Consider the following 57,671-nt stretch of genomic DNA (forward strand, 5'->3'; position numbering starts at 1 on the left):
GTTGGAGCGGGTTTTTTCGGGCGCGATCATGGTGAAAGAAGGAGAGGCCCAGTACATCAAGAGCCCGTCGGATGTGGGAACAGGCAAGGCAAAGGATGAGAAGGCTCCCCTGTCCGAAATCATCGAAGTCCTCAACGAGCGATTCGGAACCAGATTCACGGAGGAGGACAGACTTTTCTTTCAGCAGATCAAGGAGAAGGCCTGCCGAAGCGAACAAATTGTCCGGACGGCAATGGCAAACCCACTCGACAAGTTCGAGCTGGGAATCCGCAAGCTCGTTGAAGGACTCATGATCGAACGTATGGCCGACAACGACAAGATCGTAACGAGATACATGGCGGATCCTGAGTTTCAGGGTTCAGCGTTTCCGATTCTCGCGCGGGAGATCTTCGACTCCATACGTTCTGCGGAAACCGGTGCTCCAACGGCGGAGAAGGCTGATGATGTTTCTTCCTGAAAACAAAGCTATTTCGGCTGTCCATAGAGGGACTCACTGTGGCAATGGATAAACATAATTTTTCCGAACTCGTAAAGGAAATCCGAAAGCATCTGGCCTTGAGTCAGGAGGATCTGGCCCGCGAGCTCGGAGTCAGCTTTGCTACCATTAACCGTTGGGAAAACAAGAGGGCCAAACCGTCGAAACTGGCGAAAGCGCAGTTTGACCGGTTTTTCGCCCGAATGGTTCAACGAGGAAAGCTGAAGGGTTTCGAAGGTGGACCTAAATAGGAAATATTCAGACTTGAGTTACGCCATCACCGCATTTGATATGCAAACGGGAATCGAACCCGCGCCTGTCGCGGCGTAGCGGAAAGCGAAGCCGGATCCATTCTCTGTTTGGGGATTACGGATTGCGCAGCAAACGGAATGCGAGCCGCAGGCGAGTCCCGAAGGGATGCCACTGCGAAGCAGGGTACAAAATGTGGAGAAAAACATTTCTCGCTCAGGGATGCGGAGAACGGTCCCGTCCAAGTGTTGCCGGACGATCACCTTACGTTTTGCATAGCTGTGTCCTCCTTTTCCGGCAGGCACATCAATTTGGAGCCCCCCTATCCAGCCATTCGTCGGCCCTGTGCTGACACACTGATCTTTTGCGTACTTGACATATATGTATTCATGATTTACCATACATACCTATGGTAATCAAGATTCGTCTAATGAATGGAGGAGGATAAAAAGAATGAAGGCAAAAGTTGCGGAACGAGGACAGGTGACTATTCCCAAAGTACTCCGCGATCGTCTGGGAATTCGGCCGGGTACGATGTTGGAATTTTGTGAGAAGTCCGGAAAGCTGATCGTTGTCAAGATGGAAGAGATGGACGTCGTCGATAAAGTGTATGGTTCTCTGAGTAGCGGCCGACGGTCCGATGATATACTGCGTGAGTTGCGAGGTGAATCATGATTACGGCCGTCGATACCAATATCCTTGTGGATGTTTTTGAGGCGGACCCGGATCATGGACCGGCATCCAGGGATGCATTGAAGCGTTGCCTGTTGGAAGGTTCCGTGGTTGCATGTGAGGTGGTATGGGCCGAGGTCGCCACCGCCTATGGAGCCTCATTGAAGAAAGTAACGAAAGTCTTTGAGAGTATCGGAATCACCTATTCTCCGATGACCCGGGAATCGGCTTTGGAGGCTGCGAAATTCTGGTATCGTTATCGGAAGAAGGGAGGGAGACGCACTCGTATTGCAGCGGACTTCCTGATCGGAGGCCATGCTTTGATTCAGTGTGACCGACTGCTTACCCGGGATAAAGGGTTTTATTCCGGAAACTTTCAATTGTTGAAATTGTTTGCCTGATCATGTTGCCCAAATCCTGCCCATAAAAGGTTGATGGTCTCGTAAAAAGTCATTCCCCGGGTTCCGTTCATGGTTCGACAGGCTTCCGAGTATGGTGCCGAATCGCACGAACAATGACTTACACCGCTCGCTCTGGGGGATTTCACGGAAAGCCGGTGTGATTCTTGACAGTTTCGGAGTTCTTGGGTATATTGATGATACATAGTCGTTTCAGCGGGCGGAAAAGATTTCATGATGGAAAACCTGATATGAGGTTTTCGGGCTGTCGCGCTGAGACGTCCGTTCCCCGGCACCCCCGATCGCGATGCAAAACGATTGCGGGTGCCGTTTTTGTCTCCCCATCAATATCGCTTTCTCCTTGTTTTTGAAGCAGTTAGCGAGGCCATTCTCCTTGACAGAGTTCCTCCGGATGTGCTAAATTTACAAATTCTTTTTCTAGTGTTGAAGGAATGCCATGCTTTCTCCATCCCTTGAGGAATTTGTTGAAAAATCGAGGTCCGGCAACCTGATCCCGGTCTATAAGGAGATCCTGGCCGACATGGAAACGCCGGTCTCCGCTTTTCGCAAGATCGACGACGGGGAGTATGCCTTTCTCCTGGAGAGTGTCGAAGGGGGCGAGAAGTGGGGGCGGTACAGCTTCCTCGGAAGCACTCCCTTTTCCGTTCTGAAAGGGAAAGGGGATCAGGTGCAGGTAATCCGTCAGGGGCGGGAGAAGACCTTTACCGTTTCCGACCCGATCGCTTTCGTGCAGGAAGAGATGGCACGTTTCCATCCGGTGGCCGATCCGGCCCTGCCCCGCTTCGTCGGGGGCGCCGTCGGCTACATCGGCTACGACATGGTCCGTTTTTTTGAGCCGATCCCGGAATTTCCCAAGGAGGATGCCGGTTTTCCCGATATGCTCCTCATGATCATGACCGACCTGCTGATCTTCGATAATCTGGAGAAGAAGATCCAGATTGTCTCGAATGTTTTTCTCCGGGAGGGCGAGGACCCGGAAGCGGCCTACCGGCAGGCCGAAGAACGGATCGACGGGATGATCGCCCGGCTCAATGTTCCCTGTGAAATCGTTAACCTGAGCCTGCCCCGGCCGGGGGAACTTCCGGTTCCGGAATCGAGCTTTACCCGGGAGCGGTTCCGTGAAGTGGTCGAACGGGCCAAGGAATATATCCTGGCCGGCGATATCATTCAGGTGGTCCTCTCCCAGCGTTTCCACTCGAAACTTGAGAACGATCCCTTCGACATCTATCGGGTACTCCGGACGGTGAATCCTTCTCCCTACATGTTTTTCCTGCACCTGGGGTCGATCCGGATCGTGGGGTCGTCGCCCGAGGTCCTCGTTCGTGTGGAAATGGGGCAGGTGGAGGTCCGTCCCATTGCCGGGACCCGGCCCCGGGGAAGAAACGACGCCGAGGATCAGGCCCTGATCGATGAATTGCTCGCCGACCCCAAGGAACGGGCGGAACATATCATGCTCGTCGACCTCGGGCGCAATGATGTGGGGCGGGTGGCGAAGACCGGGACGGTCAGGGTCAAGGAGTTGATGGTGATCGAAAAATATTCCCATGTCATGCACATCGTCTCCGACGTGGTCGGCGAACTGGCCGAGGGGAAGAATGCCTATGATGTGCTTCGGGCCTGTTTTCCGGCGGGGACCGTCTCCGGCGCCCCCAAGATCCGCGCCATGCAGATCATCGAGGAACTCGAACCGGTCCGGCGCGGCCCCTATGCGGGGGCGGTGGGGTATATCGGGTTTTCCGGGAACATGGATACCTGTATCACTATCCGGACGATGATCATCCGGGACGACGATCTCTATCTTCAGGCCGGCGCAGGGATAGTAGCCGATTCCGACCCGGAACGGGAGTATGTGGAGACACTGAACAAGGCCAAGGGGATGCTGAAGGCGATCGAGATTACGAGGCGGGGAATCAGGAATTAGAAAATAGAAATTGGAAACTGGGAATTGAAAAATAGAAACCGGGAACTGGAAAACGGGGATCCGGAATCAGTAAATGGTCATAGGGACAGGGTCCCGATGAGGTCGGATCGGCGTCGGCCGACCGAGGATGACCGGGGGCAGTCATTATGTTGTTTATGATTGATAACTACGATTCCTTTACGTATAACCTCGTTCAGTATCTCGGAGAGCTGGGCGAGGAACCGGTGGTCTACCGCAACGACCGGATCACCGTCGGGGAAATCGAAGCGATGAAGCCGGACCGTCTGGTGATTTCGCCCGGTCCCTGCACGCCGAAGGAAGCGGGAATCTCGGTTGAGGTGATCCGGCATTTTGCCGGGAAGCTTCCGATCCTCGGCGTCTGTCTGGGACACCAGTCGATCGGGGCCGCCTTCGGCGCCGAGATTGTCGGGGCGAAAAAACTGATGCACGGCAAGACCTCTCAGGTAAAACATGACGGGAAGGGGGTCTTCCGGGGGCTTCCAAATCCGTTTACGGCGACCCGTTATCATTCGCTGGTCATCGAGCGGGGAAGCCTTCCCGATGATCTTCTGGTGACCGCCGAGGCGGAGGACGGGGAGATTATGGGGATCCGGCATCGAAGCCTGCCCATCGAAGGGGTCCAGTTCCATCCGGAATCGATCCTCACTGAAGTGGGCCATGATCTTTTACGGAATTTTCTGCGGATAGGTTGAGGGGACTGTGCCGGGGCGACGAATCGTTGAATTTTCGCAGGGAGTATGATGATGATTGTCAATGCGATCAAGAAGATCGTCGAGAGGGAAGACCTGGATCGGGAGGCCTGTTACGGCGCCATGGACGATATCATGGGCGGGCGGGCGACGCCGGCCCAGATTGCATCGTTTATCACGGCCCTTAGGATGAAGGGGGAGACGGTGGAAGAGATCGCCGCCTGCGCCCGGGTGATGCGGGACCGGCTGATCCGGGTCGAGGTGGACCGTGAAGGGCTGGTCGACACCTGCGGGACCGGCGGAGACGGCGCCCGGACCTTCAACATCTCCACCACGGCGGCCTTCGTTGTCGCCGGGGCCGGGATCCCCGTGGCCAAACACGGGAACCGTTCCGTTTCGAGTAAGAGCGGGAGCGCCGATCTTTTTGCCGCCCTGGGAGTGAATATCGAAGCGGGTATCGATGTGGTGAAACGGTGTATCGCCGAGGCGGGGATCGGTTTTCTCTTTGCGCCCCTTCTCCACGGTGCGATGAAGCATGCCATCGGCCCCCGGAGGGAGATCGGGATCCGGACGGTCTTCAATATCCTGGGACCCCTGACCAATCCGGCGGGAGCGAAGCGGCAGGTGGTCGGGGTCTTCTCCGGTGAGCTGACGGAACCGATCTGTGAGGTCTTAAATGAACTCGGTTGTGAGCGGGCCTATGTGGTTCACGGTCATGACGGTCTGGACGAGATTACCGCGACCGGCGGAACACGAATTTCGGAGCTTAAAAACGGCAGGGTGTTGACCTTCGACCTCGATCCCGCCGACTACGGTTTTCCCTGCTGTCGTTCCGGGGATCTTAGGGGCGGGGATGCAAAGCTCAATGCCGGGATCACCCTGGCGATCCTGAACGGGGAGACCGGGCCGAAGCGGGATGTTACCCTGCTCAATGCTGCGGCGGCGATACACGTCGGGGGTGTTGGGAAGGATTTCGGCGAGGCCCTCGATGCCGCCCGGGAATCGATCGATTCGGGACGGGCCCTCAAATGCCTGGAGGAGATGAAACGGATCAGCAATGAGCCGGTCTGACTTTCCCTTCGTATATCCTGACTTATTTTTCTCCGGTATTTCCATGATCCGGCTGCACGAGGGAAGGAAAAACAAAAAGGGTTTGTAAGCCTTGATTCTGGATGATATAGTGGCGAAGGTTCGCGGGCGTCTTGCCGAAAGGAAGACGTTGACGCCGCTGCCGGTACTGCAGAGACAGGCGGAGGCGCAGCCGGGGTGTCTCGATTTTGCCGGGGCGATCGCGGGGAGAGAGAAGAAGACAATCCGGGTGATCGCGGAAGTGAAGAAGGCTTCTCCCTCCAAGGGAGTCATCCGGGAGAATTTCGATCCGGTTGGAATCGCCCGGGACTATGAACAGTCCGGTGCCGCGGCGGTCTCCGTCCTGACGGAAGAGGATTTTTTCCAGGGTCGTCCTGATTTTCTTTCTTCAATCCGGAAGGCCGTCTCCGTTCCGTTGCTGCGGAAGGATTTTATAATCGACCCCTACCAGGTCCGGGAGGCGCGGGCATTGGGGGCCGATGCCTTTCTCTTGATCGTGGCGCTTCTCGATAAGCAAAAACTTGAGGAGCTGATCCTGTTGGGACGAGAGATCGGTATGCAGGCGTTGGTGGAGGTCCACTCCGGGGAGGAACTGGACCGGGCGCTGGACACTTCTGCCGGGATCATCGGGATCAACAACCGGGACCTTGCGACCTTTGCCACCGACCTGGAAACCACCTTCCGGCTGCGTGAACGGATCGGTGCGGACCGGATCGTCGTCAGCGAAAGCGGGATCCGGGAGGCTGCGGATCTTGTCCGTCTTCAGAAGGCGGGTGTCGATGCCGTGCTGGTGGGGGAAACGCTGATGCGAGCTCCGCGTCCCGGGGAACAATTGCAGGCCCTTCTTCCGAAAGGACCGGCGGCATGAGGACCCGGATCAAGATCTGCGGGATTACGAATCTCGACGACGCTCTTTTTGCCGTGGAGGCCGGCGCCGATGCCCTGGGATTTGTCTTTCATTCCGGAAGTCCGCGGCGGATCGATGCGGAGAGCGTCCGGGCGATTGTTCGTCATCTTCCTCCCTTTGCGACGGTGGTCGGGGTTTTCGTGGACGAGAAGATCGAGACCGTCCGGGAGATCGCAAGGTATTGTGATCTCGATCTCTGCCAGTTACATGGGGATGAATCGCCGGAGTTCTGCGAATGGTGTGAGCGACGCGTGATCAAGGCCTTCCGGATCCGGGACCGCTCGTTTCTGGAGGAGATGAAACGTTACGACGTGTCGGGGTTTCTTCTGGATGCCTGGCATCCGGACCGGTACGGGGGGACGGGAGAGGCCGCCGACCGGACCCTGGCGCAGGAAGCCGCCGGGAAGGAGAGGGTGATCCTGGCCGGGGGCTTGACGCCGGAGAACGTGGGCGAGGCGATTGCCCGGGTCCGCCCCTACGGGGTGGATGTCAGCTCCGGCGTGGAGGTGTCACCGGGACAAAAGGATCGGGACAAGGTACGCCGTTTTATCGAAGCGGTGAATGAGATTGATGCCCGTATCTACGGGCCGGAGAATGCAGTATGAATTTGCCTGATGAGCGGGGACACTTTGAGGAGTTCGGTGGGAAGTACGTCCCCGAGACGCTGATGCCGGCGCTGGATGAGCTGGAACAGGAATACTGGCGGGCCCTCAAAGACCCGGAATTCAAAAAAGAATTTCAGGGCTATCTGCGGGAATATGTCGGGCGTCCCACGCCGCTTTATCTGGCGGAACGGCTGACGGAGCGTCTGCAGGGGGCCCGGATCTATCTGAAGCGGGAGGACCTGAACCATACCGGAGCGCATAAGATCAACAATGCCATCGGCCAGGTCCTGCTGGCCCGGCGGATGGGAAAGAAACGGATCATTGCCGAGACCGGCGCCGGACAGCACGGCGTGGCCACGGCCACGGCGGCGGCCATGTTCGGCCTGGAGTGCGAAGTCTTCATGGGGCAGGAGGATATCGAGCGGCAGGCGCTCAACGTCTTCCGGATGCGGCTCTTAGGGGCCCGCGTGACGCCGGTGACCTCCGGAACCTGTACCCTGAAAGATGCATGCAATGAAGCGATCCGGGACTGGGTCACGAACGTGGAGCATACCTATTACATTATCGGTTCCGTCGTCGGTCCCCATCCCTATCCGATGATCGTCCGGGACTTTCAATCGGTCATCGGGGAAGAGGCCCGGGAACAGATTCTGCAGAAGGAAGGTCGGCCGCCCGATCTCCTGGTCGCCTGTGTGGGCGGGGGAAGCAATGCCATCGGTCTGTTTCATGCATTTGTCGATGACCGTTTGGTACGTATGATCGGTGTGGAAGCGGCGGGACTCGGTCTTGAGGTGGAAAACATGCCGCCTCGATCCTGGGAGGCCAACGGGGTGTTCTCCACGGGAACATGAGCTTTCTGCTCCAGGATGAAAACGGGCAGGTGACCCCGGCCCATTCCATTTCCGCCGGGCTCGACTATCCCGGTGTCGGTCCGGAACACGCCTGGCTGCACACCACCGGCCGGGCCGAGTATGTGGCGATCACCGATGCGGAGGCGTTGGAAGGGTTTCAGCTCCTTTCCGAGACGGAAGGGATCATTCCCGCCCTGGAAAGCGCCCACGCCATCGCCTATCTGAAGAAACTGATCCCCGAGATTCCGAAGGATCGGATCGTGATTCTCAATCTCTCCGGGCGGGGAGACAAAGACGTTACGCAGGTCGCTGAGATTCTGAAGGGCGACCGGCCCGGTCGTGAAAAGGAAGGAAAATCGTGAGCAGGCTTGACGAAGTTTTTGAAAAAGCCGGAAGAGAAAACCGTGCGGCCCTGATGCCCTTTCTTACGGCCGGGGACCCGACCTTAGAGCATACCGGTCGATACATCCTGGAGATGGAGAAGAACGGCGCCGACATCGTGGAGTTGGGGATTCCCTTCTCCGATCCCCTGGCGGACGGTCCCACCATTCAGCGGTCCTCTCAACGGGCGTTGGCGGGTGGGGTGACCCTTCGGGCCATCCTTGAATTTGTCGGTGACCTGCGCCGGAAGACCTCTCTTCCGATTGTTCTGATGGGCTATTACAATCCGATCTTCCATTTCGGGGTGACCTCCTTTGTGGAGGCGGCAAAAGGTGCGGGGGCCGACGGTCTCATCGTGCCGGATCTTCCGCCGGAAGAGGCCGGGGAGTTGATCCCGGCGGCGAGAAAGGCGGATCTTGATACGGTCTTTCTCCTGGCGCCGACGAGTACGCCGGAACGGATCGGAAAGATTGCCGAAGTGAGCCGGGGGTTTATCTACTATGTTTCCCTGACGGGGGTGACCGGCGCCCGGACAACCCTTTCGACCGGGATTGAAAACGCCATTGCCCGAATCCGGGAAGTGACGGCCATGCCGGTCTGTATCGGATTCGGGATTTCTTCCCCCGGGCATGTGGAACGCGTTCGTGCCTGTGCCGACGGTGTGATCGTGGGGAGCGCCGTCGTGGGGCTGATCGAGAAGGCCGGCGGGGAGACCGGGGGGGTGGCCGAGGTCGGACGGTTTATTGCAAAGCTGAAGGCCGCGACCGTAAAAGGGGGATAAGGAGGCGATATGGATTCGGTGGAGCGAGGCATGGGAATCCGGGTGGGCGAAGAGGCGGAGGGGGATCTCTTCAGTCGTTACGGGGAAGTCGTTTCCCGGGGGACGGTCCTTTTCTATGAGGGAGACCCCGGGCGGGAGATGTATATCATCCTCTCGGGCAAGGTCCGTATTGCCAAAGAGGCTTCGGGTATGGAGAAGGTCCTGGTTGTTCTCGGCAAAGGGGAGTTCTTCGGAGAGATGGCGATTCTGAATAACAAGCCCCGCTCCGCCACTGCGACGGTGATTGAGGATTGCCGGATACTGATTATCGACCGGGAAACCTTTGAGACGATGATTCGAAGCAACGGAGAGATCGCCGTCCGGATCATCAAGAAACTGGCCGCCCGGTTGCAGGAGGCGGACAACCAGATTGAGAATCTTCTTCTCCGGGACAACATGAGCCGTCTTGTCAATCACCTCAAGCGGAAGGCCCGGGAGGCCGGGGCGCCGGCAACGGGGGAATACCGCATGCCCTTTCTTCCGGAGGACTTTGCCTCCGAAGCGGGGATCTCCGGTCATCATTTAGAGGATCTGCTGAAGAAACTGAGGTCGGCAAAAATTGTCCGGACCGGCAAAGAAGAGATTACCATTGTACAGATGGAAGTCCTGGAGCGGTTTTCAAGGTACCTGGAAATGAAGGATCAATTCTGCAATCTCACCTGATGGAGTCCCCCATGAAAATTGAGGTGCTCGGCTGTCATGGATCGGAGACGCCGTCGGCCAAGACCGTCGGATTCCTGGTGGAGGATCGGATCCTGCTGGAGGCGGGGACGGTTTCCTCCGTTTTGAGCCTCGACCGGCAGTTGGCGATTCACAGTGTGATTATCAGTCATCTTCATCTGGATCATATCAAGGGGCTTCCTTTTCTGGCGGACAATCTCATCGGAGAGCCGGGATCGGCCATCACGGTCTACGGGATTGATGAAGTGCTGGCGGGGCTGAAAACGCATCTCTTCAACGATACGATCTGGCCCGACTGTACACGGATCTCCAACGGGGATGTCTCGGTTCTCCGTTTTGAATCGCTTACGAAGCGGGCGACCACCCGCATCGGAGAGGTGGAGGTGACGCCGATTCCGGTGAACCACACGATTCCCTCCATCGGCCTGTTCCTGCGGAAAGGGGACCGCACCCTTCTTTATACGGGCGACACGGCGCCGACGGAAGAGATTTGGCGGATCGGGCGGCAAATGCCGGATCTGTCGGCCCTCCTCATCGAGGTTTCTTTCCCCGATGCCATGGAAAAGATCGCCCGGGTGAGCGGGCATATGACACCGTCCATGGCTGCGCGGGAGCTGGAAAAACTCGATCGGCCGGAGGTCCCCGTGTATGTTTTTCACATGAAGCCGAAATACGAAGCGGCCATCATTGCAGAGTTGCAGCAGCTCCTGGGGGGGGCGGTCGAGGTACTTCAGGAAGGGGCGGTGCTTCAGATCTGACGGGTGAGTCCCGCTTACGTTTCCTCCTTTTTTCCGGCAAATCTGACGCAAGGGATACCATGACGTGGTTCAAGAAAAAGAAGCTCAAAACGAGCATCCTGGACAAGAAGGTGGTCTCCTCCGAAGGATTGTGGGAGAAATGCCAGAATTGCCGGGAGATTATCTACAAAAAAGAGATCGAGAAGAATTTCCGCGTTTGTCCGAAATGCAACTATCATTTCCGGATCACCGCCGAAGAACGGATCCGGATCGTGGCCGACGCCGGAAGTTTTGAGGAGATGGATGCCGACCTGTCGTCGTCCGATCCCCTCCATTTCAAGGACTCGAAGAAGTACCGTGACCGGCTGAAAGAGGGAGAGAAACGAACCGGGAAAAAAGATGCCCTCCTCTTCGGTGATGCCCGGATTGAGGGGATGCCCGTGGTCCTGACGGTTTTTGATTTTGCGTTCATGGGCGGTAGCATGGGCTCCGTCGTGGGGGAGAAAATCGTCCGGGGGATGGAGCGTGCCCTGGACCGGGAAATGCCCTTCCTCTCCTTCTCCTCCTCCGGCGGGGCACGGATGCAGGAGGGGATCGTCTCCCTCATGCAGATGGCGAAGACGAGCGCCGCCGCTTCACGACTGGCGCAGGCCGGGATTCCTTTTATTTCCGTTCTGACCGATCCGACCTTCGGCGGCGTGACGGCGAGTTTCGCCATGTTGGGGGACATTATTATTGCCGAACCGCGGGCACTGATCGGGTTTGCCGGTCCCCGGGTGATCGAGCAGACCATCCGGGAGAAACTTCCCGCGGGGTTTCAGCGGGCCGAGTTTCTCCAGCAACATGGTATGGTCGATATGATTGTGGAACGGAAGGAATTGAAAAGGACCCTTGCCGGTCTGGTACGGATGCTCGCTCATGGACTTTGAGCAAGCGATGGCCGCATTGGAAGGCCTGGAACTGCATGGGATTGTCCTCGGCCTTGACCGGGTCCGGTTTCTGCTGGAGGCGTTGGGAAATCCACAGGAGACGTTTCCTTCCATCCATATCGCCGGGACCAACGGCAAAGGATCGACGGCCGTCTATCTTGATTCCGTTCTTCAACGGGCCGGTCTCCGGACCGGGCGTTATACCTCTCCCCATCTGCATCACTTCTCCGAACGGATCACGCTCTCCGGAGAGAAAGTCGCTCCCGAAGTTATTGCAGCCCGGACCGAGGAACTCCTTGAGATTGTCCGATCGGCAGGTCCCGATTTTCAACCGACCTATTTTGAAATGACGACGGCCATGGCCTTTGCCGTCTTTGCGGAGGCCGGGATCGATATCGCCGTGGTGGAAACCGGTCTGGGAGGACGGCTCGACGCGACCAATGTGATCCGCCCCGTCGTCTCCATCATTACGAATGTCGCCATGGAACATGCCGATTATCTCGGGGACTCCCTCGAGGCGATCGCCCGGGAAAAAGGGGGGATCATCAAAGAGGGCGGCGTGACGGTTACCGGCGTTCGGAACCCGAAGGTCCGGACGATCCTTGAGAAGATCAGTGACCGTCGAAGGGGGCGTCTGATCCGGCTCGGGGAGGAGATCCGGGTGGAGGATGTCGAGGTGCACCGGGAGGACGGGTCCCGGACATTTACCTTCCGGGGCGTCGACTCTTCCCGGGAGGGGCTGATCGTCGGGATGCGGGGGGAACATCAGGTCGTGAACGCCGCCGTGGCCCTGGGCGCTCTGGAGGTTCTGATTCGGCAGGGAGTGGACATCCCCGACAATGCCGTTCGGGAGGGGCTGCGGGAGGCATGCTGGCCGGGACGGCTGGAGACGGTCTCCGGGGATCCGTGGATCATGGTGGACGGCGCCCATAATCCCCATGCCGCCCGGGTGCTTCAGCAGGTCCTTGAAAACGATCTGGAGTATCATCGCCTGATCCTCGTGATCGGGATTCTTCAGGACAAGGATGTCCCGGCGATAGTCCTGCCCCTTCTTCCCTTGGCGGACCGGCTGGTCCTGACCCGGCCGCAGTACGACCGGGGAACGGATCCGGTGGTTCAGTTGGAAAAGATCGGCCGGTCCGGTCTGGAAGTAATGCTGGCTCCTTCGGTTCCGGAGGCCGTCGACGCGGCCCGGGCACTCTATGCACCGGGCGATCTGATCCTTGTTACCGGATCTCTCTATACCGTTGCGGAAGCCCGGGCCTTTCTCTTTTCGAATGCCTCCGCTTCCACAGGCCGGGATACCCAGGAGGAGGGTTAGGCGGCTTATGTGGAGATCTTTCCGCCCGTTTCAAGACGGTCTTGTCCGCAGAATTTTTCTTCTCTGGATTGCCTGCGTCGTTTGCCTGGTTTCAACAGACCTCCGGGCCGAATCCCGGAAGGAAGGGGAACGGGTTGCCATCGATGCCGACAGTTTCCATTTCGACCAGGAACGGAAACTTTTCGTTGCCCTCGGGAATGTGCATTTTCAAAGTGGTTCCATGAACATGACCTGCGATTATGCCGAATACTCCGATGAGACCGGGGAGTATACCGCTGTGGGAAATGTTGTTTTCAAGGATGACGAGGGGACGGTCCTCTGTGAACGTGTGGAAGGAAATGTCCTGACCCATCAGGCGAAGTTCTACCGGGCTGTTCTCGACAATGTGGTCAAGGAATATCTCCTCAAGGGGGACCGGATCGACAAGGTGGGTGAGGAGACTTATCGGGTGACAAAAGGTTCCATCTCGGAGTGCGGGAAGACGCATCCCCTCTGGGAGATCGGCGGGCGTCACATGCTGATTGAGAAGGGGGAGTACGTCCGGGTGAAACATATGACACTCCGGATCGGCGGGGTTCCTCTCTTTTATTCTCCCTATTTCCTCTATCCGCTCAAGACCACCCGGCAAAGCGGTTTTCTGCCTCCCCTCATCGGCGAGGGGGGACGAAATGGTTCCTCGGTGAAACTCGATTATTTTCAGGCCATCGACACGAACCGGGATGCGACCCTGACGTATGAGTATCTTGCCGACAACGGCAACCGGTTCGGACTCGAGTATCGCTATGCCCTTTCTCAAAAGATCCGGGGGGCCTTCTTCGGCAGATATATTCACGACCGGAACGCCGACCGGGAGGGGAGCCGGATCGGGATGAACGAGGACCGCTGGGAGACGGGATGGACGCACTACCATAATCTTGATGACCGTCTGTACGGCGGGATTTTTATGGATGTTTTCAGCGATGGTTTCTACCCGAGTGATTTTTCCCCTTCCTCCGAGGCGCGGGTGCGGAACAACGGTCAGTCGGACCTGACGGTGGTGAGACGGTGGGACGGGGCGAACGCTACGGCCGATTTCCGTTACTACCAGGAGTTGGGGACCCGTCACAAAACCACCTCACTGCAGAGCCTGCCGGAACTCCGTTATGACATTCCCGCACGCCGGGCGGGCCGGTCCAACTGGTTTTATTCCCTTGATACGAGTTTTATAAACTTCTATCGAAAGGACGGCTATCATACCGTTTTGAGCGATCGGATTTCATCGGATACTGAGACCCTCCAGCCGGTGACCTCCGATCAGAAGGCCAACCTGAAGATCCTGAAAAGTTCCGGTTTCGAAGATGCAACGGCTCTTCGGTATCAAGGGCTGAAGGGGGGGCGCCTGCACCTTGACCCAACCCTTTCGCTTCCCCTTGACCTGGCCTCTTTTGCCGTTTTGACCTCCTCCGTGGGGTATCAGGAGAATCTCTACAATCGGGGGGTGGCCAAGGATCATGCGGTTGATGAGGGAGTTCTCCATGCCCGGTTTGATCTTGATTCCCGCTTTTATCATGATTTTTCCTGGGGACGTACCGGGACCCTGCGGCATATCGTCGAACCGAAGATCTCCTATCTCTATCGACCGGAGAAGGGGGCGGCCGATATCCCCGTCTATGATGAACTCGATCGGATCGACCCGGTGAATGAAATTCATTTTTCTCTTTTCAATCGACTCCTGACGAGCCGGGAACCCGATCGAAAGAATGGAAAAGTTGAAGGGGACCCACCGGCCGACCGGCGGGAGATTGCGACACTGAAACTCGATGCCCTCTATAATCGCAGGCGGAGAGCGGATCGTTTGCAGACGCTGACGGGGGAATTCAATCTCAATCTTTCCGATTTGTACTATCTGGAGATCAACTCGATCTATGACTTCCCGGAACATGAGTTTGCGAGTCTGAATCTTGACTTCAAGTTTCATCTGCGGGATCTTTTTTCGCTGCAGGTGGGGCGCCGCTTCACGCGGCGGATCCCTATTGATACGAACCGCCCCACGGGAGGGGGGAGACTTCGGACGGTCGGCGGAAACGATGTGCTGTCCGGGTTGAAGAACGACGGGATTTCTTTCTGGACGGCGCATATGAACTGGACGCCGACGAAGGCTGTTTCCATGGGGTTGTCGGGGTATTTTAATGCACGGGAGAAGACCGGCGACGACACTTCCTTTCATCTTAGTTACGAAAAGAAGTGCTGGGGGCTCTCTCTTTCCGTCGATCGCTTTGACGATACGATCTTCAATGATCATACCGGCAAATACGAGATCAACCGTGTCAACGAGGTGTATCTTTATTTTACGATCAAGTCCGTCCGTCTGAAATTCTATGAAAATATCGCAGGAATTGGTAAAGTCCTGTGATCCCAAAGAGTTGAGTTGGTTTTCAGTTGATCCGGAAGGGGAAAAAGATTATGATAAAGTTTGATATATTTTCCCGTCATCCGGGAGGTCCTCTGAAAATACCGGAAGGAGAATGAATGTCCCGAATCGTGGTGACCGGCGGGGCCGGGTTCATCGGCAGCAATTTTATCCGTTACTGTCTTGAGACCCATCCCGACGATGAAGTGATCAATCTGGACCGGTTGACCTATGCCGGAAACCTGCTGAGTCTTGAGGATGTTGCGGGATCTGCGCGTTACCGCTTTGTCCGGGGCGATATCGCCGATGAGAAGATCGTCGACGAAATCTTTTCGGAGGGGGTGGACGGTGTCATTAATTTTGCGGCCGAATCCCACGTGGACCGAAGTATTGAAGACCCGACGATTTTTATCCGGAGTAATGTCCTCGGGACCCAGACCCTGCTGAACGGGATCCGGAAGTTTTCCATTCCCCGTTATCTTCAGGTCAGCACCGATGAGGTCTACGGTTCTCTCGGTCCCACGGGAAGTTTCCGGGAAGATACTCCGCTGTCACCGAACAGTCCCTATTCCGCCGGCAAGGCCGGTGCTGATCTCCTCGTCCGGGCGCATTTCGAGACCTACGGCATGCCGGTCCTCATCACTCGCTGTTCGAATAACTACGGCCCCTACCAGTTTCCGGAGAAGTTGATCCCGCTCTTCATCATGAATGCCATGGCGGACAAGCCGCTTCCCCTTTACGGGGACGGGTTGAATGTCCGGGACTGGATCCATGTCCTGGACCACTGCCGGGGAATTGATCAGGTCTTCCGGAAAGGGAGAGAAGGGGAAATTTATAATATCGGCGGGGGATGTGAAAAGAAGAATATTGAAATCACCCGGCTTATTCTTGAACTGCTCGGGAAACCGGAAGAGTTGATTGAATATGTGTCCGATCGTTTGGGGCACGACCGCCGCTACGCCATCGACAGCACGAAGATCCGGGAGGAATTAGGATGGGAGCCCCGATATTCCTTTGAAGAGGGGATTGCTGAAACCATTTCATGGTATCGGGAGCATCGTTCGTGGTTGAAAGAGATTGAAAGCGGACGGTACCGGGAACTGTCGGAGAAGATCGCGGAAGGTGGACTGCACCGATGAGACGGGTCGCTCTGATCGGGGCCGGGGGAATGCTCGGACGGGACCTGCGGAACCGGCTGGAGGGAAGCTATCTTTGTCTTCCTGTCGCAGGGCGGAAAGATCTCGACATTACCCGCCGGGAAGAAGTCCTGGAGTGGATCGGGAAGGCCCGTCCCGATCTGCTGATCAATGCAGCAGCTTATACCGATGTGGACGGTTGTGAGTCCCACCGGGAACGGGCCATGGCGGTGAACGGCGAAGCGCCGGGAAACCTGGCGGCCGGATGTGCCGAAGTCGGCGCCCGAATGATCCAGATCAGCACCGATTTTGTCTTCGACGGGACGCGGGAGGGCGCCTGTCGGGAGGAGGATCCGACGGCTCCGCTCTCGGTGTACGGTCTCTCCAAACTTTCCGGTGAGGAACATGTGGCCCGGAACCTGGAAGATCATCTGATTGTCCGGACCTCCTGGCTGTACGGCGCCGGTGGACGAAATTTTGTGGAGGCGATTCTGGCGCAGGCGGAAAAAGGGGGTCCCCTGCGTGTGGTGCGGGACCAGGTCGGGTCCCCGACCTATGTGCCGGATCTCTCCGGCGCGCTGTTGCGGCTTCTCCCGCTGGATGTCCGGGGGATTGTGCATGTTTCCAACAGCGGAAGTTGTTCCTGGTACGATTTCGCCCGGAAAATTCTGGCGCTTGCCGGTTTCCGGGATGTCCCGATCGAACCGATTCCGTCTGAGAGCCTGGATCGTCCGGCACGACGGCCGGCGAACTCCCTGCTCTCCTGTGAACGCTACCGGCGGATTACGGGGGAAGATCTCCGTTCCTGGGAAGATGGGCTGAAAAACTATCTGGATGAGAGAGGGGGAGGGGATGGATCAAAATAATGAAAATGAGACTGTCATCGGGCTGCTTCCCCTGGATCTGCCGCATCTTTCACAGGGCGCCCTTCGTATGCTGGCCGCCGATCCCGGGGTGGATCCGGTTCTGCTGAAGGAGATCCTGGTCCTCGGGAAGGAGGACCCGGATACGGTTCGTTGCCTGATCCGGAATCCGGCTTTGCCGGACAGTGCTTTTGAAAAAGTGATGGAAGATTTGAATGAGGAACTCCGGCAGGAGGTGGCGTTTCGCGGGAAGTCGTTGGCCCTTTATGAAGAGGGGAGTCTTCCTTCCACGGAACGGGCGAAGAAACAAAGGGGCGTGAAAGGGGCGGACGGAAAAAAGAGTATGCAGGCCCGGATCCAGCAGTTGACCATGGGGGACAAACTGGCCTACGCGCTAAAGGGGCCGAAAGAGGCCCGGACCATCCTGGTGCGGGATCCTAACCGGGAGATTGCCCTGACCGTGGTGAAAAACCCCAAGATCACCGAAGGAGAAGTGGAACTCTTTGCCGCCTCGACCAATGTCTGCGAGGATGTGCATCGCGAAATCGGGAAGAACCGGGAATGGTGCAAGAAATATACGATTCTCCGTGCCCTGGTGTTCAATCCGAAGACCCCCGTCGGGATCTCGCTCGAAAAACTTCCTTATATCAAAGAAAAGGACTTGCAGTTTTTATGCAAGAGCAAAAACGTTCCCAACGCGATCAGCGGCGGAGCGAAACGGCTCCTGGCCCAGAAACGAAAAAAACATTGAGGGGGCTATGATTTTCAGCGGATGGTTGTTACAAAGCCGGCTAAAAAAGGCCCTGGATCAGCTCAATTGCGGAATGTTCGAGACGGCCTCGCAGGAACTTCGTTTGCTCTTGAGGGAGTTCGCAAAAGAGGAGCGCGAAGTACGGGAGGTTTTGTTTTATCTTGCGGAATGTTTGATGGCGATGGGAGATGAGAAGCTGGAGAAGGAGGACTTTGCCGGTGCCCTTCGGGATTTTGAAGAAGCGGTTGCTCTGCAGGTGGAATTTCCCGATCTTTATTATCGGATCGGCCGGTGTTGTCTGGCGCTCGGGAGCGAGGATCGTGCGGAGAAAAATTTTCAAAAAGCCCTCTCCATGAATGAGCATTACCGAAATGCACGTCTCGCTCTGGCCGAGGTTCACATCCGGAAACAAAAATTTGATCTTGCCTTCCAGGCATACGAGCGAGTCTATGAACAGGGAATGGAACCGGATGAAGCCTCCTTTACCGAGGTCCGGCGGATGGCGGAATCCGGCAACGTTCAAAAGGCGGTCGATCTGCTCCGGGAAATATTCCGGGAAAAGCCCGATCGTGTGAAGGCCCTCTTTCAACAGGGCAAACGGCATTTTCATGAACAGGATTATGCCGGTGCGATTGCCTCTTTTCGGGAGTTGATCTCCGGGCATGCCGATTTCCCGGATGTGTATAATTTTCTGGGGGTTGCCTGTTGCGGTGCCGGTGATTTCAATGAAGGGGAAAAGGCCTTTCTTCAATCCATGGAATTGAACCCTGCCTACATGGATCCCCGGTTAAATCTTGCCTTTCTCTATGAAAAAATGAACAAAAAGGAAAAAGCCGGGGAGGTTCTTGAAGGAGTCCTGAGCGTTGATCCCGGAAATGTCATTGCAAAGGAAGGATTAAAAAAGCTGCAAAAGTAGGGGAGAGACCGCTTTCCATGGCAAAGGACTATTATAAGATCTTGGGAGTAAACCCCGGCGCCGGTCCGGAAGAGATCAAGAAGGCTTTTTTTGCCCTGGCGAAGAAATATCATCCCGACAAACACCGGGACGCGGACGATGGGGATTATGCAGTCAAGTTTGCCGAAATCAATGAGGCCTATAAGGTCCTGAAAAATGGGCGTTCGAAAACGGAATATGACCGTTCATTCCAGACGGTTGGAACCCGGCGGGAAAAAACGGCCAAGGAACGCTATAAAGCGGATGAGCTCTACAAGGCGGCGCAGAAGGCGATTAAAATTAATGATGTCAACAGCGCCATCGATCTTCTCAAGGCCGCGGTCCGGATGGAGCCGGACCGGGCGGAATTTTATTCGCTCCTTGGTCTGACCCTTTCCGAAAAACCGCGCAGGCTCCATGAAGCGCGGGAACATTGTGAAAAGGCCGTGGAGATAGAGCCCTATGATGTCCGGAACTATATCAACCTTGGGCTGGTTTACAAGAAGGCGGGGTTGAAAATTCGAGCACAGAAGCAATTTGAAAAGGTCCTTCAATGGGAACCGGAGAATCCAACAGCGAGAAAAGAACTGGGCTTGTCCAAAGAGAGGGGGGTTTTGGAGCGGATCAAACGGAGCTTGGGCAGGCTGAAAAAGGGGCGGTGAAGGGGGAAAGTCCATTAAAATAAATGTTAAGAATAAACCGTAACAGACCGGCAAATAAGGAATTTTCAACGTTTCTTCTTGACAGCTATTGAGCCCTGTGTTACTTTGGAAACTATGGGGTTGCAAATAGTACCTCTTCCGGGAAAAGGGCTGTCGATGGTGACCATCCCAAAGCAACACCTTGTTCACAACGTCTCACCTTTGAATCAAATCTTCCGGGAAAATGGAGGATAGGATGTTTTTCTCAAAACCGAAACAGTTAGTCGGGCTGGATGTGGGGACCAGTGCAGTGAAGGTCTTTCAGCTCAAGGAGTCCGGCGGCGGCTATCAACTGGTCCAGTCTGATGTCTGTCCCCTTGATCCGGATGTCATTGTGGACGGCACGGTGATGGATGCCGAACGGGTGATCTCGGCGATTCAGGAAATCTTTAGTGCCAAACGGATCAAGACGAAGAACGTAGCGCTTTCCGTGTCGGGGATCTCCGTGATTGTCAAAAAGATTACTCTTCCGGAAATGACGGAGGAGGAATTAGATGAATCGATCCAGTGGGAGGCGGAGCAGTACATTCCTTTCGACATTGAAGATGTGAACATCGACTACCAGATCCTCGGGCCTGTCGGTGAGGAGGGGGCCCACCAAATGGAAGTCCTCCTGGTGGCGGTCAAGAAAGACAAGATTAATGAATATACCTCTCTCGTGGAGGAGGCCGGGTTGACGCCGGTTGTCGTGGATGTGGATGCTTTTGCCCTGGAAAATATGTATGAGATTAATTATGAGATCGACAAGAACGAAGCCGTAGCTCTGATTGATATCGGAGCGGGCCTGATGAATATTAATGTTATCCTGAACGGGATGTCGGCTTTCACCCGGGATATTTCGATCGGAGGAAATCAATTTACCGAGGCGATTCAGAAAGAATTCGGCGTCAGCTTTGAGGATGCGGAAAAGGTAAAAAAAGGGGTGGACGTCGAAGGGGTCACGTTTCAAGAAGTTGTACCGATCCTTGAGTCCGTCTCAAACGATGTGGCTTCCGAAATTCTTCGTTCCTTCGACTTTTTCCGTGCGACGGCTTCCCGGAACAAGACCCGGATTTCCCGTGTGATGATCAGCGGCGGCTGTGCCAGGATGAAAGGCTTGAAGGATTTCCTTTCGAAACATCTGGGGATGGAGGTCGGGATTATGAATCCTTTTCAGAATATCGAGATCCTGGAAGGGAGTTTCGATTTTGACAACATTCAGGAGATCGCACCGACGGCGGCTGTCGGGATCGGACTCGCACTGCGAAGGGTGGATGACTGATGATCAAGATTAATCTTCTGCCGACCAGAAAGATACGGAAACGTTTAGGGGTGAAGCAGGAACTGATCCTCTCCGGCCTGCTCCTTCTCCTGGTCCTGATTTGTGAGACTTTGCTGTGGAATATGCAGAGTAATCATATTGAAAGATTGACCTTGCAGAAGAACCGGCAACAGCAGGAACTCAACAATCTGAAAAAAGTCGTCGCCGAGGTTGAGCAGTTCAAAAGAGACAAGAAACTCTATGAACAGAAAATCAATATTATCAAGGACCTGGAAGCCCAGCAGAGCGGTCCGGTGCATGTACTTGATGAACTGAGTCTGGATGTTCCGGATAAACTCTGGTTTCGTTCTTTATCCATGAAGGGGAATCACCTGACCCTTTCCGGTTTGGCTTTTGCCAATATTTCGATTGTGGATTTCATCAACAATCTGAAAAAATCTCCTTATTTCCAGAATGTTCAACTCAAGGAGTCGAAAAGAACAAAGCAGAATAAGACGCGTGTCTATGCCTATACATTAACCGCGCGTATTTCGATTCCGAAGAAATAATAAATTGTCATCGGTATCTCGATAGATCAAGGGGCGGAACATTATGAGTTTTGAGGCCATTGAAGGCATACCGAAACAGCAACGGGTCATTGTGATCGTGGTTCTTTTCGTGGCTGTGATCGGGCTTTTCTTCCTTTATCCTTACCGGAACAACCATAGGCATATTGAAAGCCTGAACAAAAAGATTGCGGAATTGGAACGCCAGATCGTCGTGAATAAAAGTCTGGCGGAGAAGAAGGATGAACTCCTGTCACGAAATGCGGAACTGCAGAAGCGACTTCATGAGGTCCAGCAGAAGTTCCCGACCTCCAGTGAAGTGACGGACCTGTTACGGCAGGTTTCCATCCTGGGACAGCAATCCGGACTCGATTTTCGGTTATGGAAACCAAGGGCCAAGGTCAAGAGCCCGTCCAATCTCTATTATGAAATCCCGGTGGAAATAGAGGTCGTGGGGGGATATCATGAGGTGGGTGTCTTTTTTGACCGGGTGAGCAAACTCCCCCGTATCGTGAATATTACGGATCTCTCCATGTCTTCCAGGGGCTCCCGGAGCGGACATGCGTCAGGGGGGATTGTGACGCGCTGTATTGCAAAGACCTTCAGCGCTATGAGTGAGAAAGAGATGCAATCGGCGGCCCGGGGACACCGTAAAAAATAACATGATAATTTTTCGTTAACCCCGGGCAGGAGGCAGGATCTTTTATGGATCGACATCGTAACCAGTGGAAATTTGTCGGGTTGTGTTTTGCGATGATGTTCTTCACGGCGGCTGTGACTTCTGCCCGGTCCCCGAAACCGATGGAACACATTGAATTGGGGGCGGAAGGAAAATCGATCCAGAATGCGGATAAGACCCCGGAGGAGTATACCTATATTCCGGGTGAGCGACGGGATCCCTTTGTTTCGCTTCTGCGGAGAGGGGAACAGAAAAACAACACAGAGGATGAGCTGACACCGTTGCAGCGAGTTGAGATCTCCGATCTCCATCTGGTGGGGATCGTGGAGGACCCGGAGGGGAATAAGGCCCTGGTGCAAACTCCGGATGGCAGGGGGTACACATTACGTGTGGGTCTTCGTGTCGGGAAACATGACGGCACGGTCAAACGGATTCTGGACGACAAGGTAATTATTCAAGAGAAAAAGGCCGACATCTTAGGACAAATTACTGTCTCCAAAGAGATTCTGGAACTTAAAAAAGAGGAGGGAAATCGATGAACTCCCTGCGTCCCAAAACATTGCTTTTGTTATCATTCGCCATGCTGGCCCTCTTCTTTCCGGTACAGGGGTCCTCCGCCGAGGACAGCATCAATCATCTGATTCAAAATCTGAAGAGTGCTCCTGCGGATGCAACCCGTGTCCAGCCTTCCCTGATGACAAAGCCGGTCGACGCCGGGACCATCTATAAGAACCTTGCAAGGCCTGTGGAGGCCCGAAAATATACCGGAAAGAAGATCTCGCTTGATCTGCAGGATGCCGATGTCGTCAATGTTCTCCGGTTGATTGCCGATATCGGCGGGGTCAATATTGTTTTCGGGTCGGATGTCTCCGGCAAGGTGACGGTGAACCTGAAAAACATCCCCTGGGATCAGGCCCTCGATATCGTTCTTATGACGAATGGTCTGGACAAGGTCCGGATGGGAAAGATTATCCGCATCGCCCGATCGGAGACGATTACGGAAGAGGCGAATAAGCGGCTGGCGGCCATGAAGGCGAGCGACAAGGTGGAGCCGCTGGTCACGCGGATCATCCCCGTCAACTATTCCGATATCAAGACGATCAAGGATTCGGATCTTGTCAAGAATATTCTCTCCGATCGCGGGAAGATCGATATGGATGAACGAACCAATACCCTCATTGTCTATGATATAGCGAAAAATGTCGACAAGATCGAAGCACTGGTAGAGAGACTGGACACGCGTATCCCCCAGGTCCTGATCGAGGCCAGGATCGTCGAGGTGACCAACGATTTCAGTAAGGAATTGGGGATCCAGTGGGGGTTTGCGAGGGCGCATTCCGGTACCCATACGACAACCAACCTCTTTGGAGGCAATACCGGGAGTGATGCTTTTTATGGTCTTTCGGATCCTTCCACCGGGACGGCGGCTATCTCTGGTGGAGAGACTCTTCCGGTCGGTTTCAATGTGAACCTTCCGGCCGGAGGGGAGGGCGGTAGTTTCGGTTTCAACGTAGGCCGTTTTTTCTCCAACAGTCTCTATGTCCTAGATGCAAGGCTTTCCCTGGCGCAGAGCAAGAATGAGGCCAAGGTGATCTCATCCCCCCGGATCATGACCATCGACAACCAGAAGGCCGATGTGGTTCAGGGCGAGGATATCCCCTACTCGACGGTCTCCCAGAATGGGACGCAGATACAGTTTGTCAAAGCGAACCTTGAGTTGATCGTGACGCCGCATGTGACGGCGGAGAATACCCTTCTTCTCGATGTGGAGACGCATCGGGATTCCGCCGGTACGGTCGGTTCATCGGGGGCGCCACCGATTACCCGTAACACGGCGAGTACCACGGTCCTCCTGAACGACGGGGAGACGACGGTGATCGGCGGGATTTATATTATTGATAAAACGAAAAGTCGTGTCGGGGTCCCGTGGTTGATGGATGTTCCCTATCTCGGCAAGTTCTTCCGGCGGGACAAAGTAACGAACAGCAAGAAGGAACTCCTTGTGTTCCTAACTCCGAAGATCATCCGCTGATAAAAAAACGCCCCCAAAGGGGGCGTTTTTTTATGCCATAAACCCTTTCATATCGTGAAACTTCTATTTACATCTTTCCGGTTTTCGATTATTCTGTGCGACGATCCCTTCCGGGGGACTTTTCTCGGTAACGAAGACAGGAGAGTTCGGGATGACTCTGCATTACATAACCGCCGGTGAGTCTCATGGAAAGGGCTTAACGGCCATTCTGGAAGGGATGCCGGCGGGTCTGCCGATCCGGACCGAAGAGATTGACCATGACCTCGCCCGACGTCAGCTGGGATACGGCCGGGGAGGGCGGATGAAAATTGAGCGGGACCGGGTGGAGATCCGGGGGGGGGTCCGTAAAGGTGAAACGCTCGGCAGCCCGGTTGCGCTCTTTATTGAGAACAAGGACTGGACGAACTGGAAAGAGGTGATGTCGGAGACGCCCGGACCGTATGATCTTTCAAAAAGGGTGACCCGTCCCCGTCCCGGACATGCGGACCTTCCGGGAGGGATCAAGTACGGTCACCGGGATCTGCGCAATATCCTGGAACGATCCTCTGCGCGGGAGACCGCCGCCCGGGTGGCGGTCGGCGCTGTGGCGCGGAAACTTCTGTCGGAATTCGGGATGATTGTCTTCAGTCATGTCGTATCGATCGGAGGTGTCGAGGCGGACCGGGAAGAGAAGGTCTTTCAGAAGAAACTGCTGAACCGTATTGAGAAGTCCGATCTGAGGTGTGCGGATCCCGCTGCGGCGGAAAGGATGCGCAAGAGGATCGATGAGGCCGTTCGGGAGGGGGATTCTCTGGGAGGGATCTTTGAGGTGCGGGTCACAAACGTTCCCATCGGTCTGGGGAGTCACGTCCATTATGAACGAAAACTGAATGCCCGTCTGGCGGCTGCCGTGATGTCGATCCAGGCCGTCAAGGGAGTGGAGATCGGCATCGGTTTCGCTGCTGCCCGTCGTCCCGGGTCTGAAGTACACGATGAAATTTATTATTCCAGGGCAAAAGGTTTTTATCATCGAACGAACCGGGCCGGTGGAATTGAAGGCGGAATGAGCAATGGTGAGGAGATCGTTCTTCGGGCGGTCATGAAACCGATCCCGACCCTGATGCGTCCCCTCCGTTCCGTCGATATAGAGAACAAACGTTCTTTCAAGGCCGGGGTAGAGCGCTCCGACGTCTGTGCCGTTCCGGCCGCGGGCGTAATTGCCGAAGCGGCGGTCTCCTTTGAGATTGCCCGGGCCATGATGGAGAAATTCGGTGGAGACTCTCTCTCCGAAATGCAACGAAATTTCAGGCATTACCTGGAAGCGGTCGGAAGATATTGATCATGGAAAAGATTGACGTCAACCTTGGAACGCGAAGCTATGTCATTCGAATCGGTTCGGGACTGCTCGACCGGGTGGGTGACGATCTGGAGGCCTTCAACCTCGGCTCACGCGTGGCCGTGATTACAAACTCCGTGGTTCGTCCCCTTTATGGAAAGCAGGTTCGGAACGCCCTGGAACGTGCCGGTTTTCAGGTCCGGACGGTGGAGATCTCCGATGGAGAAACTTATAAAACCCTGGCCACGGCGGAACGGCTCTATGACGAATTCGTTGATTTCCGGATGGACCGGACTTCCACCATCGTGGCCCTGGGCGGAGGGGTCATCGGAGACCTGGCCGGGTTTGCCGCGGCCACATACATGCGCGGGATCCATTTTATCAATATTCCCACCACCCTGCTGGCGCAGGTGGATTCCGCAATCGGCGGAAAGACCGGCGTCGATCATCCCCGGGGAAAGAACCTGATCGGCGCCTTTTATCAACCGGAAGCGGTCTTCTGCGATCTGGATGTTTTGAAGACGCTGCCCCGGAAGGAACAGGTCGCGGGGATGGCCGAGGTGGTCAAGTATGGCGTGATCCTTGATGCCGATTTTTTCTCCTATCTGGAATCCCATGTGATGCAAATACGGGAGCAGGACGACTCCGCCCTGTTTGAAGTCGTTCGCTCTTCCTGTGAATCCAAAGCCCATGTAGTGGAAGAAGATGAACGGGAGGCGGGATTGCGGGCCATTCTCAATTACGGTCATACCCTGGGCCATGCGATCGAGTCCCTGACCGGATATTCACGTTATATTCACGGTGAGGCGGTTTCGATGGGGATGGTTGCCGCGGCGAAAATCGCCCGGGGAATGGGGCTCTGCGATGCAAGAGTGGTGGAGCGTATTGTGAACCTTTTGCAGAAGATCGGGTTGCCCGTCGAGATTCCGGAAATCAATGCAGACGCAGTTCTTGAGATTCTTTCCCATGACAAAAAAGTCAGCGACGGCAGGGTCCGTTTTGTTCTGCCGGAACGGATCGGGAAGGTTGTTATCCGGGATGATGTGCCGCCGGATCTGATTCGGAGCGTCTTGAACGGCTGAGGATGAAAGAGTCCAAGGGGTCGGCCGTCCTTCTGTTTATCTCCATTTTGGTCATTTTCTCTTCTTTAAATAAATCCGGATCGGTACATCCGTAAATCCGAGGGATTTCCGGAAATGATTTGTCAGGAAACGACGATAGGAGAAGTGCACCGATGCGGGCATGTTCGCAAAGAGGACAAAGGTGGGGGGGGCGACCTCCGTTTGCGTTCCGTAAAAAAACTTGATTCTTCTATGCTTATGCAAAGAAGGTTCATGGCGTTTCACGGCATCCTGCAAGGTCTTGTTCACTTCCGCAGTTGAAACACGACGGTAGTAGGAGGTCTTCAACTTTTCCACAAGGGGAAAGATTGTCTGCAACTTTTCGCCGGTGAGTGCCGAAACAAAAAGGATCGGTGCATATTCCATGAACTTCAGTTGCTGCCGGATTGTGTCGGCAAAGGTCCGCTGGTTTGTGTGATGTTTTGCCTGATCCCACTTGTTGACGAGCAGAATGGATGCGACACCGGCATTGTGTGCCAGGCCTGCGATCTTGGCCTCCTGTTCCGTGATTCCCTCCACGGCGTCGATGAGGATCAGGCAAAGATCGGAATCCTGGATGCTTTTCATGACCATGAATACACTATAGAGCTCAATCCCATGGGTAACTTTCGACCTTCTCCGAATCCCCGCCGTATCGACCAGGAGGTAGGGGTGTCCATTGAACTGGAAGGGCGTATCGATAGTATCCCGTGTCGTCCCCGGAATATCGCTGGCGATGAGGCGGTCTTTCCCGATCAAGGCATTGATCAGCGTGGACTTTCCCGTATTGGGCCTTCCGATAACGCTGATCCTGAAAATTCCTTCTTCGAGGGCAGGGGGTTCTTCCGGAAGGGATTGGATCACCTCCGCCATCAGTTCATAGATCCCCAGATCGTGTTCCGCAGAGATCGTGTAGATTTGTTCCATTCCGAACTCGTAGAAGAGCAGGGCGTTATTTTCCAGGCGCTCTCCCTCCACCTTGTTGATGACCGGATAGACCGGTTTGCGTTGTTTTCGCAGGAAATCATGGATGTCTCGATCGATGGCCGTGGGACCCTCCCTCCCGTCCATAACGAAAAGGATACAATCCGCCTCTTCAATGGCCATCTGTACCTGTATCATCATCTGGTGCATGAGCGGTTCCGCCGTTCCCGGCTCAAACCCTCCCGTGTCGACCAGGAGAAAGGAGCGGTCATCAAACTCAGCGACGGCCATGTTGCGGTCCCGGGTGACGCCGGGCATGTTGTCGACGAGGGCTTTCCGTCTTCCGATCAACCGGTTAAAAAGGGTCGACTTCCCGACGTTCGGTCTTCCTACAATGGCGATGACGGCAGTAGACATCTTGGTTCTCTCCACGAAAAGTTCAGAATTCGTGAACCATAACACAAACCGTTCCATTTCGCATTATGAAGGTACACATTTTTGATGAAGTCGTAAAAAGTCATTTTCCGGATTCCGTTCATGGTTCGACAAGCTTCCGAGCATGGTGAGCTTGCCGAACCACACGAACGGAATATCAATGACTTACACCGTTCGCCCTGAGCACGCCTGTCCTGAGCTGGTCGAAGGGTCGAAGGGTCGAACGGATTTTACGAGACCATCATTTTTGCGTGCATACGTAAGAAATATTCAATATCAAGAGGTTATGGCCGTTGTTCACGAAAGGCGGAATCCTTTTCCCTTGACAGTAAACCGGTGGTATTGGTAGTTTATGGCCTGTTCCCGACTTCGGGATGGAGACCGTTTGCAAAGGATGATCCTTCCCCGAAAGACAGGTATGGCTTTGCCGGTCTTTCCGATGAAAGATTGACTTGCCGGGTCCTCCAAGTGTAGAATAAATAAAAGTTAATCCGATTATTGCAGAGTCTGATTATGGCACTTAATCCGAGGACGGAGGAAGTTCTTTTTACATTGGTACGGCACTATATTGAATCGGGCGGGCCTGTTTCATCCGGAACGGTTGTGCAACAATCCGGCCTGAACCTTAGTCCGGCAACGATCCGGAACATCCTGGCGCTGCTCAATGAGCAGGGGTACCTGATGCAGCCCCATACCTCGGCCGGGCGGGTCCCGACGGATGTGGGATACCGGGCCTACGTGGACCACCTGATGGGCTGTTCGGGCCTTTCTGCGGAGGACGCATCCAGGATTGATCATCGCTATGGTCCTTCCGGAGAAGGAAAGGTGCTGGGGATGTTGCTGCAGGAAACTTCACAGATTCTTTCCGAATTCTCGCACTCCATCGGCTTGGTCCTGGCTCCGAAAATGACAGATGTCCGATACAACCATATGAAGTTCATCCGAATGGGAGACTGTGAAATTCTTGCCGTCCTGGTTTCTCAATCGGGGATTCTGCAAAGTCGGGTGATCCGTTCCGATGCAGGGTTGTCGCAGGAGGAACTGGACGAGATGACCCAGGTCCTCAACCGGGAACTTCGCGGCCTGACTTTGCTGGAGGCGCGCCGCAGGATTATTCGGAAGATGGAAAAGGATATGCATGTTTATCGGACGCTCCTGAAAAAGGTTTTTCTGATGTCCGAGATCAGCGAACCGGAATCATTGCAGAATCAGCTTTATCTTGAAGGAGCGCCCAGGCTTCTGGAACACCCTGAATTCGCAGAAAACATTGAGAAAATGAAAATTGTTTTTCAGGCCTTCACAAAGAAAACGAACCTGATCAAACTGCTTGACCGGAGTATGGATGCCGAGGGTGTCCTGGTCTATATCGGTTCGGAAAACCGTCATCGGATGTTGGAGGATTGTACGGTGGTGACGGCAACTTATAAATGTAATGGCCGTCCGATGGGAACACTCGGTGTCATTGGTCCCAAACGAATGGATTATTCCAGGGTCATTCCGGTGGTGGACTATACATCGAAACTTCTCAGCCGCTTTATCCATTGACAGGATCGCAAAGGAGCATACAGTAATATCCGTTCGGACGCGTCCCTCAAAAAGCGGATGCGATTCAAGGGAGAATGCAAAAAGATGTCGAAGCACAAGAGAAAGGATCAGAAAAACCGGACTCCGGGGCAGGATGTGGTCGACGAATCGAAGGTCGCATCCCCGGAAGAATCAGGAGGAGCGAAAGGGACGAAAATGCCGGAATTATCGGAAGAGAGCCCCGAACTCACTCAGGCAAGGCGGGAAGTCCGTGAAAACTATGACCGGTTCCTCCGTGTTGCCGCGGAATTTGAGAATTATAAAAAACGGGTGGAGAAAGAAAAGTCGGATCTGGTCAAGTACGCTAACGAAGGTCTGATCAAGGATCTTTTGGGGGTGATAGACAACCTGGAGCGGGCACTGGAGCAGGCGGAACAGAACGTTCAGGCGGAAAGCCTTGTGGAAGGGATCGGGATGATCCTGAAGCTGATGAAGGATACCCTCGGGAAACACGGCGTGACGGAGATTCATGCATTAGGGGAAACGTTTAATCCGAATCTTCACGAAGCCATGATGCACGAAGCGACGGATGAACATGCCGAGAATACGGTAATTGACGAATTTCAGAAAGGTTATGTCTTGAAGGATCGTCTCTTGCGGCCGTCCCTGGTAAAGGTGTCGAAGAAAAGTCCCGATAAGGCGGACGTGGGCGCTGCGGAAGAATAGAGATGGGCTGAAAAGCGGATGTCCGCGCGCAACTCCTATAAGGAGAAAATCACTATGGGTAAAGTCATCGGTGTGGATTTGGGGACCACGAATTCCTGTGTCGCTGTTCTGGAGGGGAGAGAACCGAAGGTGATTGAGAGCGCGGAGGGGAACCGTACCACACCTTCCATGGTTGCCTTTACGGAAAGCGGAGAACGACTGGTCGGACAGGTGGCCAAACGGCAGGCGGTGACCAATCCGGAAAACACCGTCTTTTCGGTCAAGCGGTTTATCGGGCGGAAGCATCTTTCCATGGAGGTTCAGAAGGCGGCCGAGGATCTTCCCTTTCAGCTCAAAGAGGCGCCCAATGGCGATGTCCAGGTCAGCATCCGGGGGAAGGAGTACAGCCCCCCCGAAATTTCCGCCATGGTTTTGCAGAAGCTGAAACAGACGGCTGAGGACTATTTCGGTGAACCGATCTCCGAAGCGGTGATTACCGTTCCGGCCTATTTTAATGACAGTCAACGTCAGGCCACCAAAGATGCCGGCCGGATTGCGGGTCTCGATGTCCTGCGGATTATTAATGAACCGACGGCGGCCTCCCTGGCCTACGGCCTGGAGAAAAAACGGGATGAATTAGTTGCCGTCTATGATCTTGGCGGGGGCACTTTTGATATCTCCATCCTGGAGATCGGGGAGGGGGTCATCGAGGTCAAGGCGACCAATGGGGATACCTATCTCGGAGGAGAGGATTTTGATCTGCGTGTGATTGATTATCTCGCTGCGGAATTCAAGAAAGATCAGGGAATTGACCTTCGACGTGACAAAATGGCGTTACAACGCCTGAAGGAGGGAGCGGAAAAGGCCAAGATCGAACTCTCCGCAACCACAGAGACGGAAATCAATCTTCCTTTTATTACGGCCGACGCAACCGGTCCGAAACATCTGAATATCAAGCTCACCCGGGCGAAATTGGAAGACCTGGTTCGGGATTTTGTGGAGCGCACCGTTGCACCCTGCAAGCAGGCCATGGAAGATGCGGGGGTTGAGCCTGAGGAGATTGATGAGGTCATTCTGGTGGGGGGACAGATCCGGATGCCTTTGGTGCAGGTAACGGTCGAAAGAATTTTTGGGAAGAAGCCGTTGAAAGGGGTGAATCCCGATGAGGTTGTCGCCGCCGGTGCGGCGATCCAGGGCGGTGTCTTAAAGGGCGATGTGGAAGACATGCTCCTGCTGGATGTGACTCCGCTCTCCCTGGGAATCGAAACCGTTGGTGGTGTGTTTACGAAACTGATCGGCCGGAATACGACGATTCCCACGAAAAAAAGTCAGGTCTTTTCAACGGCTTCCGACAATCAGCCTGCCGTCAGTGTCCATGTGTTGCAGGGAGAACGGGACATGGCCGAGGACAATAAATCCCTCGGCCGATTTGAACTGGTGGGGATTCCTCCGGCGCCGCGCGGGGTTCCGCAGATTGAAGTCACCTTTGATATTGATGCAAACGGGATTGTCCATGTTTCGGCGAAGGACAAGGGGACCGGCAAGGAACAATCGATCAAACTGACGGCCTCCAGCGGACTGTCGGAAGAAGAAATCCGGAAATTGATCCGGGATGCCGAAGCCCACCAGCAGGAAGATGCCCGCCGCAAAGAGTTAGCGGATACACGGCATGCCTGTGAATCTCTGATTTACAATACGGAGCGTTCTTTGAGGGAATACTATGACAAAATCGATCCGGATGATCGTTCGTCGATTGAAGAGTCTCTGGCGAAGGCAAAAGAAGTTGTGCAGGGGGATGATGCCGTGCTGATTCGTAAGGCGACGGACGGGTTAAGTAAAAGCTCTTATAAGTTTGTCGAACAGATTTATCGGAATCCTTCCGTGTCCGAAGGACCGGACCTGCAGGACCATCCCTCGGATGAAACCGTGACCTCTTAATATTATCTATCAAAATCCGTATACGATCTGATGTAGCGGGTAAAAGAGAAGTGAATGTCTATGGCTGCAAAAAAAGATTATTATGAAGTTCTGGACGTGAATTCGAATGCGACCGATGCGGAAATCAAGAAGGCCTATCGGCGCCTTGCATTAAAGTATCATCCCGACAAGAATCCGGACAACCGGGAGGCGGAGGAACGTTTCAAAGAACTGAGCGAGGCCTATGAGGTTCTTTCCGATCCGCAAAAACGGGCGACCTACGACCAGTTTGGTCACACCATGAATGCGGAAGGCTTCGGAGGGTTCCGCACGGAGGGGTTTGGCGGTTTTGGAGATGTTTTTGGAGACATCTTTAGTGATTTTTTCGGAGGGGCGGGGGCTTCGGCCTCCCGTACACGGCGTCCGCAGCGGGGCGCAGACCTCCGGTATACTCTGGAAATTGATTTTGAACAGGCCATGACCGGTCTGGAAACGCGTATTGAAATTCCCCGGATGGAAGTCTGCGGGGAGTGCCGGGGGACGCGGAGTGAGGGAGGGCGCCCTCCTGATCCTTGCTCCACCTGTCACGGCAGTGGGCAGGTTCGTTATCAGCAGGGGTTCTTCAGTATCAGCCGAACCTGCAGTCAATGCGGCGGAGAGGGCGTGATCATTACGCGTCCCTGCCGGAAATGCCGTGGCACAGGGCAGGTTCGTGCGACACGGGAAACGACCGTCAAAATTCCCGCGGGAGTTGAGACCGGGACCCGCCTACGACTAAGTGGGGAGGGAGAGGCGGGCATCCACAACGGCCCCCGGGGGGACCTCTATGTCGTGATCCGTGTGCGGGATCATCCCTTCTTCACCCGGGAAGAATACGATCTCCTCTGTGAGGTTCCGATCAGTTTTGTCCAGGCGGCACTGGGGGCCGAGATTGAAGTTCCCATGCTCTCCGGGAAGGAGCGGATTGAGATTGCCCCCGGCACGCAGAGCGGGACGGTGCATGTGATGAAGGGGAAGGGATTCCCGTATCTGCATGGCCGAGGCGTGGGAGATCAGCGCATTACCATTCAGGTAGAGACACCGACACATCTGAACACGAAACAGCGTGAGCTTCTGGAAGAATTTGCACGAATCAGCGGAGAGGATGTACACCCCATCAGCCGGAGTTTTTTGGAAAAGGTGAAGTCTCTTTTCGGGTAATCTCTTCTGCTGGACTCTTCTCCCGTTCCCTTGTCTTCCGGGTTACTGTTCATGATTCCAGAGCGGTCATCCCTCTCCGGGGGTGGGGTGCGGAGAGCCGGTGCGAGGTGTGAGATCGGACATCCGTCTGTGCGATATTTTTTTGTAAAACCGGATGATGTGACGGCATCAGGGTTGGTGTTGCAGCAGGAGGTCGCTCACTATCTTCGTCATGTTCTGCGTAAGCGTCCGGGAGATCTCCTTCACGTTTCGGATGGTGTTGTCGCAGTCTACCGTGTCGTCATCGAGGGGTTCACAAAAGAGGAAGTCCGCTGCCGAATCAAGGAGCAATCCCCTCTTCCTGATCCGCCGTCCCCCCGAATACAGCTTCTCACGTCGTTGCCCAAGGGGAATCGAATGGACTGGCTGGTGCAGAAATCAACCGAGGTCGGCGTTGCGGAGATCAAGCCGGTGTCCATGAAGCGTTCGGTCCGGGAAATCACTTCGAAAAAGTTGGATCACTGGATGCGCCGATGGGCAAAGATCGCCGGAGCGGCCGCCGGTCAATCTGGTCGTGCGGAAGTTCCGGTATTGCATGCCCCGCGGCCCTTTTCGGAGGTTTTGTCTTCTCTGAAAGATGTTTCCCTGAAGTTCTTTGCGGATCCGGAAGAGGGGAGGACCTTCTATGACCGGTTCACCCGTATGCCGTTGCCCCGAAGGATCGCCATTGTTGTGGGCCCGGAAGGGGGGATGACGAATGAGGAAAAGGAACTCCTTCAGCAAAATGGTTTTGCATCCCTTACGCTCGGTCATACAATCCTCCGGGTCGAAACGGCAGGTATCCTGGCCGTCGCCCTGGCCCGATACGAGTGGCAGCGGAGAGAGCCGTCCCGGGGAAAATTGTCATTATGAAATATTTTTCTTTCAAGGTCCTCTACATCAGTGTTTTTGCTCCGTCGATTCTCTATCTCCTGACCTTGCCTTATCTTGAGCACTTCCTTCAGCAGGCCCTGACCCGGGAGATCCGGAAGAACATGATCCGTCATGAACTTACTCTTATGGAAGGGAAAACCAGTCTTTACGAGGAAGTGAACCGCAACGTTTCCGAGACGCTGAAGAAGAGCTATGCAATCCGTGCCGGGCTGGAGGTTCGGGTACGGATCGTGGATGAAAATGATAACGTAATTTATCCTTATTATGAGTATCTCCTGTTTACGTTACATGTGCAGAAGGAAAAGGGTGTTGGTACGGCCGGTGCCCTGTTTGATGCCAAAGGTTTTGCCCGGCGCAGGGAGCCGTCCGAGGTGGAAGATTTTCTCCAGGCTTTCTCTGATTATTTCCGGGGGATGACGGTAACGGTCTCCGCGAAGATCCCCGTGACTTCCTGGATCGGGAGCGGAACGCTGCTCCTTTACATTGCCTTGACATTGTTCCTTCTCTCTCTTTATTATCGGCGTACCTCCGCCCGGGAAGAAAAGCGGCTTCGGGAAATTACCGAGAGCCTGGAAGCGGAGAAACGAACGGCATCGCAGATCGAGTCGGAACTGCATGTCGCCCGGAATCGCTTACAGGAGATCCAGTCGCAGGAAGAGGAATGGCTGAAAGAGGTCGAACGTCTCGAAGGAGAAAAACATTCCCTGGAGGATGAACTTCTGGATACACTTGAGCAGACGGAAGAGCAGAAAGAGATCATTGGGGAACTGAAGAATCAGGTAATTAAGAAGGCAGGGAAAAAGTCCAAAGGCGTTAAAGAGGAAGAGGCGCTTTCCAGCCGGTTTTCGAAACTCTATAGAAATCTGGAGTTTGATCGGAAAGCGTTGGAAGACCTGGTGCGGCTTGGAAGCAAAGACCGGCAGTTACAGGCCGAGGAGATTTTGAAACGGCTCAATGACAAGGATCCGAGTCTGAAAGTTCGCAGAAAAATTGCCGGGATAGAGAAGTGTGACGCCTATGAACTCGGGTTTGGTTCTTCCGGACGGATCTATTATCTTGCCGCCCGGAACGGAAAATACCGTATCCTCCGTATCGGGACCAAGACCAGTCAGAGCAAGGATCTGGCCTATCTCCAGGGAATGCGGAAATCGTAACCGATCAGGGCCGCTCAGTCGATGATTCGGTCACCTCCCGGATGGCCGATTTGGTGACGGCCACGGTTTCCATGATCTCGTCCGGGGTGATGCAGAGCGGCGGCATGAGGACGATCACATCTCCCAGCGGACGGATCATCAATCCCCTCTTTCGGGCGGCCAGGATCACCCGGTGTCCGATCCTCTCTCCGGGAGGATAGGGTGCCTTCGTGGCCCGGTCCCGCACCAGTTCGATTCCAACCATGAACCCTTTTCTTCGAATCTCACCCACGTGAAGACAGGTCGTTAACTTTTCCAGTTCTTCCGCCAGTAAACGGATCTTTCCCTGAAGTTTTTCCAGGATTTTTTCCGTATTGAAAATGTCAAGATTCGCCAAGGCGGCGGCACAGGCCAGCGGGTTTCCGGTATAGGTGTGTCCGTGAAAAAAGGTCTTGAATTCTTCGTAGCGGCCGAGAAAGGCATCGTAGATCTCTTGGGAGCCAGGGTGGCAGCGAGAGGAAGTACCCCGCCGGTAATCCCCTTGGCCATGCAGAGAAGGTCCGGTTCGACCTCCTCCTGTTCACAGGCGAAGAGGGTCCCGGTCCTTCCGAAGCCGGTGGCCACTTCGTCGGTGATCATCAGGATGTTGAAACGATCACAGATTTCCCGGACACGTTTCAGATAACCCGTCGGTGCCGTGATCATCCCTGCGGCGCCCTGCACCAGCGGTTCGATGATCAACGCTGCGATTTTCTCCTGCTCCCGTGAGACCTGTTCTTCAAGTTGGTCGGCGCAGGCCAGTCGACAGGAAGGAAACTCCCGTTCTAGTGGGCAGCGGTAGCAGTACGGAGAGGGAGCGAAGGAGCAGGAAAAAAGGAGAGGACGAAAAATCTCATGAAAGAGCGAGATCCCTCCGACACTGACCGAACCGAGGGTGTCTCCATGATAGGAGTTGGTGAGCGCCATGAATCGTGTTTTTCGGTTTTCCTTCCCTTCCGTATGCCGGAAATACTGGAAGGCCATCTTCAGGGCGATCTCCACGGCGGTGGAACCGCTGTCTGAATAAAAAACCTTCTTCAGGGAGCTTGGCGTGATGGCCACCAGTCGTTCCGCCAGCTCGATGGCGGGGACATTGGACAGACCGAGCAAGGTGGAGTGAGAGACCCGGTCGATCTGTGCCTTGACGGCTTCATCAATCTCTTTTTTACGGTGTCCATGCACATTGACCCAGAGGGAGGAAACCCCGTCGATATATCGGTGCCCTTCGATATCGATCAGGACGGCCCCCTCTGCGCGGTCGATAATGACCGGTTCCTCCTCGGCATATTCCTGCATCTGGGTAAACGGATGCCAGAGAAATTTCCGGTCCTTGTCTTTTAATTGTGCGAAGGTGTCTTGTTGCGGATTCATTCAGTTTCTCCCGGTGCGGAAAGATGCCGGTGAGGGAAAGGGCATCCGTCGATGATGATCATATTGATGATACAAGATCTCTATGATAAAATGAAACAAGCAGAAGAGCAATAGTGAAGTGATCAACTTCCGGAGCAAAGGTGATGGCAAAGACGAATCCGGTACCCGGGATGAAGAGGTTCTTTCGGAAACTAACCCTCCGCTGTTTTAATGAACTGCTGATTAAAAACCGGATTGCCGTCGACTATCTTTCGAGTCTCCTCGCCCGTTTCGCCGGGACCGACGAGCTCTACAAGATCCGGAATGTTGCGGGCAAGAAACTGGAATATCTGATCGACTTCATGATGGAAATACAGGACACCCGGGACTTGTCGACGGAGCGGTTCAGTCCCTTCCGGGAAAGAGAGATCAAGCAGCATATCGGAGACTACACCCTTTTCATGACGGGAATCTTCCGGGATTTTGTGACCCACCGTTCCGCCATGACGTATTTTACCAGTCAGGGGAAACTCTCCTACGCCTCCGTTTCCGATTTCGACCGGATTGCGGACCGGGAGGAGTCGGACATCTTTAAAGATCTTTCCATGAGTTTTGAAGATTACGCCTTTGTCCTCGACTACATGAAAAAGGTTCACTTCAAGGATGCACAGGTTCTGGGTCCTTACCGGGCTGGTCTCCAACGGCTGGATGAGTGGTAGGAAAAATCGGAAAAATTAAAAAGCCCCGCCTTCAAGGCGGGGCTTTTTTTTGTGGAATGGGCGCTATTGCAGACAGGTATCCGGTACATCATCACAAGTAGCGTAGTGCTTGGTTTCGTCCTTGAAAGTGATGTTCACCCCGGGGTTCAAAGCGGTGATTGTGACTGTTGTATTGCTGCCTTGTACGGAAAACTCCCCTCCAAAAGGGCAAGTGCTGAAGGTCTCCGGCATTGCGATCGGCTTGATGGTCGTGATTTTTACCCATCCATCCATGCAGGTGGTGCGTACCAGTCCATCCAGGGTTGTGGAACAATAATATCCGTAATGCGCATCATATTTTTTGTCAATGTGCAGCGAGAAATTGTTAAAGGCAATGCTTGCATTCTCACCGTCAATTGTGCCGGATATGCTTCCGTTCAGGAGCGCGTCCATCTGGGGAATGTCAACTTCAGAAGAACCGGCATTCACAACGAGATTTGAAATGTCGATGGTGAAATGATCGAACTCTGCCGTCAGTGTTTCCGCTGGGTCGTCAATGGTCCCATTCATGGTGATGCTCATGGAGGAGGGCGTCCCTGCCAGAAGATCGCAGGATCTACCGGGGAAGGAGACACTCATTGTCCCGTCAATGGTTACACCCATCTCCGTGCAATTGTTGGATGTGATCTCCATCGTAACATCGCTCATCTGACTGCATTCCGTCACCGAGCCCATGGGAGGTCCAATCCATTGCATGGAAATACTTTCTTTTCCTCCTGAAGCACAAGGGCTGTTTTCCTCGGAATATGAACTCAGTGCCGATACGCTGCCTTGTTCCATTTTATTTGCAACTCGATGGATCAGGGTTTGGAGATTCCCCAACAGATCCTGCCGACGATCCGTAGAAAGTGACCCGGCTGTACTGGATGAAGTCGAGTCCCCCGCGTTGACTACCTCTCCGATCAAGGGAAGTGCAGACAGGACCTCTGCCGGTTCGGCCGAGTTATTCTGAGTTAACGTTGCATTTGCCTGCGGTGAGGTATTCTCTGTAAATGTGGTGCCACTACTTCCTCCCCCTCCACCACCTCCTCCACAACCACCCTGAATAAAAGGTAAAAAAGCGAAAACGATCAGTAAGATAAGACATGACGAAAAAAATCTTTGCTTCATCATTCATCCCTCCTAAATTAGCATAGAATAAATATGGGGTTGATTATATCCAATAAATGCGATTTGTCAAATGTTGACATTTTGGAGTTGTATTTGTGGCATTATGAGGTGATTGCTCTTGGATCAAATTACGGAAAGCCGAATAAGAATTCTTTGAAAAATCCTTCGTACGATCCGGTTTCTTTTTTCCGAACCATGAACGGAATCCGGAAAACGACTTTTTACGACACCATCAAAAGTGGGGTTCTGACTTTTCATATAGACAGGAAGAATCTGAATATGGTATAAAACAAATCTTACACTAATTTATGCAGGAATGCAGCGACCTGATTCATCCTTGCCGTTCGGTACAAATCGCGGGCTTGTATCTTTCCGGGAGACTCCGAAACAACCGGAAACCAGGAACCATACACTGGAAGGAGTTGCTATGCAGATTCAACAGACAATCAATAAAAAGGTTGGTCTCGACCACCACGGGATCAAGAATGTCGGGAATGTCTACTGGAACCTGACAACGGGCGCCCTCTATGAGGAGGTGGTGCGCCGACGGGAAGGAGTGATTCTTCATCGCGGGCCGATTGCCGTCAAAACGGGCCATTTTACCGGACGTGCGGCGGATGAAAAATTCATCGTCCGGGAACCCTCCAGTGAGAATCACGTCTGGTGGGGGAAGGTGAACCGCCCGATTGAAGAGGATAAGGTGGATGCACTGTTTCATCGTCTTCTGGCCTATATGCAGGGGAAGGACCTCTATGTGCAGGATTGTTTCGCCGGCGCGGACCCGAAGTACAAGGTTCCGATCCGGATCATTACGGAGACGGCCTGGCACAATCTCTTTGCCCGGAATATGTTCATCCAGATCAACGAGAAAGAAGACCTCGAAAATCATGTGCCGGAGTGTACCATTCTGAATGTTCCTCATTTCCATGCCAACCCGGAACTGGACGGCACAAACTCCGAGGCCTTCATCATTGTCAATTTCGGAAAGAAGCTGATTCTCATCGGCGGAACCAGCTACGCCGGGGAGATCAAGAAGTCGGTCTTTACGATCCTGAATTATTTTCTTCCGAGAGAAGAGAAGGTCCTTCCGATGCACTGCTCGGCCAACGTGGGAAAGGATGAAGATGTGGCCATCTTTTTCGGATTGTCCGGAACGGGCAAAACCACACTTTCCGCCGATCCGGAACGGCGCCTGATCGGTGATGACGAGCATGGCTGGAGCGACCGGGGGGTCTTTAATTTCGAGGGGGGCTGCTACGCCAAGGTGATCCGGCTCTCCGAGGAGGCGGAACCGCAGATCTACCGCTGTACCCGGCGGTTCGGAACGATCCTGGAGAACGTTGCCGTCGATTCGGAGACGCGGCGGGTCGACCTTGATGACGCGACCTTTACCGAGAATACCCGGGCGGCTTATCATATCTCGGCCATTAAGGATTCCGTCCTTTCCGGTGTTGGAGATCATCCGAAAAATATTCTCATGCTGACCTGTGATGCCTTCGGGGTCATGCCGCCCGTGGCACGCCTGACACCGGAACAGGCTATGTATCATTTTCTGTCCGGTTATACCGCCAAGGTCGGCGGTACCGAGAAGGGGATGGGGAACGAACCGCAGGCAACCTTCAGTACCTGTTTCGGTGCTCCCTTCATGGCGCTTCCCCCCAGTGTCTATGCAATCATGCTGGGAGAAAAGGTCCGGAAGTACAACGTTGATTGCTGGCTGGTGAATACCGGCTGGACCGGAGGACCCTACGGGGTGGGAAAACGGATGAATATCGGCCACACCCGTGCCATTGTCCGGGCGATCATTAACGGACGGCTCAGGGAAGCGGAAACGGAGAAAGATCTTCATTTCGGGCTCCATGTTCCTCTCGCCTGTCCGGACGTCCCGCAGGAAATTCTTCATGCAAGAAATACCTGGGAAGACCCTTCCGCCTATGACAAAAAAGCCGCCGAACTGGCCGGCCTTTTTCGGAAGAACTTTGAAAAATATGCAGAGGATGTCTCGGAGGACGTTCTCCGTTCCGGACCGAAAGCGGGTTAGCGGCCTTCCCTGTGCCTGAAGGATTGCCCCGGTAGCTGAGCGTTATCTGCAACGAGTTATGCGGCATCGCTGGGAAATCACCCGGCGGTACTGTGCCGCCTCTTACGGAATCGATTCCGTCCATGGTGAGAACCGGCCTTGACGAGATCCGGAGTGGACTTCCCTCCTTCCTGAAAGAAGACCGTATCGGTCTCCTGGCCCACCCGGCCTCGGTGGACTCCCGACTCGTCCATGCCCGGGAGATCTGTTCGAAAATCTTTTCAAACCGGCTGACGGTCCTCTTTTCCCCCCAACACGGCATCTTCGGCGAACAACAGGACAACATGGTCGAATCCGCACACGGGATCGATCCGGACCTGGGGATCCCGGTTTACAGCCTCTATTCCGAAGTCCGGAAACCGACGCCGGAGATGTTCAGCGAAATCGATACGTTGGTGGTGGATCTCCAGGATGTGGGGACCCGGGTCTATACCTTCATCTACACACTGGCCAACTGTATGGATGCGGCACGGGAGGCCGGGATCCGGATCGTGGTCCTTGACCGGCCCAATCCGATCGGCGGAATTGCCGTGGAAGGGAATCTTCTTCGGGAAGATCATTCCTCCTTCGTCGGACGATTCCCCATTCCCATGCGCCACGGCATGACGATCGGTGAACTGGCCGGGATGTTCAATAACGCCTTCGGGATCGGTTGCGATCTGGAGGTGATTTCCATGCGGGGATGGCGGCGGGGGATGTATTTTGCAGAGACCGGTCTTCCCTGGGTTTTGCCGTCGCCCAACCTTCCCACACCGGAGACGGCCCTGGTCTATCCCGGTCAGGTTCTTCTGGAGGGGACCAACCTCTCCGAAGGGCGGGGGACGACCCGTCCTTTTGAACTTTTCGGGGCGCCCTACCTCGATACGAAAAGGGCGGCGGAACGTCTGGCGGCATACGATCTTCCCGGCGTCATTTTCCGGGAGCACCATTTTCTTCCCACCTTCCAGAAGTGGGAGGGAACCCTCTGTCATGGGTTCCAACTCCATGTGACCGACCGGAAGGCCTTCCGGCCTTATCGCTCGACCCTGGCCGTTCTCCAGTCGGTTTTATCCTCCTGCCCGGGGAAATTTGAATGGCGGAAGCCCCCTTATGAATATGAGACGAAGAAGCTTCCCATTGATATCCTGACAGGCGACCCTGCCGTCCGTGAAGCCCTGGAAGGGAGGATCGATCCCGTGCGGATGGAAAGGGGATGGGAAGAGGACCTCTCAGCCTTCCGAAAAGATCGGCGGAAGTATCTCCTCTATCCGGATTGACAACCACCCTTCTCTCTCCTTATACTGTGAACTTAATCTTCAGACCGGAGGTGCCATGAAAGCATACGATGTCCTGGTGATCGGTTCGGGACCGGCGGGCCAAAAGGGTGCTATCCAGGCGGCGAAGCTGGGAAAGCGTGTTGCCGTCTTCGAAAAAGAGGCCTTTATCGGAGGAGCGGGTCTGCAGACCGGGACGATCCCGAGCAAGACCCTGCGGGAGACGGCCCTTTATTTGTCCGGTCTGAAACAGCGGTCCGTCTATGGTTTCCAGTGTATCTTGGGAAAAAACGTCCAGTTCCAGGAGCTGATGCACCGGAAGGAGACGGTTGTTCAGCGTCAGATGGAGGTCATCATCGACCAGTTTGCCCGGAACAACGTGGAGATTATCTACGGAACAGCCGTCTTTGAGGAGCCTCATATACTCCGGGTGAAAAATCGTCAGGGGGAAACGGAACGCTTCCGGGGGGAGGTGATCCTTGTTACCGTCGGCTCCCGTCCGAACCGTCCCCCGGAAGTCCCCTTCGATGGTCATTCCGTTTATGACAGTGACGGCATCCTCAAAATCGATACCATCCCCGATTCCCTGACCATCATCGGCGGCGGTGTCATCGGTTGTGAGTATGCCTCGGTCTTTGCCTGTCTCGGAACGAGGGTAACGATCGTGGAGAAGAAGGATCGCCTTCTCGGTTTTGCCGATGAGGAGATCGTGAACTCTCTTGTCTACTGGATGCGTCATGCCGGTATCGCCATGCGTCTTGGCGAGGGGGTGGACCGGATTGATGTTGAACACCCCGGACGGGTCGTGGCGCAACTGGCCGGCGGGAAACAGGTCGTCTCGGAAAAGCTCCTCTTTACCCTGGGCCGGAACGCCAACACCAAGGGGCTCGGACTGGAGGAGGTGGGAGTGAAACTCGGCAAGCGGGGACGGATCGAGGTCGATTCGGATTACCGGACGAATATTTCCGGGATCTTTGCCGCAGGCGACGTGATCGGCGGACCCAGCCTGGCCTCCACTTCCATGGAGCAGGGACGGCAGGCCATGTGCGCCGCCCTGATGCAGGAGTGTCCGGTCACCGGAGTGGCGAACCAACTTCCCTACGGGATCTACACGATTCCCGAGATCTCCATGTTCGGCGAGACCGAAGCCGGCCTGACGGAACAGGGTATTCCCTATGAAATCGGTCAGGCCTTTTTCAGTGAGGTCGCCCGGGGGCAGATCATCGGCGACAGTTACGGGATGCTCAAACTCCTTTTCCATCGGGAGACGCGGAAACTTTTAGGTATCCATATCATTGGGGAACGGGCCACGGAGATCATCCATATCGGTCAGGCCGTGATGAGCAACGAGGGGACCATTGATTATTTCGTTAATACGGTTTTTAATTATCCAACCCTCTCCGACGCCTACAAGGTGGCGGCATTGAACGGGATCAACCGGCTGTAAAGAATGGCTTAACCCGTTCAGGCCGTTTCAACCGAAAAGCCCATGTGAATTTGAGGCGGCACATGAAAGGAAAGAACATGCCGGATAAAAAAGGAGAAACCGTAGAGCGGCAAGGTGTAACCCTCCATCTGAGCCGTCCCGTGGAAGAGTCTGTCCGCTGGATCGGCCAGAAAGAGATTTTGCAGCAGCTTCTGGCCTGCTGGCTGGTGGTTGACGAAAAGGATCTTCCCCTCTCCCCCCGGATCACCGGTTTCCCGGGGATCGGCAAAACCACCCTCGCCATGGCGGCTGCCGCCCTGCGGGAGCAGCCGTTATTCGTTTACCAGTGTACCAGCGATACCCGGCCCGAGGATCTTCTCGTAACGCCGGTCCTTTCTGAAGCGGGGAGGATCACCTACCATGCCTCCCCCCTGGTCAGTGCCATGCTGACGGGTGGGATCTGTGTTCTCGACGAAGGCAACCGGATGAACGAGAAGAGCTGGGCCTCGCTCGCCTCTCTCCTTGATTATCGTCGAACGGTGGAATCGATCGTGGCGGGGATTACCCTCTCCGCCGATCCGGCCTTTCGATGCTGTGTCACGATGAACGAGGACGAGTCGACATTTGAAATCCCCGACTATATCCTCTCTCGGCTCCATCCGACCCTGGCCCTCGGGTTCCCGGAGAAGGAGGAAGAGATGGCGATTCTCCGGTATCATCTTCCGTTTGCCGATCAGGAGATCCTCGCCATGACTGTTGATTTTCTTCATCGCTCTCACGACCTGAATCTCGATTTTTCCCCTCGCGACGGGATCCAGATCGTGCGTTATGCCATTAAACGGCTGAGCCAGGATCCCGATCACCCCCTTTCTCGGGATCGTTTCTGGCGGGAGTCCGTCGAAAAGGTTCTGGGTGAGGACGCCCTGAATATGGAAAAACTGGCGGAACGGAAAAAAGCCGCCTTTGGAGATGAACCCTCCGCCTTCGGCCTGGGGGACTTCTTCTTCGGTGAAGGGGATCCCCTGAATCCGGACAGGGATTAGAAAATGTTTCGTCTCAGCCCCTCCCTGACCCTCCTGCCCGTCATTCATGAGAGTGGGGACTACGCTCTTACGGTTCGTGAGATGATTCTTGACGGCGATTACGACTGTCTGGCCGTGGCCCTTCCTCCTTCCTTCGCAGAGGGGGTCCTCCGGGGGATTGATCACTTGCCGGAGATCTCGGTCGTTGTACAAAGGGAACCGGGCGCGCAGGGTTCCATGAACTATGTTCCCATTGACCCCTGTCAGGGGATGATCATGGGGATCCGGATTGCCATGCAGGAGCGTATTCCCTGTGAGTTTATCGACCGGGAACTCGACCTCTACGAAGTTTATGAGGGCGCTTTTCCCGACCCCTACGCATTGAAAAGGGTTCCCCCCGGTCGATTCCTTGCAGCCCTTCTCCCGGCGATTGAACGACCGGCACCGGAGAGCCGGCGGACGCAGCGGATTGCCGCCATGGCCTATCGGCTCCATCTTTTAGAGGAGCACTATCATCATGTTCTTTTCCTCTGCTCCGTTCTCGACTGGCCCTGGATCCGGGAAGCCTGGCGGGAGGGAAGGCCCTTCTCTCCGGATGAGCCGGTTCTCCCCGATGCCCGGCTTCATCGGGTCTCCGCGCGCACCCTCTTTTTCATGTTGGGCGAACTCCCCTATATCACCTACCTCTACGAAAAGAGCCGGAAAACCCTCACCTCCGATGCCAACCTCTCCATCGACGGCGTCAAGGAACTGCTCTTAGAGACGCGGCGGCGATGGGAGAGCCGATACGATCTGCAGGAGCACCATCTCAATCCTCAGGTCTTGAACCTCTACATGAAATATGTCCGGAACCTGACCCTCATGGAGCGCCGTTTTACGCCCGATCTTTATACCCTTGCCGTGGCGGCGAAACAGATCGGGGGGGACAGCTTCGCCGTCTCTCTTGTGGAGACGTCCCGGGATTACCCCTATCAGTCTCAGGACGAGGAAGGATACGACGTCATCCGTTTCGGGATGGAGGAGGGGGAGATGGCCGATGGCGAAGTGGTGACCCTGAAAAACAGACTGGCCGGGGAACCGAAAACCTGGCGGACGCTTCCTCTGAAACCACAGCCGGAGGTACGAAAGCGGACGATCTGGAAACAACGCTGGAATCCCTTCGGACAGTGTTCCTGGACCCCTGAGGACAACCGGATCGAAAGCTTCAATCTCCATGTCCGGGAACAGTCGAAGGCTCTCATCGGAGAAGATCTGGCCCGGACGGAGAAGTTCGTCACCTCCGTCAAGGACGGGATCGATATCCGGGAGACCTTGCGCCACTGGTATGCGCAGGAGATCTATGTCAAGGAGATCCCCCCCTCCCGGGGGCACATCGAGGTGGTGGTCCTGCTTTTTGAGAAGGAGGCCGATTCCGATCGTTACGCCTGGCGGCAGACCTGGTACGCCGAGCATCATGAGGAGTCGACCCTCTGTTTCTATGCCACCCCTTACCTGGGCAACCTCATCGGTCCCGGAATCGGTCAGTCAACCTATGGCGGTTGTTTCCTCCTCTTCCCTCCCCGGCCGATCCCCAACGTCTGGGAGGATTCCCGCTTCGACTTTGCCCGGACGCTGGAAGAGCGTCTGGTCGCTGGCGCACTTTTTCACTCCTCGCAGAAACTGATCACACTCGTCTCCCCCGGACCGCCTTCGGTTCGGATGCGCCGGATCGCCCGGCAGTACCGAAAAAAGATTCTTCACATCCCGCTGAGCCGTTTTTCCCTCCAGACCCTCCAGCGGCTGCGGCGGTTTCATGTCTTGAACGGGAAGCATGTCCGGAGCTTTGCGTCGCAGTTTATAAGGGATTTTTGAGCGATACAGGATTAAGGGCGGAGGGACAAAGGCACAGACGCCAAGGGCGCGGAGAAGAACCAAAATCAAAGGCAAAAGCAATCAACCACGGGGAACACGGGGGACACGGGGAAAGGCAAAACCGGGAAAGCAATTTACCATGAAGACATGAAGGCCATGAAGAGAGGAAGGGCAAATCCCCCTCAGTTCTCCTTCCGGAAAGAGGAGGTTGTGGTGCCCCTTATGATCAGAAAGCTCTCACGGCATCGGCGGTGGCGGGGATTCCTGCAGAAAGTTCAGGAAGGTCTGGGCCACGTGGGTGTGGAGCTCCTGGTCAAGCCGGATAAAGAGGAAGTTCCGGGAGAGGGGTTCATCACAGATTTCCACGGTTTTTAACGTGCCCTGCCTGATCTTCTCCCGGATCGCCCATTTCGAGACGCAGGCGGTGCCGATCCCCTTTTCCACGGCGCTGATGATGAGGTCCGTGCTTGCCGAGGTCATCACGATGTTGAGATCCGTCGGTTTGATCTTCATTTCCCGAAGTCTGCGCTCCATCATGTGGCGGGTTCCCGATCCTTTCTCCCGCCGGATGAAGGGCTCCTTCATCAGGTCTTCCCGGGCGATACTCTTTCTCGTTGTCCAGGGGTGGTCTTTTCCCACAATAAGGACCAGTTCATCTTCGCAGAGTTTTTCCGTGAGTACGCCGGGATAGAAGACCTGGTCTTCCACCATCCCGACTTCGATCTCTCCTTCGATCAGCGCCTTCAGGATCCCCCGGGTATTTGTGACCCGGTGATTGACATGGATCCGGGGATATTTCCTCCGAAAGGTGAAGAGGATGTCGGGGAAGACGTAACGGGCCAGGGTCGTGCTGGTCCCCACCGACAAGGTTCCCTTGACCGAGTTGGCCAGTTCGTCAACCTCTTTACGGGCGGCAGCATGGATATCGAGGATCTCCAGGGCGCGTTTTTCAAACTCCCGTCCGATCAAGGTAAGAGAAACAGCCCCCCGCTGCCGGTTGACGAGCTGGACCCCTAATTCCTCTTCGAGATTCTTGATGATCCGGCTCACGGCCGATTGGGTGATAAAGTTTTCTTCAGCGGCTCTGGAAAAATTCAACGTCTTTGCCACGCTGCAGAAGACCTTCAGACGATGATCGTCCATCGTATTCTTTCCGATCAAATTGAAAAAAGCCTGTCAACATACTAAAGATCAGGACTTCCGAAGTCAATCCGAATCTGTTTGCTTATGATCTTTTCGCATGGACGGGATCAGTTTTATGAATTTCCCTTCATCTTCCTAATATGCTTTTATAATAAATCAGGAAATAAAACAGTGTTTGAGGTGAACCGTGCTGTACGCATTTGCCGGCGTTTTGGTTTTTATTCTTTTTTCCTTACTTTTTGTGCGGGGGAGTCTGTTCCTCTCTTCTCTGTTGCGGCCGAAGAGACCTACGGAGCAAAAGGAGATGATCTATGAATGCGGCGAGGATCCCGTCGGGGGCGGCTGGGTGCAGTACAACGTCCGCTTCTACATCATTGCGGTGATTTTTATCATTTTCGACGTGGAGGTGATCTTCATCTATCCCGTCGCGATGGTTTTCCGGGAGATGATCGGGAGAGGAACGGGGCCTTACGTCCTGGGGGAACTCATCGTCTTCGTTCTGATCCTTCTGGCGGGGCTGGTCTATGTCTGGAAGAAGGACGATCTGAGCTGGGTGAAGACGATCCGCGAAGAGTAAGGATGCCGTGAAACGGCATCCTCAACGTCTGATGGAAATTGCTGCCGGAGTGTTTCATGGGATTGCTGGAAAACAAACTGCCGGAAAATGTTTTTTTTACCAAAATTGATCAGTTGACGCTGCGCTGGGGATTGCGCAACTCGCTTTGGTACATGCTCTTTGCCACGGCCTGCTGTGCGATTGAACTGATGCAGACCGGCATGTCCAGGTACGACTTCGACCGGTTCGGAATGATCCCCAGGGCTACGCCCCGGCAGTCGGATTTGATGATCGTAGCCGGGACGGTGACCTACAAGATGGCCCTGCGGATTCGCCGCCTCTACGAGCAGATGCCGGAGCCGAAGTACGTGATCTCCATGGGAAGCTGTGCCAACTGCGGCGGCGGCTTCGTCCACAGCTACAATGTTTTGAACGGGGTGGACAAGATTATTCCCGTGGATGTCTATGTGCCGGGCTGTCCGCCGCGGCCCGAGGCGCTGATCGAGGGCTGCCTGAAGTTGATGGACAAGATTGATCGGGAACCGCGGCTGGTGAGGAGTGCGAAATGATCCGTATCGCGGAAATCGAAAAGACGATTGAGCAGGAACAGGCCGGCGGGTTGCTTCGATGTGAGAAGGAAGGAGAGTTTCCCCTCCTGTGGGTTGAAAAGGAACAGCTCGTGGCGGTTCTTCGACTCCTTCGTGACCGTTTCGATTTCGAGTCCCTCATGTGCGAGACGGCGGCCGACAAGGGGAATCATTTTGATCTGATCTATCACCTTTTCTGTACGGTCCGCAGGGAGACCCTGGTGATCAAGACGGAGGTTCCCCGCGGGAATCCGCAGGTGGAGACGGCGGAAGAGGTATGGAGCTCGGCCAACTGGTACGAACGGGAGATCTTCGATCTGTTCGGTGTGGAGTTCATCGGCCACAGTGACCTGTCAAGGATCCTGCTCCCGCCGGACTGGGTCGGCCATCCCCTCCGGAAGGACTACAGCCCGGCCGCGGAGTATCACGGCATGAAAATCGAGTTTTGATGAAACGGTTTAAGACGAAACCCCGAGGTTGAAAATGGCAACCGTACGATCCACGTTACGGACACAGGAAATGCTCCTCAACATGGGGCCGCATCATCCGAGTACTCACGGGGTACTGAGGCTGATTCTCCGTCTCGACGGGGAGGTGGTGGAAGATGTTTTCCCGGATATCGGCTATCTCCACCGGGGGATCGAGAAAATCGGAGAGTCCCTGACCTACAGGCAGTTCATCCCCTACACCGACCGGGTGGAGTACCTCTCATCGATGAACGTCAATCACCTGTACTGCATGGCCGTGGAAAAACTGGCCGGGATCGAGGTGCCGGAACGGGCGGAATACATCCGGGTGATCATGGCGGAGTTGAACCGGATCATCAGCCACATCATCGGCTGCGGGGCGCTTGCCATGGACCTCGGCGCCTTCACCCCATTTCTCTACGGCGTGGTGGAACGGGAAAAGGTGAACGATCTTTTCGAGATGACCTGCGGCCAGCGGCTGACCTACAATTACATGAGAATCGGCGGGGTCTCGCAGGACCTGCCCGAAGGATTTGTCGGGAAGTGCAATCTCTTTCTCGACGAGATGAAGTCCCGGTGGGACGAGATCAACCGGCTCATCACCGGAAATGAAATCTTCGTGCGGCGGCTGGCGGACGTGGCCGTCCTGACCGTGGAGGACGCCTTCGGTTACAACATCACCGGTCCCAACCTTCGTGCTTCCGGTGTGGACTGGGACCTTCGGCGGGACATGCCCTACTCGGTCTATGACCGCTTCGGTTTTGATGTTCCCGTGGGCTACGGAGAGCGGGGAACCGTCGGGGACAGCTACGACCGTTATCTCATGCGGGTCCGGGAGATCTACGAATCCCTCCGGATCGTCCGGCAGGCACTGGACGGACTGCCGGAGGGGGAGGTGCAGGCGAGGGTCCCGAAGATCTTCAAACCGCCCGCAGGTGAGGTCTATATGAGGGCGGAGAGCCCCAGGGGGGAGATGGCCGTATATATCGAAAGTGACGGTTCGGCCAGGCCTGCACGAATCAAGTTCAAGACCCCTTCGTTTAATTCTCTGGGGGTGTTCAATAAGATCTGCCGGGGACATATGCTTTCCGACCTCGTGGCCGTGATCGGAAGTTTTGACATCGTCCTCCCGGAAGTGGACAGGTGACGGAGATGGAATCGAGCAGCAGACTCTTCTCGGAATTTCTGCAGCGGAGCCTACACATCAGTCCGGCTCTTGCCGCCGTCTTGTCGCTGATCGTTGGTGTCGGACTTGGCGTGGCGGCGATTCCCCTGATCCCCGGTTTCGGGAGTTACCTGGAGCGGAAGGTCGCGGCCGACATCCAGCAGCGGATCGGACCGAACCGGGCGGGGTTCCTTCCCTTCGGGATCATGCAGGTCCTGGCCGACGGGATCAAGACATTGCAGAAGGAAGATCTGATCCCGGCCAAGGCGGACCGCTTTCTCTTCCGTGCGGCGCCCTATGTCTGTATCGTCGGGGTTTTCTCCTGCTTTGCTGCGATCCCGTTTTCGGAGTACTGGTACCCGGCGGACCTGAACATAGGGGTCTATTATATCCTCTGCGTTTCGTCGCTCATGGCGGTCGGGATCGTCCTGGCGGGGTGGGCGTCGAACAACAAATGGACCCTCCTCGGCGGGATCCGTTCGGCCGGGCAGATGGTGAGCTACGAGATTCCCATCGCCGTGTCGGTGGTGACCGTGGCCATGCACTTCGGTTCCCTCGATCTTGCCGAGATTACGGCGGCGCAGAAGAACGGATGGGCCGTCGCTTTCTGGAATACCAATCCTTTTATTACGCTCTCTTTCGTTGTTTACTGGATCGCGGCCCTGGCCGAATGCAACCGGACCCCGTTCGATCTTCCGGAGGCAGAGTCGGAATTGGTGGCGGGCTACTTCACGGAGTACAGCGGCCTTCGCTTTTCCTTCTTTGCCATTGCCGAATATGCCGAAATGTTCGTTGTTTCGGCCATGGCCGTGATCCTCTACTTCGGCGGGTTCACTCTCCCCTTCGAGGGCTCTCTTTCCGTACTGAAGGGGTTGCCCGGAGGCGGGCTCGCGACGCTTCATTTTGCCGTCTTCCTGGTCAAGGTCTGGTTCATGATCTTTCTCATGATCTGGATCCGCTGGACCCTGCCCCGCTACCGGATCGACCAGTTGATGGATCTCTGCTGGAAGGGGCTTTTGCCCCTTGCCTTTTTAAACTTCTTAGGGTCGGCCTGTTGGATGGCCCTGATCGGTTAAGACATGTTGAAAATGTTCAGGCAGACCGTGAAGACCCTTCGCACCTCCCTCACCGGGATGCGGATTACGGCGCGTTATTTCAAACCGGGCACGGAGGTAACCCGGGAGTATCCCGAGGTTCCGCCCTTATCCTTTGAGCGAACCCGGGGGCGGATGGATGTGGCCATGGATCGGTGTACCGCCTGCACCTTGTGTGCGAAGGCCTGTCCCGTGGAGTGCATCACCATCGAGACGGAAAAGAAGCGGGAAGGGAAGGGGAGGCGGGCGGCCCGGTTTGTCATCGATTTTTCCCGGTGCATGTTCTGCGGGCTCTGTGTGGAGGCCTGTCCTACGAAGGCGATCCGGCATACGGGCAAGTGCGATTTCTCCTCTTATCTGCGGGAAGACCTGGTGGAGGATTTCGGCATGGGATTCTACACGGAGGAGGAGAAGACAATAAAAACCAAGGCACTAAGGATCAAAGGCACAGAGGGGCAAAGTTGAAAGTAAAAAGCAAAGTCTAAACCAAAAGGCATTCACCATGAAGGATGATGAAGTCGTAAAAAGTCACGAAGCCCTTCGACCCTTCGACCAGCTCAGGACAGGCGTGCTCAGGGCGAACGGTGTAAGTTATTGATATTCCGTTCGTGGTGAGCCTGTCGAACCATGAACGGAATCCGGAAAACGATTTTTTACGACTTCATCAAGGATATGAAGGGTATGAAGAAAGAAAGGGCAAATTCACCGCAGTCTCCCTGCCGGGAGAGGGGAAGTTGTTTTGCCTTGAGGATGTCACTTCCTCTCCCCTTAGGGAGAGGATGGAGGTGAGGGGGGACGTTGGCTTCCGTCTGACCGTTGACTCTTACAAACCGAGGGATCATGGAACTCAAAGAGATCATCTTCATCCTGCTGGTTGTTGTAACGATCGTGTCTGCTTGGCTTGTGGTCTCGCTGAAGCACATCATCCACGCGGCCTTTGCTCTGCTGATCACTTTCTTCGGTGTCGCCGGGCTCTTTGTCTATATCAGCGCCGATTTCCTGGCCGCGACACAGATTCTGATCTATGTGGGCGGGGTCATGATTCTCGTATTGTTTGCCATCATGCTCTCCGAGAAGGTTTATAACGTCAGCATATTCAACCGGTCGAAGATCCTGCCGGCTCTGCTCGTCTTCGGCGGGGTACAGTTTGTTCTTGTGCGGGTGATGTTGGAGTCGGCCTGGAGGATAAGGCCGGGAACGGCTTCGGTGATGCGCCCCACGACGAAGATCCTGGGGCGGCTTCTATTGAATGATTACCTGCTTCCGTTTGAGCTGGTCTCCGTTCTGCTCCTTGCCGCGCTGATCGGTTCGGTGGTGCTGATCCGAAAAGAGGTCCGGCGGGGACAACGCGGGGGGGAGGGGTGATGATCTCCCTGGAAAGCTATCTTTTTGTCGGAATGATGCTCTTTGTTTTCGGCATGTTCGGGATCATCACCCGGAAGAATGCCATCAGCGTTCTTCTCGGATTTGAACTGGTGATGAATGCCGCGGGGCTCAATTTTGCGGCCTTCTCCCATTTTACGGACAAGACCATCCATGGGCAGGTCTTTACCCTCTTTATTATCGCCCTGGCTGCGGCGGAGTCGGTGGTCATCCTGGCCCTGATCATTGCGGTCTACCAGAAGATGGATACGATTCAGATCGATGAGATTGATTCCTTAAAAGGGTAAAGGGGGCCTGTTTGCAGATACTGTGACGCACCGGGAGTGCCGCCGTATTTACGAACAGGGCCGCTCAGCCCGGCATGAAGGGAAGGCATTTATGATGACATACGATTTAGCGCATCCATCTTTTCCCGTGATTGTGCTGCTCCTTCCCCTTTCGGCCTTCGTGGTGCAGCTCTTCTTCGGCAAAAGGCTTCCCCGGGGCGGGGACTGGATTTCCACGACGGCGATCCTCGGCGGGTTCGTGCTTTCTCTCCTCACTGCGGTTGATGTCCTTTCTTACGGTGACCCGAACTTTCATTATGAGGTTTCCGTCCCCTGGATTGCCTTCGGTCATGTCACGCTGACCATGGGGATGCTCGTCGATAACCTTACGGCGATCATGCTCGTCCTCGTAACGGGGATTGCCTCGTGCGTTCACTTCTTTTCCATGTACTATATGGACGGTGATGCCGGGTATCATCGCTATTTCGGTTATCTCTCCTTCTTTTGTTTTTCCATGCTGGGGATCGTGATTTCCGATAATCTCCTGATGACCTTCATGTTCTGGGAACTGGTCGGGTTTGCCTCCTATTCCCTGATCGGATTCTGGTTTCACAGGGACTCCGCCGCGGAGGCGCAGAAGAAGGCTTTCGTGGTCAACCGTGTCGGCGATGTCGGGTTCATTGTCGGTCTGATGATCGTCTTCTCCCGGGTCGGGGACTTCCGTTTCAGCCGGGTTTTTGATGCCGTCGGCGCCGGCTCCTTCAACGGCGCAGTCCTCTTCGGGATTCCTCTTTTGACTGTTGCCGGAATCGGGATCTTTCTCGGGGCCATGGGGAAGTCGGCCCAGTTCCCCCTCCACGTCTGGCTCCCCGATGCCATGGAGGGGCCGACCACGGCGAGTTCCCTGATTCATGCCGCAACGATGGTGGCGGCAGGGGTCTTTCTTACGGCCCGGATCTTTCCGGTTCTGACGCCGGAGGCGTTGGTCTTCGTGACCTGGATCGGTGCGATCACGGCGATGATGGCGGCGACGATCGCCCTGGTCCAGCGGGATATCAAAAAGGTTCTCGCCTACTCCACGATCAGCCAGCTCGGTTATATGATGTTGGGGCTCGGCGCCGGCGGTTACGCTGCGGGGTTGTCTCATCTCTTTACCCACGCCTTCTTCAAGTGCCTTCTCTTCCTCTGTGCCGGGAGCGTGATCCATTCCCTCCACACGCAGGACATGTTCGAGATGGGGGGGCTCAGAAAAAAAATGCCCGTGACTTTTATCACGATGCTGTCGGGGGCGCTTGCAATCTCCGGTGTCCCCTTTTTCTCCGGCTTCGTCAGTAAAGATGCCATCCTGACCCAGGTTTATCTGAAGACGCTGGAACAGCCCGACCTGCTCCATCGCATTCCCTTCCTCCTTGGGATGGGGGCGGCGGTGCTGACGGCCTTCTACATGTTTCGTTTGATCTTTCTGACCTTCTTCGGTACACCGAGGGATCGGGGCAGATTTGATCACGCCCATGAATCGCCGCCTCTGGCGACGGTTCCTCTGGTGATCCTCGCGCTCTTTACCTTCGGGTTCTTCTGGAGCGGAAGTGTCGATCTGCCTGTGCCGGGCCATGCGGTTCGGATTCCCGTGGGGTTTGTTGAGGAAGGATGGATCTCTCATCTTCTCGTGCCGCCTGCCCTCAAAGGTCTTTCCGTCTCCACAGCGGAAGGAGATTACAGCGAAGCGAAGGAAGTCGAAGAAGGATATGCGGATCCGCACTCTGCAGCCCACCGCCGGGTGGGTCTCCTTTCCATGGCGGCGGCCGCCGCCGGGATTCTACTGGCCTGGATGATCTATCTGAAAGAATGGATCTCCGCCGGGGCGGTCCGGCGCCGGATGATTGTTGCGGCCTTGTTCCTGGAAAACCTCTGGTATTTCGATTATCTCTATGACCGGGGAATCGTCCGGGGTCTGCATCGATGGAATCGTGCCGTCTTCCGGTTTGACCGGAAGGTGATTGACGGGCTGGTAAATGCCGTTGGTTGCGGCGGAGCCTGGACGGGACGTCTTGCCGGGGCTTTCGACCGGAACGTGATCGACGGATTGGTGACCCTGACAGCGGACTCCGCTCAACGTCTGGGGCGGGAGTTCAGCCGGTTTCAGACCGGCCGGATACAGGGGTATGTTTTTTTGGGCCTGCTGGCCCTCTGTCTCTATGTGATCGTCGGGGTAATGTAATGAATCGAAGGGAGCGGACCTGAAATGCTGATGAATCATATCCTGTCGTGGATGACCTTCTTTCCCCTTTCGGTCATGGTGGTGATTCTCTTTCTTCCCGGATCAAAGAAAAACCTGATCCGATGGACCGGTGTTCTCGGTTCTCTGGTTCCCTTCCTCCTTTCCTGCTGGATCTTTTTCGTCTATCAGGACAACGGCTCCCTGGCCTTCGTGGAGAGAAGCGCATGGATTCCCCTCTTTCATATCGAATACTACATGGCCATCGACGGGCTTTCCGCCTCCCTTCTGATCCTGACGGCGCTGATCTCCTTTATCGCCGTGGTGGCCTCGTGGGGGATCGAAAAGCAGTTGAAAGGGTACTTCGCCCTGATGATGCTCCTGGAGACGGGGATGATCGGGGTCTTCTGTGCCCTCGACTTTTTCCTCTTTTACATCTTCTGGGAGCTGATGCTCCTGCCGATGTATTTCCTCATCGGGATCTGGGGGGGGCCGCGGAAGGAGTATGCTGCGATCAAGTTCTTTCTCTACACCCTTGCGGGTTCGGTTCTGATGCTCCTCGCCATGCTGGCGATCTATTTTTATTCGAATATCGACGGTCACCACTCCTTCGATCTTATCGCCCTGGCGGCGCACTACAAACAGTTCGAGGCGGCTCCTCCCATATTCGGTTTCCGCTTTCCCCTGATCGTCTTTGCAGCGCTCTTCATCGGTTTTGCCATCAAGATACCCGTCTGGCCCTTCCACACCTGGCTGCCCGACGCCCATGTGGAGGCGCCCACGGCGGTCAGTGTGATCCTGGCGGGGGTTCTTCTCAAGATGGGGGGATACGGTCTGCTCAGGATCTGTTATGCCGTCTTCCCCCGGGCGGCGATCTACTTCGCCGTGCCCATCGGGATTCTCGGGGTGACCAGTATTCTCTACGGCGCCTTCTGCGCCATGGCCCAGAAAGATCTGAAAAAACTGGTGGCCTACTCCTCCGTTTCCCATATGGGGTATGTCATGTTGGGGATTGCCGCCCTGCGGGAGACCAGTATGTTAGGCGCCGTCATGCAGATGTTCAACCACGGCACGGCCACGGCCATGATGTTCCTTCTCGTCGGGGTGATCTATGACCGGGCACATCACAGGGACATGGAAAGGTTCGGCGGGATCGGGGCGGTGGTCCCCCGCTACATGGGGGTGATGATCCTGGCGACCTTCGCTTCGATGGGTCTGCCGGGGCTCTCCGGGTTCATCTCGGAGATCTTCGTCTTCCTGGGCTCCTTCCGGTCGGGGATTGCCTCCCATGCCGGGTCGGTCTGGAACTTTGTGAACTTTCAGTCCCTGACGATTATCGCCGCATTCGGTGTCGTGATTACGGCGGCCTATCTCCTCCGGATGCTGCAGAAGGTTTTTTTGGGTCCCCTGAATCCGGAATATGAGAACCTGGCCGAGATCAACGGCCGGGAAATCTTTACCCTCGTGCCTCTGGGGATTGCCGTGATCGTCTTCGGCGTTTACCCTATGCCGTTGATCCGGTTGATGAACTCATCCGTGACGCATCTTGTCGGGTTCATCCTGGGGAGTCAGTAGGGCAGAGATGGGGAATAGAAATTGGAAATTGGGAAAGATTAAAAGCATTCACCTGAATTAAACCAGGGTGACTCTATGTCTTTACTGCAACAGAATATTCTCGATGTGCAGCGCCTCCTTCCGGAGATCCTTCTCTTCGGTGTCTTTGGGGTGATGCTGACGGCCGACCAGTTTCTGCCGAGACGGCGGAAAAAGTGGATCGTTACTTTGGGGATTGCGGGGCTGGCTGTTGTCGGTTGTCGTCTGGTCATGGAAGGAATGACGGTGGCCCGATCGGGGCCGGTTTCCCTCTTCGGAGGAATGATGGTTGTCGATCATTTCGCGATCTTTTTCCAGTGGATCTTCCTGGTCACGACCGTTGTTGCCCTGCTGATGGCTGTCCGCTCGGACGAGATTGAGAAACAGAACGAAGGGGAATACTACATTCTGACCGTGGCGGTCTGCTTCGGGATGTTCTTTCTTGCCGCCTCGACTCACCTGTTGATGATCCTCCTCTCCTTCGAGATGATCAGCATCGTCTCCTACGTGCTGGCCGGCTACCTGCGGGGGGATCCCCGGTCGAGCGAATCCGGGATCAAGTACGTGATCTACGGCGCTTTTACGACGGGGATCATGATCTACGGGATGTCTCTTCTCTACGGCCTGACCGGGTCATTGCAGATTGAGCGGATTCACGATTTCCTGATGACCGCCCGGACAGGGGTGGTTCCCGTGACGGTGATTCTCCTGATGATCTCGGCGGGGATGCTCTACAAGATCGCCGCCGTTCCCTTTCATATGTGGTCGCCCGATGTCTATGAAGGGGCACCGACGGCGGCGACCGCTTTCTTCTCCGTCGGTCCGAAGGCGGCGGGGTTCGCCATCCTGATCCGGTTCTTCCTGGTGACCTTCGGCAAGGATTTTCAGGTTGACTGGCGGCAGATCATGGCGATCCTCTCGATGGCGACGATGACGATCGGGAATTATACGGCGCTCAGGCAGGAGAACGTGAAACGGATGCTGGCCTACTCCAGTATCAGCCATGCCGGATATCTCCTTATGGGAATGGCCGTGGCCTCGCCCGCGGGACGCAGTGCCATCCTTTTCTATCTCCTTGTTTACATGGTGA

General features: G+C 55.1%; 53 protein-coding genes and 2 pseudogenes (1 of these 55 running past the window's edge). 51 read left to right on the forward strand and 4 right to left on the reverse strand.

Translation table 11 applies throughout. The features are described 5' to 3' along the window. The 28 genes and pseudogenes from GXP58_08605 to GXP58_08740 all read left to right on the forward strand — a co-directional run. The coding region (locus GXP58_08605) for a type I restriction endonuclease subunit R (GenBank protein ID NOY53667.1) at positions 1 to 457 on the forward strand (457 nt) is incomplete at its 5' end. Between the two features lie 44 nt (positions 458 to 501). Then, positions 502 to 726, forward strand: coding sequence for a helix-turn-helix transcriptional regulator (locus GXP58_08610; GenBank protein ID NOY53668.1), 225 nt, complete (start codon positions 502 to 504; stop codon positions 724 to 726). 451 nt (positions 727 to 1,177) lie between these two features. Beyond that, on the forward strand, positions 1,178 to 1,399 hold the full coding sequence (locus GXP58_08615; GenBank protein ID NOY53669.1) for an AbrB/MazE/SpoVT family DNA-binding domain-containing protein: 222 nt from the start codon (positions 1,178 to 1,180) through the stop codon (positions 1,397 to 1,399). Then, entirely contained in the window at positions 1,396 to 1,797 is a 402-nt protein-coding gene (locus tag GXP58_08620) for a type II toxin-antitoxin system VapC family toxin (GenBank protein ID NOY53670.1), read from the forward strand. The genes GXP58_08615 and GXP58_08620 overlap by 4 nt, the downstream gene beginning before the upstream one ends. 454 nt (positions 1,798 to 2,251) lie before the next feature. Further along, entirely contained in the window at positions 2,252 to 3,736 is a 1,485-nt protein-coding gene (trpE, locus tag GXP58_08625; protein NOY53671.1) for an anthranilate synthase component I, read from the forward strand. A 146-nt stretch (positions 3,737 to 3,882) separates the two neighbouring features. Next, complete coding sequence (locus GXP58_08630; GenBank protein NOY53672.1) at positions 3,883 to 4,449, forward strand: aminodeoxychorismate/anthranilate synthase component II; 567 nt, start codon at positions 3,883 to 3,885, stop codon at positions 4,447 to 4,449. 51 nt (positions 4,450 to 4,500) lie between these two features. Further along, complete coding sequence (gene trpD, locus GXP58_08635; protein NOY53673.1) at positions 4,501 to 5,517, forward strand: anthranilate phosphoribosyltransferase; 1,017 nt, start codon at positions 4,501 to 4,503, stop codon at positions 5,515 to 5,517. A 91-nt stretch (positions 5,518 to 5,608) separates the two neighbouring features. Next, entirely contained in the window at positions 5,609 to 6,403 is a 795-nt protein-coding gene (gene trpC / locus GXP58_08640; GenBank protein ID NOY53674.1) for an indole-3-glycerol phosphate synthase TrpC, read from the forward strand. Further along, complete coding sequence (locus GXP58_08645) at positions 6,400 to 7,047, forward strand: phosphoribosylanthranilate isomerase (GenBank protein NOY53675.1); 648 nt, start codon at positions 6,400 to 6,402, stop codon at positions 7,045 to 7,047. The genes trpC and GXP58_08645 overlap by 4 nt, the downstream gene beginning before the upstream one ends. Then, positions 7,044 to 8,260 (forward strand): annotated as a pseudogene (gene trpB / locus GXP58_08650) (tryptophan synthase subunit beta). The gene GXP58_08645 and the pseudogene trpB overlap by 4 nt, the downstream one beginning before the upstream one ends. After that, a complete protein-coding gene (locus GXP58_08655) occupies positions 8,257 to 9,060 on the forward strand; it encodes a tryptophan synthase subunit alpha (GenBank protein ID NOY53676.1) in 804 nt (267 codons plus the stop codon). The pseudogene trpB and the gene GXP58_08655 overlap by 4 nt, the downstream one beginning before the upstream one ends. Positions 9,061 to 9,090: 30 nt before the next feature. Then, complete coding sequence (locus GXP58_08660; GenBank protein NOY53677.1) at positions 9,091 to 9,762, forward strand: Crp/Fnr family transcriptional regulator; 672 nt, start codon at positions 9,091 to 9,093, stop codon at positions 9,760 to 9,762. 11 nt (positions 9,763 to 9,773) lie between these two features. Further along, a complete protein-coding gene (locus tag GXP58_08665) occupies positions 9,774 to 10,538 on the forward strand; it encodes a 3',5'-cyclic-nucleotide phosphodiesterase (protein ID NOY53678.1) in 765 nt (254 codons plus the stop codon). 59 nt (positions 10,539 to 10,597) lie between these two features. Beyond that, a complete protein-coding gene (locus tag GXP58_08670; GenBank protein ID NOY53679.1) occupies positions 10,598 to 11,446 on the forward strand; it encodes an acetyl-CoA carboxylase carboxyltransferase subunit beta in 849 nt (282 codons plus the stop codon). Continuing rightward, positions 11,436 to 12,767 (forward strand): bifunctional folylpolyglutamate synthase/dihydrofolate synthase, encoded by a 1,332-nt coding sequence (locus GXP58_08675; GenBank protein NOY53680.1) that lies wholly within the window; start codon positions 11,436 to 11,438, stop codon positions 12,765 to 12,767. Before GXP58_08670 ends, GXP58_08675 begins: the two co-directional genes overlap by 11 nt. Positions 12,768 to 12,774: 7 nt before the next feature. Next, entirely contained in the window at positions 12,775 to 15,159 is a 2,385-nt protein-coding gene (locus tag GXP58_08680; GenBank protein ID NOY53681.1) for an LPS-assembly protein LptD, read from the forward strand. 116 nt (positions 15,160 to 15,275) lie between these two features. Next, positions 15,276 to 16,295, forward strand: a complete 1,020-nt coding sequence (gene rfbB / locus GXP58_08685; protein ID NOY53682.1) for a dTDP-glucose 4,6-dehydratase — start codon at positions 15,276 to 15,278, stop codon at positions 16,293 to 16,295. Then, the gene (gene rfbD, locus GXP58_08690; GenBank protein ID NOY53683.1) at positions 16,292 to 17,158 is read left to right on the forward strand and encodes a dTDP-4-dehydrorhamnose reductase; all 867 of its coding nucleotides are present in this window, start codon (positions 16,292 to 16,294) and stop codon (positions 17,156 to 17,158) included. The genes rfbB and rfbD overlap by 4 nt, the downstream gene beginning before the upstream one ends. Then, complete coding sequence (locus tag GXP58_08695; protein NOY53684.1) at positions 17,145 to 17,906, forward strand: hypothetical protein; 762 nt, start codon at positions 17,145 to 17,147, stop codon at positions 17,904 to 17,906. The genes rfbD and GXP58_08695 overlap by 14 nt, the downstream gene beginning before the upstream one ends. 7 nt (positions 17,907 to 17,913) lie before the next feature. Further along, on the forward strand, positions 17,914 to 18,822 hold the full coding sequence (locus GXP58_08700) for a tetratricopeptide repeat protein (protein NOY53685.1): 909 nt from the start codon (positions 17,914 to 17,916) through the stop codon (positions 18,820 to 18,822). Positions 18,823 to 18,839: 17 nt separating this feature from the next. After that, positions 18,840 to 19,502, forward strand: coding sequence for a DnaJ domain-containing protein (locus tag GXP58_08705; GenBank protein ID NOY53686.1), 663 nt, complete (start codon positions 18,840 to 18,842; stop codon positions 19,500 to 19,502). 235 nt (positions 19,503 to 19,737) lie between these two features. Continuing rightward, the gene (pilM, locus tag GXP58_08710) at positions 19,738 to 20,802 is read left to right on the forward strand and encodes a type IV pilus assembly protein PilM (protein ID NOY53687.1); all 1,065 of its coding nucleotides are present in this window, start codon (positions 19,738 to 19,740) and stop codon (positions 20,800 to 20,802) included. Continuing rightward, positions 20,802 to 21,350: a PilN domain-containing protein gene (locus tag GXP58_08715; GenBank protein ID NOY53688.1), complete on the forward strand. Its 549-nt coding sequence runs from the start codon at positions 20,802 to 20,804 to the stop codon at positions 21,348 to 21,350. Before pilM ends, GXP58_08715 begins: the two co-directional genes overlap by 1 nt. Positions 21,351 to 21,393: 43 nt before the next feature. Continuing rightward, complete coding sequence (pilO, locus tag GXP58_08720) at positions 21,394 to 22,008, forward strand: type 4a pilus biogenesis protein PilO (protein NOY53689.1); 615 nt, start codon at positions 21,394 to 21,396, stop codon at positions 22,006 to 22,008. Between the two features lie 44 nt (positions 22,009 to 22,052). After that, positions 22,053 to 22,565 (forward strand): pilus assembly protein PilP, encoded by a 513-nt coding sequence (locus GXP58_08725; protein ID NOY53690.1) that lies wholly within the window; start codon positions 22,053 to 22,055, stop codon positions 22,563 to 22,565. Then, entirely contained in the window at positions 22,562 to 24,058 is a 1,497-nt protein-coding gene (gene pilQ, locus GXP58_08730) for a type IV pilus secretin PilQ (GenBank protein NOY53691.1), read from the forward strand. The genes GXP58_08725 and pilQ overlap by 4 nt, the downstream gene beginning before the upstream one ends. Positions 24,059 to 24,209: 151 nt before the next feature. Next, entirely contained in the window at positions 24,210 to 25,376 is a 1,167-nt protein-coding gene (gene aroC, locus GXP58_08735; protein NOY53692.1) for a chorismate synthase, read from the forward strand. A 2-nt stretch (positions 25,377 to 25,378) separates the two neighbouring features. After that, positions 25,379 to 26,455, forward strand: a complete 1,077-nt coding sequence (locus tag GXP58_08740; GenBank protein ID NOY53693.1) for a 3-dehydroquinate synthase — start codon at positions 25,379 to 25,381, stop codon at positions 26,453 to 26,455. 51 nt (positions 26,456 to 26,506) lie between these two features. Here GXP58_08740 and GXP58_08745 read toward each other — a convergent pair whose 3' ends face one another. Beyond that, positions 26,507 to 27,814, reverse strand: a complete 1,308-nt coding sequence (locus GXP58_08745; protein ID NOY53694.1) for a ribosome biogenesis GTPase Der — start codon at positions 27,812 to 27,814, stop codon at positions 26,507 to 26,509. Positions 27,815 to 28,345: 531 nt separating this feature from the next. On the opposite strand from GXP58_08745, the gene hrcA reads away from it, so the two are divergent. The 6 genes from hrcA to GXP58_08775 all read left to right on the forward strand — a co-directional run bounded on the left by hrcA (position 28,346) and on the right by GXP58_08775 (position 35,244). Next, the gene (gene hrcA, locus GXP58_08750) at positions 28,346 to 29,377 is read left to right on the forward strand and encodes a heat-inducible transcription repressor HrcA (GenBank protein ID NOY53695.1); all 1,032 of its coding nucleotides are present in this window, start codon (positions 28,346 to 28,348) and stop codon (positions 29,375 to 29,377) included. A gap of 84 nt (positions 29,378 to 29,461) precedes the next feature. Beyond that, the gene (gene grpE / locus GXP58_08755; GenBank protein ID NOY53696.1) at positions 29,462 to 30,082 is read left to right on the forward strand and encodes a nucleotide exchange factor GrpE; all 621 of its coding nucleotides are present in this window, start codon (positions 29,462 to 29,464) and stop codon (positions 30,080 to 30,082) included. A 54-nt stretch (positions 30,083 to 30,136) separates the two neighbouring features. After that, positions 30,137 to 31,999, forward strand: coding sequence for a molecular chaperone DnaK (gene dnaK / locus GXP58_08760; protein NOY53697.1), 1,863 nt, complete (start codon positions 30,137 to 30,139; stop codon positions 31,997 to 31,999). A gap of 60 nt (positions 32,000 to 32,059) precedes the next feature. Next, positions 32,060 to 33,178 carry a molecular chaperone DnaJ gene (dnaJ, locus tag GXP58_08765; protein NOY53698.1) on the forward strand — a complete coding sequence of 373 codons (1,119 nt, stop codon included), beginning with the start codon at positions 32,060 to 32,062 and terminating at the stop codon, positions 33,176 to 33,178. Between the two features lie 51 nt (positions 33,179 to 33,229). Further along, positions 33,230 to 34,069: a 16S rRNA (uracil(1498)-N(3))-methyltransferase gene (locus tag GXP58_08770; protein ID NOY53699.1), complete on the forward strand. Its 840-nt coding sequence runs from the start codon at positions 33,230 to 33,232 to the stop codon at positions 34,067 to 34,069. Beyond that, positions 34,066 to 35,244, forward strand: coding sequence for a hypothetical protein (locus tag GXP58_08775; GenBank protein NOY53700.1), 1,179 nt, complete (start codon positions 34,066 to 34,068; stop codon positions 35,242 to 35,244). The genes GXP58_08770 and GXP58_08775 overlap by 4 nt, the downstream gene beginning before the upstream one ends. A 4-nt stretch (positions 35,245 to 35,248) precedes the next feature. Here GXP58_08775 and bioA read toward each other — a convergent pair. Then, a pseudogene (bioA, locus tag GXP58_08780) lies at positions 35,249 to 36,633 on the reverse strand (adenosylmethionine--8-amino-7-oxononanoate transaminase). 143 nt (positions 36,634 to 36,776) lie between these two features. On the opposite strand from bioA, the gene GXP58_08785 reads away from it, so the two are divergent. Beyond that, positions 36,777 to 37,331 carry a hypothetical protein gene (locus tag GXP58_08785; GenBank protein NOY53701.1) on the forward strand — a complete coding sequence of 185 codons (555 nt, stop codon included), beginning with the start codon at positions 36,777 to 36,779 and terminating at the stop codon, positions 37,329 to 37,331. Between the two features lie 63 nt (positions 37,332 to 37,394). Here the strand turns inward: GXP58_08785 and GXP58_08790 are convergent, their stop codons facing one another. Next, the gene (locus tag GXP58_08790; GenBank protein NOY53702.1) at positions 37,395 to 38,483 is read right to left on the reverse strand and encodes a hypothetical protein; all 1,089 of its coding nucleotides are present in this window, start codon (positions 38,481 to 38,483) and stop codon (positions 37,395 to 37,397) included. Positions 38,484 to 38,907: 424 nt separating this feature from the next. Here GXP58_08790 and pckA point away from each other — a divergent pair, with 424 nt between their 5' ends. The 5 genes from pckA to GXP58_08815 all read left to right on the forward strand — a co-directional run bounded on the left by pckA (position 38,908) and on the right by GXP58_08815 (position 46,112). Further along, positions 38,908 to 40,521, forward strand: coding sequence for a phosphoenolpyruvate carboxykinase (ATP) (pckA, locus tag GXP58_08795; GenBank protein ID NOY53703.1), 1,614 nt, complete (start codon positions 38,908 to 38,910; stop codon positions 40,519 to 40,521). Positions 40,522 to 40,643: 122 nt separating this feature from the next. After that, complete coding sequence (locus GXP58_08800; GenBank protein ID NOY53704.1) at positions 40,644 to 41,816, forward strand: DUF1343 domain-containing protein; 1,173 nt, start codon at positions 40,644 to 40,646, stop codon at positions 41,814 to 41,816. Between the two features lie 55 nt (positions 41,817 to 41,871). Continuing rightward, positions 41,872 to 43,260, forward strand: a complete 1,389-nt coding sequence (sthA, locus tag GXP58_08805) for a Si-specific NAD(P)(+) transhydrogenase (protein ID NOY53705.1) — start codon at positions 41,872 to 41,874, stop codon at positions 43,258 to 43,260. Between the two features lie 77 nt (positions 43,261 to 43,337). Continuing rightward, positions 43,338 to 44,282, forward strand: a complete 945-nt coding sequence (locus GXP58_08810; GenBank protein NOY53706.1) for an AAA family ATPase — start codon at positions 43,338 to 43,340, stop codon at positions 44,280 to 44,282. Between the two features lie 3 nt (positions 44,283 to 44,285). Further along, complete coding sequence (locus GXP58_08815) at positions 44,286 to 46,112, forward strand: hypothetical protein (GenBank protein NOY53707.1); 1,827 nt, start codon at positions 44,286 to 44,288, stop codon at positions 46,110 to 46,112. A 237-nt stretch (positions 46,113 to 46,349) separates the two neighbouring features. Here GXP58_08815 and GXP58_08820 read toward each other — a convergent pair whose 3' ends face one another. After that, positions 46,350 to 47,255 carry a LysR family transcriptional regulator gene (locus GXP58_08820; GenBank protein ID NOY53708.1) on the reverse strand — a complete coding sequence of 302 codons (906 nt, stop codon included), beginning with the start codon at positions 47,253 to 47,255 and terminating at the stop codon, positions 46,350 to 46,352. A gap of 187 nt (positions 47,256 to 47,442) precedes the next feature. Between GXP58_08820 and GXP58_08825 the strand changes: the two genes are divergently transcribed. The 11 genes from GXP58_08825 to GXP58_08875 all read left to right on the forward strand — a co-directional run. Beyond that, a complete protein-coding gene (locus tag GXP58_08825; GenBank protein ID NOY53709.1) occupies positions 47,443 to 47,832 on the forward strand; it encodes an NADH-quinone oxidoreductase subunit A in 390 nt (129 codons plus the stop codon). Between the two features lie 56 nt (positions 47,833 to 47,888). Continuing rightward, complete coding sequence (locus GXP58_08830) at positions 47,889 to 48,380, forward strand: NADH-quinone oxidoreductase subunit B (protein NOY53710.1); 492 nt, start codon at positions 47,889 to 47,891, stop codon at positions 48,378 to 48,380. Next, entirely contained in the window at positions 48,377 to 48,847 is a 471-nt protein-coding gene (locus GXP58_08835; GenBank protein ID NOY53711.1) for an NADH-quinone oxidoreductase subunit C, read from the forward strand. Before GXP58_08830 ends, GXP58_08835 begins: the two co-directional genes overlap by 4 nt. A gap of 34 nt (positions 48,848 to 48,881) precedes the next feature. Next, entirely contained in the window at positions 48,882 to 50,012 is a 1,131-nt protein-coding gene (locus tag GXP58_08840; GenBank protein NOY53712.1) for an NADH-quinone oxidoreductase subunit D, read from the forward strand. Positions 50,013 to 50,017: 5 nt separating this feature from the next. Beyond that, positions 50,018 to 51,106 (forward strand): NADH-quinone oxidoreductase subunit NuoH, encoded by a 1,089-nt coding sequence (nuoH, locus tag GXP58_08845; GenBank protein ID NOY53713.1) that lies wholly within the window; start codon positions 50,018 to 50,020, stop codon positions 51,104 to 51,106. 12 nt (positions 51,107 to 51,118) lie between these two features. After that, positions 51,119 to 51,589, forward strand: a complete 471-nt coding sequence (locus tag GXP58_08850) for an NADH-quinone oxidoreductase subunit I (protein ID NOY53714.1) — start codon at positions 51,119 to 51,121, stop codon at positions 51,587 to 51,589. Positions 51,590 to 51,964: 375 nt separating this feature from the next. After that, a complete protein-coding gene (locus GXP58_08855) occupies positions 51,965 to 52,489 on the forward strand; it encodes an NADH-quinone oxidoreductase subunit J (protein ID NOY53715.1) in 525 nt (174 codons plus the stop codon). Further along, entirely contained in the window at positions 52,486 to 52,794 is a 309-nt protein-coding gene (gene nuoK / locus GXP58_08860) for an NADH-quinone oxidoreductase subunit NuoK (GenBank protein ID NOY53716.1), read from the forward strand. Before GXP58_08855 ends, nuoK begins: the two co-directional genes overlap by 4 nt. 91 nt (positions 52,795 to 52,885) lie before the next feature. Beyond that, complete coding sequence (nuoL, locus tag GXP58_08865; GenBank protein ID NOY53717.1) at positions 52,886 to 54,991, forward strand: NADH-quinone oxidoreductase subunit L; 2,106 nt, start codon at positions 52,886 to 52,888, stop codon at positions 54,989 to 54,991. A gap of 24 nt (positions 54,992 to 55,015) precedes the next feature. Continuing rightward, complete coding sequence (locus GXP58_08870; GenBank protein ID NOY53718.1) at positions 55,016 to 56,563, forward strand: NADH-quinone oxidoreductase subunit M; 1,548 nt, start codon at positions 55,016 to 55,018, stop codon at positions 56,561 to 56,563. Positions 56,564 to 56,638: 75 nt separating this feature from the next. After that, on the forward strand, positions 56,639 to 57,671 hold the 5' portion of the coding sequence (locus tag GXP58_08875; GenBank protein NOY53719.1) for an NADH-quinone oxidoreductase subunit N. It continues 434 nt past the right edge of the window; the window shows 1,033 of its 1,467 coding nt (coding positions 1-1,033); its start codon is at positions 56,639 to 56,641; its stop codon lies off the right edge, out of view.

The sequence above is a fragment of the Deltaproteobacteria bacterium genome (assembly GCA_013151235.1).
Taxonomy (GTDB): Bacteria; CG2-30-53-67; CG2-30-53-67; order CG2-30-53-67; family CG2-30-53-67; genus JAADIO01.

What these genes read in the sequence shown, in the direction of transcription:
- GXP58_08775 (NOY53700.1), top strand. Translation starts at nt 34,066, where the DNA reads ATGAAATATTTTTCTTTCAAGGTCCTCTACATCAGTGTTTTTGCTCCG.
- GXP58_08680 (NOY53681.1), top strand. Translation starts at nt 12,775, where the DNA reads ATGTGGAGATCTTTCCGCCCGTTTCAAGACGGTCTTGTCCGCAGAATT.
- nuoH (NOY53713.1), top strand. Translation starts at nt 50,018, where the DNA reads ATGGAATCGAGCAGCAGACTCTTCTCGGAATTTCTGCAGCGGAGCCTA.
- GXP58_08700 (NOY53685.1), top strand. Translation starts at nt 17,914, where the DNA reads ATGATTTTCAGCGGATGGTTGTTACAAAGCCGGCTAAAAAAGGCCCTG.
- GXP58_08815 (NOY53707.1), top strand. Translation starts at nt 44,286, where the DNA reads ATGTTTCGTCTCAGCCCCTCCCTGACCCTCCTGCCCGTCATTCATGAG.
- GXP58_08820 (NOY53708.1), bottom strand. Translation starts at nt 47,255, where the DNA reads ATGGACGATCATCGTCTGAAGGTCTTCTGCAGCGTGGCAAAGACGTTG.
- GXP58_08630 (NOY53672.1), top strand. Translation starts at nt 3,883, where the DNA reads ATGTTGTTTATGATTGATAACTACGATTCCTTTACGTATAACCTCGTT.
- GXP58_08645 (NOY53675.1), top strand. Translation starts at nt 6,400, where the DNA reads ATGAGGACCCGGATCAAGATCTGCGGGATTACGAATCTCGACGACGCT.
- GXP58_08725 (NOY53690.1), top strand. Translation starts at nt 22,053, where the DNA reads ATGGATCGACATCGTAACCAGTGGAAATTTGTCGGGTTGTGTTTTGCG.
- rfbD (NOY53683.1), top strand. Translation starts at nt 16,292, where the DNA reads ATGAGACGGGTCGCTCTGATCGGGGCCGGGGGAATGCTCGGACGGGAC.
- pilM (NOY53687.1), top strand. Translation starts at nt 19,738, where the DNA reads ATGTTTTTCTCAAAACCGAAACAGTTAGTCGGGCTGGATGTGGGGACC.
- pilQ (NOY53691.1), top strand. Translation starts at nt 22,562, where the DNA reads ATGAACTCCCTGCGTCCCAAAACATTGCTTTTGTTATCATTCGCCATG.
- GXP58_08855 (NOY53715.1), top strand. Translation starts at nt 51,965, where the DNA reads ATGGAACTCAAAGAGATCATCTTCATCCTGCTGGTTGTTGTAACGATC.
- GXP58_08745 (NOY53694.1), bottom strand. Translation starts at nt 27,814, where the DNA reads ATGTCTACTGCCGTCATCGCCATTGTAGGAAGACCGAACGTCGGGAAG.
- sthA (NOY53705.1), top strand. Translation starts at nt 41,872, where the DNA reads ATGAAAGCATACGATGTCCTGGTGATCGGTTCGGGACCGGCGGGCCAA.
- GXP58_08660 (NOY53677.1), top strand. Translation starts at nt 9,091, where the DNA reads ATGGGAATCCGGGTGGGCGAAGAGGCGGAGGGGGATCTCTTCAGTCGT.
- GXP58_08620 (NOY53670.1), top strand. Translation starts at nt 1,396, where the DNA reads ATGATTACGGCCGTCGATACCAATATCCTTGTGGATGTTTTTGAGGCG.
- GXP58_08740 (NOY53693.1), top strand. Translation starts at nt 25,379, where the DNA reads ATGGAAAAGATTGACGTCAACCTTGGAACGCGAAGCTATGTCATTCGA.
- GXP58_08615 (NOY53669.1), top strand. Translation starts at nt 1,178, where the DNA reads ATGAAGGCAAAAGTTGCGGAACGAGGACAGGTGACTATTCCCAAAGTA.
- GXP58_08610 (NOY53668.1), top strand. Translation starts at nt 502, where the DNA reads ATGGATAAACATAATTTTTCCGAACTCGTAAAGGAAATCCGAAAGCAT.
- pilO (NOY53689.1), top strand. Translation starts at nt 21,394, where the DNA reads ATGAGTTTTGAGGCCATTGAAGGCATACCGAAACAGCAACGGGTCATT.
- hrcA (NOY53695.1), top strand. Translation starts at nt 28,346, where the DNA reads ATGGCACTTAATCCGAGGACGGAGGAAGTTCTTTTTACATTGGTACGG.
- GXP58_08670 (NOY53679.1), top strand. Translation starts at nt 10,598, where the DNA reads ATGACGTGGTTCAAGAAAAAGAAGCTCAAAACGAGCATCCTGGACAAG.
- trpE (NOY53671.1), top strand. Translation starts at nt 2,252, where the DNA reads ATGCTTTCTCCATCCCTTGAGGAATTTGTTGAAAAATCGAGGTCCGGC.
- pckA (NOY53703.1), top strand. Translation starts at nt 38,908, where the DNA reads ATGCAGATTCAACAGACAATCAATAAAAAGGTTGGTCTCGACCACCAC.
- grpE (NOY53696.1), top strand. Translation starts at nt 29,462, where the DNA reads ATGTCGAAGCACAAGAGAAAGGATCAGAAAAACCGGACTCCGGGGCAG.
- aroC (NOY53692.1), top strand. Translation starts at nt 24,210, where the DNA reads ATGACTCTGCATTACATAACCGCCGGTGAGTCTCATGGAAAGGGCTTA.
- rfbB (NOY53682.1), top strand. Translation starts at nt 15,276, where the DNA reads ATGTCCCGAATCGTGGTGACCGGCGGGGCCGGGTTCATCGGCAGCAAT.
- GXP58_08835 (NOY53711.1), top strand. Translation starts at nt 48,377, where the DNA reads ATGATCCGTATCGCGGAAATCGAAAAGACGATTGAGCAGGAACAGGCC.
- GXP58_08705 (NOY53686.1), top strand. Translation starts at nt 18,840, where the DNA reads ATGGCAAAGGACTATTATAAGATCTTGGGAGTAAACCCCGGCGCCGGT.
- dnaK (NOY53697.1), top strand. Translation starts at nt 30,137, where the DNA reads ATGGGTAAAGTCATCGGTGTGGATTTGGGGACCACGAATTCCTGTGTC.
- dnaJ (NOY53698.1), top strand. Translation starts at nt 32,060, where the DNA reads ATGGCTGCAAAAAAAGATTATTATGAAGTTCTGGACGTGAATTCGAAT.
- GXP58_08770 (NOY53699.1), top strand. Translation starts at nt 33,230, where the DNA reads ATGATTCCAGAGCGGTCATCCCTCTCCGGGGGTGGGGTGCGGAGAGCC.
- GXP58_08810 (NOY53706.1), top strand. Translation starts at nt 43,338, where the DNA reads ATGCCGGATAAAAAAGGAGAAACCGTAGAGCGGCAAGGTGTAACCCTC.
- nuoL (NOY53717.1), top strand. Translation starts at nt 52,886, where the DNA reads ATGATGACATACGATTTAGCGCATCCATCTTTTCCCGTGATTGTGCTG.
- GXP58_08715 (NOY53688.1), top strand. Translation starts at nt 20,802, where the DNA reads ATGATCAAGATTAATCTTCTGCCGACCAGAAAGATACGGAAACGTTTA.
- GXP58_08675 (NOY53680.1), top strand. Translation starts at nt 11,436, where the DNA reads ATGGACTTTGAGCAAGCGATGGCCGCATTGGAAGGCCTGGAACTGCAT.
- GXP58_08850 (NOY53714.1), top strand. Translation starts at nt 51,119, where the DNA reads ATGTTCAGGCAGACCGTGAAGACCCTTCGCACCTCCCTCACCGGGATG.
- GXP58_08840 (NOY53712.1), top strand. Translation starts at nt 48,882, where the DNA reads ATGGCAACCGTACGATCCACGTTACGGACACAGGAAATGCTCCTCAAC.
- GXP58_08695 (NOY53684.1), top strand. Translation starts at nt 17,145, where the DNA reads ATGGATCAAAATAATGAAAATGAGACTGTCATCGGGCTGCTTCCCCTG.
- GXP58_08830 (NOY53710.1), top strand. Translation starts at nt 47,889, where the DNA reads ATGGGATTGCTGGAAAACAAACTGCCGGAAAATGTTTTTTTTACCAAA.
- GXP58_08790 (NOY53702.1), bottom strand. Translation starts at nt 38,483, where the DNA reads ATGATGAAGCAAAGATTTTTTTCGTCATGTCTTATCTTACTGATCGTT.
- GXP58_08785 (NOY53701.1), top strand. Translation starts at nt 36,777, where the DNA reads ATGGCAAAGACGAATCCGGTACCCGGGATGAAGAGGTTCTTTCGGAAA.
- GXP58_08800 (NOY53704.1), top strand. Translation starts at nt 40,644, where the DNA reads ATGGTGAGAACCGGCCTTGACGAGATCCGGAGTGGACTTCCCTCCTTC.
- GXP58_08870 (NOY53718.1), top strand. Translation starts at nt 55,016, where the DNA reads ATGCTGATGAATCATATCCTGTCGTGGATGACCTTCTTTCCCCTTTCG.
- trpD (NOY53673.1), top strand. Translation starts at nt 4,501, where the DNA reads ATGATTGTCAATGCGATCAAGAAGATCGTCGAGAGGGAAGACCTGGAT.
- GXP58_08665 (NOY53678.1), top strand. Translation starts at nt 9,774, where the DNA reads ATGAAAATTGAGGTGCTCGGCTGTCATGGATCGGAGACGCCGTCGGCC.